The 57,370-nt window shown below is 57.5% G+C and carries 54 protein-coding genes (1 of these 54 only partly in view); 13 read left to right on the top strand and 41 right to left on the bottom strand.

Annotation, left to right across the window (positions count from 1 at the left end; genetic code table 11):
• From nuoM to lrhA, 13 genes are all read right to left on the bottom strand, one after another.
• Positions 1-184, bottom strand: partial view of an NADH-quinone oxidoreductase subunit M gene (gene nuoM, locus FJW00_RS02710; RefSeq protein WP_009089040.1) — the start only. It extends 1,337 nt beyond the left edge of the window; the window shows 184 of its 1,521 coding nt (coding positions 1-184); the start codon lies at positions 182-184; the stop codon falls past the left edge of the window.
• 210 nt (positions 185-394) lie between these two features.
• Entirely contained in the window at positions 395-2,230 is a 1,836-nt protein-coding gene (nuoL, locus tag FJW00_RS02715) for an NADH-quinone oxidoreductase subunit L (protein ID WP_140923010.1), read from the bottom strand.
• A complete protein-coding gene (gene nuoK / locus FJW00_RS02720) occupies positions 2,227-2,529 on the bottom strand; it encodes an NADH-quinone oxidoreductase subunit NuoK (RefSeq protein WP_003854236.1) in 303 nt (100 codons plus the stop codon). The genes nuoL and nuoK overlap by 4 nt, the downstream gene beginning before the upstream one ends.
• Positions 2,526-3,077, bottom strand: coding sequence for an NADH-quinone oxidoreductase subunit J (gene nuoJ / locus FJW00_RS02725; RefSeq protein ID WP_009089036.1), 552 nt, complete (start codon positions 3,075-3,077; stop codon positions 2,526-2,528). Before nuoJ ends, nuoK begins: the two co-directional genes overlap by 4 nt.
• Positions 3,078-3,087: 10 nt before the next feature.
• Positions 3,088-3,630 carry an NADH-quinone oxidoreductase subunit NuoI gene (nuoI, locus tag FJW00_RS02730; RefSeq protein ID WP_009089021.1) on the bottom strand — a complete coding sequence of 181 codons (543 nt, stop codon included), beginning with the start codon at positions 3,628-3,630 and terminating at the stop codon, positions 3,088-3,090.
• Positions 3,631-3,641: 11 nt separating this feature from the next.
• Positions 3,642-4,619, bottom strand: coding sequence for an NADH-quinone oxidoreductase subunit NuoH (gene nuoH / locus FJW00_RS02735; RefSeq protein WP_009089020.1), 978 nt, complete (start codon positions 4,617-4,619; stop codon positions 3,642-3,644).
• The gene (gene nuoG / locus FJW00_RS02740) at positions 4,616-7,339 is read right to left on the bottom strand and encodes an NADH-quinone oxidoreductase subunit NuoG (protein ID WP_140923011.1); all 2,724 of its coding nucleotides are present in this window, start codon (positions 7,337-7,339) and stop codon (positions 4,616-4,618) included. The genes nuoH and nuoG overlap by 4 nt, the downstream gene beginning before the upstream one ends.
• A 112-nt stretch (positions 7,340-7,451) precedes the next feature.
• Positions 7,452-8,792 (bottom strand): NADH-quinone oxidoreductase subunit NuoF, encoded by a 1,341-nt coding sequence (gene nuoF / locus FJW00_RS02745; protein WP_181405340.1) that lies wholly within the window; start codon positions 8,790-8,792, stop codon positions 7,452-7,454.
• Between the two features lie 2 nt (positions 8,793-8,794).
• Entirely contained in the window at positions 8,795-9,310 is a 516-nt protein-coding gene (gene nuoE, locus FJW00_RS02750; RefSeq protein WP_009089015.1) for an NADH-quinone oxidoreductase subunit NuoE, read from the bottom strand.
• Between the two features lie 2 nt (positions 9,311-9,312).
• Entirely contained in the window at positions 9,313-11,112 is a 1,800-nt protein-coding gene (gene nuoC / locus FJW00_RS02755) for an NADH-quinone oxidoreductase subunit C/D (protein WP_009089013.1), read from the bottom strand.
• 113 nt (positions 11,113-11,225) lie between these two features.
• The gene (locus tag FJW00_RS02760; RefSeq protein ID WP_009089012.1) at positions 11,226-11,903 is read right to left on the bottom strand and encodes a NuoB/complex I 20 kDa subunit family protein; all 678 of its coding nucleotides are present in this window, start codon (positions 11,901-11,903) and stop codon (positions 11,226-11,228) included.
• 15 nt (positions 11,904-11,918) lie between these two features.
• Positions 11,919-12,362, bottom strand: coding sequence for an NADH-quinone oxidoreductase subunit A (locus FJW00_RS02765; RefSeq protein ID WP_071987796.1), 444 nt, complete (start codon positions 12,360-12,362; stop codon positions 11,919-11,921).
• A 640-nt stretch (positions 12,363-13,002) separates the two neighbouring features.
• Entirely contained in the window at positions 13,003-13,926 is a 924-nt protein-coding gene (lrhA, locus tag FJW00_RS02770; RefSeq protein ID WP_003854247.1) for a transcriptional regulator LrhA, read from the bottom strand.
• 961 nt (positions 13,927-14,887) lie between these two features.
• Here lrhA and FJW00_RS02775 point away from each other — a divergent pair.
• On the top strand, positions 14,888-16,105 hold the full coding sequence (locus FJW00_RS02775) for a pyridoxal phosphate-dependent aminotransferase (RefSeq protein ID WP_009089010.1): 1,218 nt from the start codon (positions 14,888-14,890) through the stop codon (positions 16,103-16,105).
• A gap of 69 nt (positions 16,106-16,174) precedes the next feature.
• Positions 16,175-16,774 (top strand): 5'-deoxynucleotidase, encoded by a 600-nt coding sequence (gene yfbR, locus FJW00_RS02780; RefSeq protein ID WP_058956884.1) that lies wholly within the window; start codon positions 16,175-16,177, stop codon positions 16,772-16,774.
• Positions 16,775-16,803: 29 nt separating this feature from the next.
• Here yfbR and FJW00_RS02785 read toward each other — a convergent pair whose 3' ends face one another.
• The 3 genes from FJW00_RS02785 to yfbV all read right to left on the bottom strand — a co-directional run bounded on the left by FJW00_RS02785 (position 16,804) and on the right by yfbV (position 18,569).
• Positions 16,804-17,463 carry a sugar phosphatase gene (locus FJW00_RS02785; RefSeq protein ID WP_140923012.1) on the bottom strand — a complete coding sequence of 220 codons (660 nt, stop codon included), beginning with the start codon at positions 17,461-17,463 and terminating at the stop codon, positions 16,804-16,806.
• Between the two features lie 13 nt (positions 17,464-17,476).
• The gene (locus FJW00_RS02790) at positions 17,477-17,971 is read right to left on the bottom strand and encodes a YfbU family protein (protein WP_009089004.1); all 495 of its coding nucleotides are present in this window, start codon (positions 17,969-17,971) and stop codon (positions 17,477-17,479) included.
• Between the two features lie 145 nt (positions 17,972-18,116).
• Positions 18,117-18,569 carry a terminus macrodomain insulation protein YfbV gene (yfbV, locus tag FJW00_RS02795; RefSeq protein ID WP_009089002.1) on the bottom strand — a complete coding sequence of 151 codons (453 nt, stop codon included), beginning with the start codon at positions 18,567-18,569 and terminating at the stop codon, positions 18,117-18,119.
• A gap of 335 nt (positions 18,570-18,904) precedes the next feature.
• Between yfbV and ackA the strand changes: the two genes are divergently transcribed.
• Both ackA and pta read left to right on the top strand, forming a co-directional pair.
• On the top strand, positions 18,905-20,107 hold the full coding sequence (gene ackA / locus FJW00_RS02800) for an acetate kinase (RefSeq protein WP_046102274.1): 1,203 nt from the start codon (positions 18,905-18,907) through the stop codon (positions 20,105-20,107).
• 70 nt (positions 20,108-20,177) lie between these two features.
• Positions 20,178-22,322 (top strand): phosphate acetyltransferase, encoded by a 2,145-nt coding sequence (gene pta / locus FJW00_RS02805; RefSeq protein WP_009088998.1) that lies wholly within the window; start codon positions 20,178-20,180, stop codon positions 22,320-22,322.
• A gap of 104 nt (positions 22,323-22,426) precedes the next feature.
• On the opposite strand, the gene yfcD is transcribed toward pta, so the two are convergent.
• Together yfcD and yfcF are read right to left on the bottom strand one after the other, a co-directional pair.
• Positions 22,427-22,951 (bottom strand): NUDIX hydrolase YfcD, encoded by a 525-nt coding sequence (yfcD, locus tag FJW00_RS02810; RefSeq protein WP_009088996.1) that lies wholly within the window; start codon positions 22,949-22,951, stop codon positions 22,427-22,429.
• 107 nt (positions 22,952-23,058) lie between these two features.
• Positions 23,059-23,700, bottom strand: coding sequence for a glutathione transferase (gene yfcF / locus FJW00_RS02815; protein ID WP_111207513.1), 642 nt, complete (start codon positions 23,698-23,700; stop codon positions 23,059-23,061).
• A gap of 182 nt (positions 23,701-23,882) precedes the next feature.
• On the opposite strand from yfcF, the gene FJW00_RS02820 reads away from it, so the two are divergent.
• The gene (locus FJW00_RS02820; RefSeq protein WP_140029078.1) at positions 23,883-24,779 is read left to right on the top strand and encodes a TIGR01777 family oxidoreductase; all 897 of its coding nucleotides are present in this window, start codon (positions 23,883-23,885) and stop codon (positions 24,777-24,779) included.
• A gap of 33 nt (positions 24,780-24,812) precedes the next feature.
• Here the strand turns inward: FJW00_RS02820 and FJW00_RS02825 are convergent, their stop codons facing one another.
• The 3 genes from FJW00_RS02825 to dalD are packed head-to-tail and all read right to left on the bottom strand — an operon-like array spanning position 24,813 to position 28,981.
• Positions 24,813-26,093, bottom strand: coding sequence for an MFS transporter (locus tag FJW00_RS02825; RefSeq protein ID WP_140923013.1), 1,281 nt, complete (start codon positions 26,091-26,093; stop codon positions 24,813-24,815).
• Between the two features lie 27 nt (positions 26,094-26,120).
• Positions 26,121-27,590, bottom strand: a complete 1,470-nt coding sequence (xylB, locus tag FJW00_RS02830) for a xylulokinase (protein ID WP_140923014.1) — start codon at positions 27,588-27,590, stop codon at positions 26,121-26,123.
• A 2-nt stretch (positions 27,591-27,592) separates the two neighbouring features.
• Positions 27,593-28,981 (bottom strand): D-arabinitol 4-dehydrogenase, encoded by a 1,389-nt coding sequence (dalD, locus tag FJW00_RS02835; RefSeq protein ID WP_140923015.1) that lies wholly within the window; start codon positions 28,979-28,981, stop codon positions 27,593-27,595.
• Positions 28,982-29,175: 194 nt separating this feature from the next.
• On the opposite strand from dalD, the gene FJW00_RS02840 reads away from it, so the two are divergent.
• Entirely contained in the window at positions 29,176-30,123 is a 948-nt protein-coding gene (locus tag FJW00_RS02840; protein ID WP_140923016.1) for a sugar-binding transcriptional regulator, read from the top strand.
• A gap of 80 nt (positions 30,124-30,203) precedes the next feature.
• Here the strand turns inward: FJW00_RS02840 and hisP are convergent, their stop codons facing one another.
• From hisP to FJW00_RS02915, 15 genes are all read right to left on the bottom strand, one after another.
• Positions 30,204-30,977, bottom strand: a complete 774-nt coding sequence (gene hisP / locus FJW00_RS02845) for a histidine ABC transporter ATP-binding protein HisP (RefSeq protein WP_009088986.1) — start codon at positions 30,975-30,977, stop codon at positions 30,204-30,206.
• 8 nt (positions 30,978-30,985) lie between these two features.
• Positions 30,986-31,702, bottom strand: a complete 717-nt coding sequence (locus tag FJW00_RS02850) for an ABC transporter permease (RefSeq protein WP_009088985.1) — start codon at positions 31,700-31,702, stop codon at positions 30,986-30,988.
• Positions 31,695-32,384 (bottom strand): histidine ABC transporter permease HisQ, encoded by a 690-nt coding sequence (locus FJW00_RS02855; RefSeq protein ID WP_009088984.1) that lies wholly within the window; start codon positions 32,382-32,384, stop codon positions 31,695-31,697. The genes FJW00_RS02850 and FJW00_RS02855 overlap by 8 nt, the downstream gene beginning before the upstream one ends.
• 165 nt (positions 32,385-32,549) lie before the next feature.
• On the bottom strand, positions 32,550-33,332 hold the full coding sequence (gene argT / locus FJW00_RS02860; RefSeq protein ID WP_009088983.1) for a lysine/arginine/ornithine ABC transporter substrate-binding protein ArgT: 783 nt from the start codon (positions 33,330-33,332) through the stop codon (positions 32,550-32,552).
• A gap of 260 nt (positions 33,333-33,592) precedes the next feature.
• Positions 33,593-34,162 (bottom strand): UbiX family flavin prenyltransferase, encoded by a 570-nt coding sequence (locus FJW00_RS02865; protein ID WP_009088982.1) that lies wholly within the window; start codon positions 34,160-34,162, stop codon positions 33,593-33,595.
• A 113-nt stretch (positions 34,163-34,275) separates the two neighbouring features.
• On the bottom strand, positions 34,276-35,793 hold the full coding sequence (purF, locus tag FJW00_RS02870) for an amidophosphoribosyltransferase (protein WP_009088981.1): 1,518 nt from the start codon (positions 35,791-35,793) through the stop codon (positions 34,276-34,278).
• Between the two features lie 37 nt (positions 35,794-35,830).
• Positions 35,831-36,316, bottom strand: a complete 486-nt coding sequence (gene cvpA / locus FJW00_RS02875; protein ID WP_009088980.1) for a colicin V production protein — start codon at positions 36,314-36,316, stop codon at positions 35,831-35,833.
• Between the two features lie 263 nt (positions 36,317-36,579).
• Complete coding sequence (gene dedD / locus FJW00_RS02880) at positions 36,580-37,362, bottom strand: cell division protein DedD (protein ID WP_140029083.1); 783 nt, start codon at positions 37,360-37,362, stop codon at positions 36,580-36,582.
• The gene (folC, locus tag FJW00_RS02885; RefSeq protein WP_140923017.1) at positions 37,352-38,620 is read right to left on the bottom strand and encodes a bifunctional tetrahydrofolate synthase/dihydrofolate synthase; all 1,269 of its coding nucleotides are present in this window, start codon (positions 38,618-38,620) and stop codon (positions 37,352-37,354) included. The genes dedD and folC overlap by 11 nt, the downstream gene beginning before the upstream one ends.
• Positions 38,621-38,714: 94 nt before the next feature.
• On the bottom strand, positions 38,715-39,629 hold the full coding sequence (gene accD / locus FJW00_RS02890; RefSeq protein ID WP_009088976.1) for an acetyl-CoA carboxylase, carboxyltransferase subunit beta: 915 nt from the start codon (positions 39,627-39,629) through the stop codon (positions 38,715-38,717).
• Positions 39,630-39,773: 144 nt separating this feature from the next.
• On the bottom strand, positions 39,774-40,436 hold the full coding sequence (locus FJW00_RS02895; RefSeq protein ID WP_140923018.1) for a DedA family protein: 663 nt from the start codon (positions 40,434-40,436) through the stop codon (positions 39,774-39,776).
• Positions 40,437-40,465: 29 nt separating this feature from the next.
• Entirely contained in the window at positions 40,466-41,269 is an 804-nt protein-coding gene (gene truA / locus FJW00_RS02900; protein ID WP_046102282.1) for a tRNA pseudouridine(38-40) synthase TruA, read from the bottom strand.
• A gap of 2 nt (positions 41,270-41,271) precedes the next feature.
• Positions 41,272-42,279, bottom strand: a complete 1,008-nt coding sequence (locus FJW00_RS02905) for an aspartate-semialdehyde dehydrogenase (protein ID WP_140923019.1) — start codon at positions 42,277-42,279, stop codon at positions 41,272-41,274.
• Between the two features lie 132 nt (positions 42,280-42,411).
• Complete coding sequence (gene pdxB / locus FJW00_RS02910; RefSeq protein ID WP_058956874.1) at positions 42,412-43,545, bottom strand: 4-phosphoerythronate dehydrogenase PdxB; 1,134 nt, start codon at positions 43,543-43,545, stop codon at positions 42,412-42,414.
• Between the two features lie 55 nt (positions 43,546-43,600).
• Positions 43,601-44,380, bottom strand: a complete 780-nt coding sequence (locus tag FJW00_RS02915) for an AraC family transcriptional regulator (RefSeq protein WP_046102284.1) — start codon at positions 44,378-44,380, stop codon at positions 43,601-43,603.
• A gap of 96 nt (positions 44,381-44,476) precedes the next feature.
• Between FJW00_RS02915 and FJW00_RS02920 the strand changes: the two genes are divergently transcribed.
• Positions 44,477-45,376, top strand: a complete 900-nt coding sequence (locus FJW00_RS02920; protein ID WP_140029087.1) for a DMT family transporter — start codon at positions 44,477-44,479, stop codon at positions 45,374-45,376.
• Here FJW00_RS02920 and FJW00_RS02925 read toward each other — a convergent pair.
• Positions 45,357-46,745 (bottom strand): sensor histidine kinase, encoded by a 1,389-nt coding sequence (locus FJW00_RS02925; protein ID WP_140923020.1) that lies wholly within the window; start codon positions 46,743-46,745, stop codon positions 45,357-45,359. The genes FJW00_RS02920 and FJW00_RS02925 overlap by 20 nt on opposite strands.
• Positions 46,736-47,407 carry a transcriptional regulator TctD gene (gene tctD / locus FJW00_RS02930; RefSeq protein ID WP_140923021.1) on the bottom strand — a complete coding sequence of 224 codons (672 nt, stop codon included), beginning with the start codon at positions 47,405-47,407 and terminating at the stop codon, positions 46,736-46,738. The genes FJW00_RS02925 and tctD overlap by 10 nt, the downstream gene beginning before the upstream one ends.
• A 120-nt stretch (positions 47,408-47,527) precedes the next feature.
• On the opposite strand from tctD, the gene FJW00_RS02935 reads away from it, so the two are divergent.
• The 4 genes from FJW00_RS02935 to flk all read left to right on the top strand — a co-directional run bounded on the left by FJW00_RS02935 (position 47,528) and on the right by flk (position 51,630).
• On the top strand, positions 47,528-48,508 hold the full coding sequence (locus tag FJW00_RS02935) for a Bug family tripartite tricarboxylate transporter substrate binding protein (protein WP_140923022.1): 981 nt from the start codon (positions 47,528-47,530) through the stop codon (positions 48,506-48,508).
• A gap of 12 nt (positions 48,509-48,520) precedes the next feature.
• A complete protein-coding gene (locus FJW00_RS02940; protein ID WP_046102288.1) occupies positions 48,521-48,952 on the top strand; it encodes a tripartite tricarboxylate transporter TctB family protein in 432 nt (143 codons plus the stop codon).
• A gap of 10 nt (positions 48,953-48,962) precedes the next feature.
• Positions 48,963-50,468 carry a tripartite tricarboxylate transporter permease gene (locus FJW00_RS02945; protein WP_140923023.1) on the top strand — a complete coding sequence of 502 codons (1,506 nt, stop codon included), beginning with the start codon at positions 48,963-48,965 and terminating at the stop codon, positions 50,466-50,468.
• Between the two features lie 112 nt (positions 50,469-50,580).
• Positions 50,581-51,630, top strand: coding sequence for a flagella biosynthesis regulator Flk (gene flk / locus FJW00_RS02950; protein ID WP_058956869.1), 1,050 nt, complete (start codon positions 50,581-50,583; stop codon positions 51,628-51,630).
• A 1-nt stretch (position 51,631) separates the two neighbouring features.
• Here the strand turns inward: flk and FJW00_RS02955 are convergent, their stop codons facing one another.
• Positions 51,632-52,075: a rhodanese-like domain-containing protein gene (locus FJW00_RS02955; RefSeq protein WP_046102291.1), complete on the bottom strand. Its 444-nt coding sequence runs from the start codon at positions 52,073-52,075 to the stop codon at positions 51,632-51,634.
• A gap of 87 nt (positions 52,076-52,162) precedes the next feature.
• Between FJW00_RS02955 and pdxR the strand changes: the two genes are divergently transcribed.
• The gene (gene pdxR, locus FJW00_RS02960; RefSeq protein ID WP_140923024.1) at positions 52,163-53,584 is read left to right on the top strand and encodes a MocR-like pyridoxine biosynthesis transcription factor PdxR; all 1,422 of its coding nucleotides are present in this window, start codon (positions 52,163-52,165) and stop codon (positions 53,582-53,584) included.
• An 81-nt stretch (positions 53,585-53,665) separates the two neighbouring features.
• Here the strand turns inward: pdxR and fabB are convergent, their stop codons facing one another.
• Complete coding sequence (gene fabB, locus FJW00_RS02965; RefSeq protein ID WP_009088958.1) at positions 53,666-54,886, bottom strand: beta-ketoacyl-ACP synthase I; 1,221 nt, start codon at positions 54,884-54,886, stop codon at positions 53,666-53,668.
• A gap of 154 nt (positions 54,887-55,040) precedes the next feature.
• Between fabB and mnmC the strand changes: the two genes are divergently transcribed.
• Positions 55,041-57,047: a bifunctional tRNA (5-methylaminomethyl-2-thiouridine)(34)-methyltransferase MnmC2/FAD-dependent 5-carboxymethylaminomethyl-2-thiouridine(34) oxidoreductase MnmC1 gene (gene mnmC, locus FJW00_RS02970; protein ID WP_140923025.1), complete on the top strand. Its 2,007-nt coding sequence runs from the start codon at positions 55,041-55,043 to the stop codon at positions 57,045-57,047.
• 37 nt (positions 57,048-57,084) lie between these two features.
• On the opposite strand, the gene FJW00_RS02975 is transcribed toward mnmC, so the two are convergent.
• Entirely contained in the window at positions 57,085-57,369 is a 285-nt protein-coding gene (locus tag FJW00_RS02975) for a YfcL family protein (RefSeq protein WP_009088954.1), read from the bottom strand.
• Position 57,370: the final 1 nt, after the last annotated feature.

The raw sequence follows: 57,370 nt of genomic DNA on the forward strand, positions 1-57,370 counted from the left end.
GCGGAATGCCCGCTGCCTGCGTCAGTGAATAGCCTCCCTGCAACCAGAGTTGCAGTGAAAGCGCCAACGTCAGCCCCATGGTGATCAGCGCGATCCAGCGTGGCACCTTCGCGCCGAGGCGCTCGGTCAGCCAGCAGATCAGACCGCCGACGAAGGGTATGATAATTAGCCAAGGTAATAACACGGCACACTTCCCTTTTCTTTGTCTTAGTTCGGGCTATCTTACTGGCCATTTTGCTTCCCGGCAGTGCTCGCAATCCTCACATACTTCAGTATGCTGCGGTTGCTGCGCGCTGGCGGAAACCAAACTGGCTGCGACGATAACGCCCTTGCTCAGGACAATTTTTGACATTCTCAATGGGCAGATTAACTAACCTGCCCCGCTCATCAATCTTTACATCACCAGCAGCAGAGCCAGCACCAGCACGGCACCCACGCTCATTGACGCAACGTACCAGCGCAGGTAGCCATTCTCACTGACGACCAGGCCTTTGTTGGCAATACGTGACAGCAGTGCAGGCAGGTTCATCAGGCCATTCAGTGGGTCGCGCTTCAGCAGCCACGCAATACCCAGGTAAGGCTTGACGAACACTTTATCGTAGAGCCAGTCGAAGCCCCAGGCGGCAAACCACCAGGTGCCGAAGAAACGGCCAGGTGCACTGTTTGCAATCCGGGTGACCAGTTCACGTTTGCCCAGCCACAGCGCGGCAGCGATCAGAATGCCGACAATCGCGACAACGCCTGAGGTGATTTCCAGTCCCACTTTGCCCGCTTCGCCGAACTCACTGGCTGGCAGGACACCCGCCAGCGGTGGCGTGATCAGCGCACCAATAAAGGTGGAGAGCAGCAGCAGCACAATCAGCGGCAGATGATGGGTAATCCCCTTACCGGCATGCGCATGAATTTTCTCTTCGCCGTGGAACACGATAAAGATCATGCGGAAGGTATAGATTGAGGTCAGGAATGCCCCGACCAGTCCGGCCACCATCAGATTGATGTGACCGTTAGCCAGTGCGCCAAACAGGATCTCATCTTTACTGTAGAAGCCCGCGGTGACCAGCGGCAGGGCCGCCAGGGCCGCGCCACCCACCAGGAAGCAGGTGTAGACCAGCGGAATACTTTTACGCAGGCCGCCCATTTTGAAGATGTTCTGCTCATGATGGCAGGCCAGAATGACCGAACCAGAAGAGAGGAACAGTAACGCTTTAAAGAAGGCGTGCGTCATCAGATGGAAAATCGCCGCATCCCACGCCTGAACACCGAGTGCCAGGAACATGTAGCCAATCTGGCTCATGGTGGAGTAAGCGAGCACGCGTTTGATATCGGTCTGTACCAGCGCAGCAAAGCCCGCCAGTACCAGGGTAATCGCCCCGACAATCCCTACCAGATGCAGCACTTCCGGCGTCAGCAGGAACAGACCGTGGCTACGGGCAATCAGGTAGACGCCCGCGGTGACCATGGTCGCGGCGTGGATCAGTGCTGAAACCGGTGTCGGACCGGCCATGGCGTCTGCCAGCCAGGTCTGCAACGGCAGCTGAGCCGATTTACCGACCGCGCCACCCAGCAGCATCAGGGTTGCCCACTGCAGCATATGGTTGTCTGCGGCAAAGTGCGCCGGTGCCAGCTCCATCATCTCACGGAAGTTCAGCGTGCCCAGCTCGTTGTAGAGGATGAACAGGCCGAATGCCAGGAAGACGTCGCCCACGCGGGTGATGATGAACGCTTTCATCGCCGCTTTGCCATTTTCCGGATTGCTGTAGTAGAAACCGATCAGCAGATAGGAGCAGAGCCCTACCCCTTCCCAGCCCAGATACATCAGCATCAGGTTATCGGCCAGCACCAGAACCACCATGCTGGCGATAAACAGGTTGGTGTAGGCGAAGAAGCGGGAGTAGCCCTCTTCACCCCGCATGTACCAGGAGGCGAACATGTGAATGAAGAAACCCACACCGGTTACCACAGACAGCATCGTCAGCGACAGGCCATCCAGCGCCAGGTTCACCTTCATGTCGAAGTTGCCGACATGCATCCAGGTCCAGAGCGACTGGGTATAAGCCTGCTGACCGTTTGCGAAGAAGTCGAAACCGATCATCGCTGTGGTCAGGGCCGCCAGGCCTACCGATCCCATACCAATCGTGGCCGACAGGTTCTCTGACCAGCGACCGCGGGAAAACGCTAACAGCAGAAAGCCGATTAGCGGAAACAAGACAGTTAAATAGAGAAGATTCATCCGCGCATCTCGCTCACAGTATCAATGTTCAGCGTCTGACGACGACGATAGAGCTGAAGCAGCAGCGCCAGACCAATACTGGCTTCCGCTGCTGCCAGGCTGATGGCCAGGATATACATAACCTGTCCGTCGGCCTGACCCCAATAGCTCCCGGCAACCACCAGGGCTAACGCGGCGGCGTTGATCATGATTTCCAGGCCAATCAGCATAAACAGCAGATTGCGGCGGATAACCAGCGACGTGAGTCCAAGGACAAACAGCACGGCAGCCAGAATCAATCCATGTTGTAACGGGATCATGCGCTCTCCTTTTTCGCCTGTGCGGCGTCAGCAGGACGGTTGCTCAGGACTTCACCCTGGCGCTCTTCACGACCGATATGGAAGGCCACGACCAGACCGGCCAGCAGCAGCATCGACGCCAGCTCTACCGCGAGGACGTATGGACCAAACAGGCTGATGCCGACCGCTTTAGCGTCGATAATCGTGCCGTCAATACCCTGGTCATTAGCGGTCAGGATGGCGTAGACCATCACCACCAGCAGCAGCAGCGACACCAGGCCCGGACCGATCCAGAGTGAGGGGCTGAGCCACTCACGCTCCTGTTTCTGCGTCTGTTTGCCCAGGTTCAGCATCATCACAACGAAGACGAAGAGCACCATAATTGCGCCGGCATAGACGATGATCTCCAGCGCACCCGCAAAATAGGCTCCCATTGAGAAGAAGACGCCGGCGATCGATAACAGCGAAACGATCAGGTACAGCAACGCATGTACCGGATTAGTGTGGGTAATGACGCGCAACGTCGTCAGCACCGCCACCAGTCCGCAAAGATAAAACGCAAATTCCATGCCTTGCTCCTTAAGGTAATAAGCCTTTGACGTCGATTGGCTTCGCTTCGTTTTCCGCTTCGCCTTTATCTTTACCGTCAATCGCCATACCTGCCATGCGGTAGAAGTTGTACTCCGGATATTTACCCGGTCCCGAAATCAGCAGATCGTCCTTTTCATACACCAGATCCTGACGCTTAAACTCGCCCAGTTCAAAATCGGGCGTCAGCTGAATCGCGGTAGTCGGACAGGCTTCTTCACACATGCCGCAGAAGATGCAGCGTGAGAAGTTGATGCGGAAGAACTCCGGATACCAGCGGCCATCTTTGGTTTCCGCTTTCTGCAGCGAAATACAGCCCACCGGACAGGCAACCGCACACAGGTTACAGGCCACGCAACGCTCTGCCCCATCCGGATCGCGCGTCAACACGATACGGCCACGATAGCGAGGTGGCAGATAAACCGGCTCTTCCGGGTACATCTGCGTTTCACGTTTGGCAAAGGCGTGCAGCCCTATCAGCCAGATACTGCGAACTGTCGTGCCAAAACCGACGACAATATCTTTCAAAGTCATTTGTTAACCCCTTACGACGCTGTGTAGAGAATCACTGCGGCAGTCGCCAGCAGGTTCAGCAGCGTCAACGGCAGACACACTTTCCAGCCGAATGACAGCACCTGGTCGTAGCGTGGACGCGGAAGCGCGGCGCGGATCAGGATGAACATCATCATAAAGAACGCCGTTTTCAGGGCGAACCAGATGAACGGCGGCAGGAAGGGTCCATGCCAGCCACCAAAGAACAGCGTAACGATCAGGGCGGAGACCGTGGTAATCGCCACATACTCGCCGACGAAGAACAGGCCGAACTTCATCCCGGCGTATTCAATGTGATAACCGTCAGCCAGTTCCTGTTCCGCTTCTGGCTGGTCAAAGGGATGACGGTGACACACCGCCACACCTGCAATACAGAAGGTCACAAAACCGAAGAACTGCGGGATGATGTTCCAGAGATGCGTCTGGCTGTTAACGATGTCGTTCATATTGAACGAGCCCGCCTGCGCCACCACGCCCATCAGCGACAGCCCCAGAAACACTTCATAGCTCAGGGTCTGCGCCGAGGCGCGCATCGCACCCAGCAGCGAGTATTTGTTGTTACTCGACCAGCCGGCAAACAGCACCGCATAGACCGCCAGACCTGCCATCATCAGGAAGAAGAGCAGACCGATGTTCAGGTCGGTCACCATCCAGGTCGGTGAAACCGGCACGATAGCAAAGGCCAGCAGCAGCGAAACAAAGGCGATAACCGGTGCCAGAGTAAAGATAAAGCGGTCGGTAAACGGCGGGACCCAGTCCTCTTTAAAGAACATTTTGATCATGTCCGCCACCAGCTGCAGTGACCCACCCCAGCCTACGCGGTTCGGTCCGTAACGGTTCTGGAACAGGCCGAGCAGACGACGCTCGGCGAAGCTCATGAACGCGCCGCAGGCCACGACCACCAGCAGAATGACGATGGCTTTAACAATGGCCAGCAGAATGTCGATAACGTCCGGTGTTAACCAGCTCATTGCGCCGCCTCCTGCAGAGTGTCGATTTTACCGTTCGCCAGGAACGGCGGAACGCCTGGCATGCCCAGCGGCAGACCAATCTGTCCCGCCTGCAGTGACGCCGAGAAACGCACCGGCAGACGCACGGTCTCACCGGCACAGCTGAACTCGACGGCTGCGCCATCGTTGACGCCCAGCTTCGCCGCATCGTCCGGGTTGATCACCAGAGCAGGCTGCGCCATACGCTGCTGGAAAACCGGGGAACGCTGCGACATCTCCTCACTACCAAACAGCTGGTAGCACGGCGCCACACGCCACTGCCCTTCACTGACAAAGGCGTGAGGGACACGGGTAAACCAGGGTAACTGACCGGCGCTGGCTTCAAACAGGCGCACGCCCGGATCGCCATGACGCAGTTTGCCGCCCACTTCGGCCTGGAATTTGTTCCACGCCTGAGGGGAGTTCCAGCCCGGTGCCCAGGCAAACGGGATCTGAGAACGCGGGGCCGACGGCTGGTTGTTCCCTTCCATCGAGAAGGCAAACATTGTGTCCTGATCCTGCGGCTGACGCGGTTCGTGGACGCTGATGTTGGCGCGTGCGGCGGTACGACCACTCGCACGGATCGGCGAACGTGACAGTTTCTGGCCCCGGATACGGAAGCTGGCGTCAGGCGCCGCCTCTTTGATGCCGGCCAGCTGCGGCAGACGGGTAACCACGGCATCGATAACGTGATCGAGCTGGGTCCAGTCCACGTGACGGCTTTCCAGGGTGCTGTGCAGCGAGTGCAGCCAGCGCCAGCTCTCCAGCATCACGACGCTGTTGTCGTAATAAGCGGGATCGTAAACCTGGAAGAAACGCTGCGCGCGGCCTTCATGGTTAACAGAGGTACCATCGCTTTCGGCGAAGCTCGCAGTCGATAAGACCAGACCCGCCTTCTCCACGGTCGCGGTGCGCTGATGATCCACCACGATCACGTTCGTGGTCTGAGCCAGCGCCGCATCCACCAGCGCTTTTGGCGCATGGCGATAGAGATCGTTTTCCAGCACCACCAGCGCGTCGGCTTCACCGCCTGACAGCTGCTCCAGCGCGTGCTCCAGTGGATTGCCGCCGATCAGGCCAAGTCCGACACTGTTGGCGTGGCCGGCCAGCAAGGTAATGCCGACATCGGCACCGCGTGCCTTCAGGGCTTTGGCGACGTTTGCGGCGGCTTCAATCATGGCGCTGCTGCCGGAATGGGTACCGGAGATGATTAAAGGCTTTTTCGCACCCGCCAGTGCCTGAACCACCACATCCATTCTGGCGCTGAGTGCGCTGTCGAAATCGGTCACCGCAGGCGCAGATTCATCCAGCGCACTGGCGATGGCGAAACCGAGACGCGCCTGATCCTCAACCGGCGCACGATAGCTCCATGCGGCGATATCATCCAGACGGGTTTCATCAACGTGGGTGACAAACAGCGGATGTTTCGCATGCTGACCGATGTTCAGGATCGCGGCGATCTGCCAGTCTGCCACCTTCTGTGCCGCGGCCATATCACGCGCTTTGCCTTTCACCGCCTGACGGACGGAGAGCGCCACACGTGCGCCGACCTGGGTCAGATCTTCACCCAGCACCAGCACCGCATCGTAGCTTTCAATCTCACGCAGCGAAGGGGTGTAAATCCCCCCCTCACGCAGCACTTTCAGCATCAGTTCAAGCCGGGCCTGCTCAGCTGCCGGTATACCGGTTGAGAAGTTCTCCGCCCCGACCAGTTCACGCAGGGCAAAGTTACTTTCAACGCTGGCGCGCGGTGAGCCGATACCGATCACTTTCTTCGCCTGGCGCAGCAAATCAGCCCCGGCGTTAACCGCCTGTTCGGCGTTCAGCGTCACCCAGTCGTTGCCACGCAGCAGCATCGGCTGACGCGGACGATCTTTACGGTTCACATAGCCATAGCCAAAGCGGCCGCGGTCACAGAGGAAGTAGTGGTTAACGGTGCCGTTGTAACGGTTTTCGATACGGCGCAACTCACCATAACGTTCACCCGGGCTGGTGTTACAGCCCACGCTGCACTGCTGGCAGATGCTCGGCGCGAACTGCATATCCCATTTACGGTTATAGCGTTCGGAGTGTGTTTTGTCGGTGAACACGCCGGTCGGGCAGATTTCGACCAGGTTACCGGAGAATTCGCTTTCCAGCGTGCCATCTTCCGGGCGACCGAAGTAGACGTTGTCATGTGCGCCGTAGACGCCCAGATCTTTGCCATCGGCATAATCTTTGTAGTAACGCACGCAGCGATAGCAGGCGATACAGCGGTTCATCTCGTGGGAGATGAAGGGGCCGAGATCCTGATTACGGTGGGTGCGCTTGGTGAAGCGATAGCGGCGGAAGCTGTGGCCGGTCATCACTGTCATATCCTGCAGGTGACAGTTACCGCCCTCTTCACACACCGGACAGTCGTGTGGGTGGTTGGTCATCAGCCACTCCACCACGCTTTCGCGGAACTCTTTCGCTTCGCCATCGTCGATGGAGATAAATGTGCCGTCAGAGGCCGGCGTCATGCAGGACATGACGAGACGACCGCGGGTATCTTCGGCATTCTGGAATTGCTTTACCGCACACTGGCGGCAGGCCCCGACGCTTCCCAGCGCCGGATGCCAGCAAAAGTAAGGAATATCAAGGCCCAGAGAGAGACACGCCTGTAGCAGGTTGTCCGCTCCGTTCACATCATACTCTTTACCGTCTACATGAATTGTAGCCATAGTGACATGCTTCCGTAAGGCTCGTCAGAGACGAGCGTTAATCATATTCTTGCCCCGACGCACGACATTGTCGGGGCGGCGGCACCAGGCCTGTTCCGTGTGCGGCGGCGAATTACCAGCGCGCTTTCAGCAGGTTTGGCTGGATCCCGCCAATGGAGCGGGTATTGCCAAAGACCTGCGGCGCCATGCCGGCTTCAAACTCTTCACGGAAATATTTAATCGCACTCTGCAGCGGCTCGACCGCACCCGGGGCATGCGCACAGAAGGTTTTACCCGGACCGAGCTGACGGCAGAGTTGCAGCAGGGTTTCGATATCCCCTGGCTGCCCCTGCTTCTGCTCGAGCGCGCGCAGAATTTTTACGCTCCACGGCAGACCGTCACGGCACGGCGTACACCAGCCGCACGACTCACGGGCAAAGAACTCTTCCAGGTTGCGAACCAGCGAGACCATATTGATTTCATGGTCGACGGCCATCGCCAGGGCGGTGCCCAGTCGGCTGCCTGCTTTACCGATGCTGGCAAATTCCATCGGCAGATCCAGATGCTGCTCTGTCAGGAAGTCGGTGCCTGCGCCACCGGGCTGCCAGGCTTTGAACTTCAGTCCATCGCGCATGCCGCCCGCGTAATCTTCGAGGATTTCACGCGCGGTAATGCCAAATGGCAGTTCCCAGACGCCAGGGTTTTTAACCCGCCCGGAGAAGCCCATCATTTTGGTACCGGCATCTTCACTTTTTGAGATGCTCTTGTACCACTCCACGCCGTTGGCCAGGATCGCCGGGACGTTAGAGAGGGTTTCCACGTTGTTCACGCAGGTCGGCTTGCCCCACGCACCGGCACTCGCCGGGAAGGGCGGTTTGGACCGCGGGTTAGCACGGCGGCCTTCCAGAGAGTTAATCAGCGCCGTCTCTTCGCCACAGATATAACGTCCTGCGCCGGTGTGGACGATCAGCTCAAAGTCGAAGCCGGTGCCAAGAATATTTTTGCCGAGAAAGCCCGCTTCGGTCGCTTCGGCAATCGCGCGGCGCAGATGCACCGCCGCTTCAATATATTCACCACGCAGGAAGATGTAGCCACGGTAAGCCTTGAGAGCGAAGGCGCTGATCAGCATCCCCTCGACCAGCTGGTGCGGCATCTGCTCCATCAGCAGGCGGTCTTTATAGGTGCCCGGCTCCATCTCATCGGCGTTACACAGCAGGTAACGGATGTTCATCGACTCATCTTTCGGCATCAGGCTCCACTTCAGCCCGGTCGAGAAGCCTGCACCGCCGCGCCCTTTCAGGCCGGAATCTTTGACTGCCGCGACGATCTCATCCTGCGACATGGTTTTCAGCGCTTTTTCCGCACCGGCATAGCCGTTTTTACTGCGGTATTCGTCCAGCCAGACCGGCTGCTTGTCGTCGCGCATCCGCCAGGTCAGCGGGTGAGTTTCAGCAGTACGAATGATCTGTTTGATTGTCATTGATACTGCTCCAGCAAAGAGGGAATGCCTTCCGGCGTCAGATGAACATGGGTATCTTCGTCCACCATCATGGTCGGCCCTTTATCGCAGTTCCCCAGGCAGCAGGTCGGCAGCAGCGTAAAGCGGCCATCAGCCGTGGTCTGGCCCGGTTTGATATTCAGCTGCTGCTCCAGTGCGGCCTGGATGCCCTGATAGCCAGTGATGTGACAGACCACGCTGTCGCAGTAACGGATCACATGACGCCCTACCGGCTGACGGAAGATCTGGCTGTAGAATGTCGCCACACCCTCAACATCACTCGCCGGAATCCCGAGGACGTCGGCGATCGCGTTGATGGCACCATCCGGTACCCAGCCACGCTGTTTCTGCACGATCTTCAGCGCTTCAATGGAGGCTGCACGCGCATCTTCATAGTGGTGTTTTTCGTGCTCAATGGCGTGATGCTCTTCCGCGCTCAGCACGAAGACCTCATCAGGGTCGATCGTTTTAATGGCAATGTGTTGATCGTGCATAATTAGCGGTCCACGTCTGACATAACAAAATCGATACTGCCCAGGTAAACAATCAGGTCGGATACCAGGCTGCCACGGATTACCGAAGGAATCTGCTGCAGATGCGGGAAGCTCGGCGTACGCACACGGGTGCGGTAGCTCATGGTGCTGCCGTCGCTGGTCAGGTAGTAGCTGTTGATCCCTTTCGTCGCTTCAATCATCTGGAAAGATTCATTGGCTGGCATCACCGGCCCCCACGACACCTGCAGGAAGTGTGTGATCAGCGTTTCGATGTGCTGCAGCGTGCGCTCTTTCGGTGGCGGCGTGGTCAGCGGGTGATCTGCTTTGAACGGTCCCTCTGGCATGTTGTTGAGGCACTGCTCAAGGATGCGCAGCGACTGCCACATCTCTTCCATCTTCAGCTGGACACGGCTGTAAGCATCGCTGACGCCGGAGCCGACCGGGATCTCAAAATCGAAGTTTTCGTAGCCAGAGTAAGGACGCCATTTGCGCACATCAAAGTCGAGACCGGTGGCACGCAGACCGGCACCGGTGGTGCCCCACGCCAGCGCCTCTTCCATGTTGTAAGCGGCCACGCCTTTGGAACGGCCAACCAGCACGCTGTTGCGCAGTGCGGCTTTGTCATACTCCTTCAGGCGTTTCGGCATCCAGTCCAGGAAGTCACGCAGCAGACGTTCCCAGCCGCGCGGCAGATCGTGGGCAACCCCGCCGATGCGGAACCAGGCCGGGTGCATACGGAAGCCGGTAATGGCTTCAACCACGTCATAAATTTTCTGGCGATCGGTAAAGGCGAAGAACACCGGTGTCATCGCACCGACGTCCTGAATAAAGGTCGAGATATAGAGAAGATGACTGTTAATGCGGAACAGCTCAGAGAGCATCACGCGGATCACGTTTACGCGATCGGGCACCACGATCCCGGCCAGTTTCTCAACGGCCAGCACATACGGCATTTCATTGACGCAGCCGCCCAGGTATTCGATACGGTCAGTGTAGGGAATGTAGCTGTGCCAGGACTGACGCTCGCCCATCTTTTCGGCACCACGATGGTGATAGCCGATGTCAGGTACGCAGTCGACAATCTCCTCGCCATCCAGCTGCAGGATGATGCGGAACGCACCGTGCGCTGACGGGTGGTTAGGCCCAAGGTTGAGGAACATAAAATCTTCGTTGGTGGTGCTGCGCTTCATGCCCCAGTCTTCAGGCTTAAAGGTCAGCGCCTCCATCTCTAAATCTTCTTTCTGCTTCGTCAGCGTGAAAGGATCGAACTCCGTGGCGCGCGCCGGATAATCTTTGCGCAGCGGATGGCCTTCCCACGTGGGGGGCATCATGATGCGCGTCAGATGCGGGTGCCCATCAAAGGTGACGCCAAACATCTCCCAGGTTTCACGCTCATACCAGTTGGCATTCGGGAAAAGCCGGGTAAGCGTCGGCAGATGCATATCGTTTTCAGATAAGGCCACCTTGAGCATGATGTCACGATTGCGTTCAATCGACAGCAGGTGGTAGAAAACGGAGAAATCCGCAGCAGGCAGGCCTGCACGGTGGGTACGTAAACGCTCATCCACACCATGCAGGTCATACAGCATGACGTAAGGCTTCGGCAATTTACGCAGGAACTCGGTAATTTCCAGTATCTGTTCACGCTTTACCCAGACAACCGGAATACCGGTACGGGTAGGCTGAACAGTGAAGGCGTCCGGCCCAAAACGGTTACGCAACTCGCCGATCACCGGATCGTCCAGGTGATCACGGGTTTGCCATAGCGGCTGAGCGAGATCTTGCGTGGTCAAATCTGTCATACGTTACTCACCATTCCGGCCTGATCTCAGGCACTCAAATGAAGGCGTCAGGATGGGGCCATGCATTAAATTGTGATGTTCTGCTGCAGGCGCGATTTTCCATCCGTACGGTTTTAGACTTCGTCCGGGCTGCGCAGGTTAGTGACGGCGATGCGCTCGCCGCGCTTTCTTTCCCGCTCGGATTGCATGTTGGCGCGATAAACGCCCTGATCGCCGACAACCCATGAGAGAGGACGGCGCTCTTTACCGATCGACTCCTGCAGCAGCAGCAGTGCCTGCATATAGGCTTCAGGACGAGGCGGGCAGCCAGGAATGTACACATCAACCGGCAGGAACTTATCTACGCCCTGCACAACAGAATAGATGTCATACATGCCGCCGGAGTTGGCGCAGGCACCCATGGAAATGACCCATTTTGGCTCCAGCATCTGATCGTACAAACGCTGAATGACCGGGGCCATTTTGGTGAAGGGGGTTCCGGCAATGACCATGAAGTCAGCCTGACGTGGCGAGGCACGCATAACCTCCGCGCCGAAACGGGCCACGTCGTGCACGGCCGTGAACGACGTTGTCATCTCTACATAACAGCAGGAGAGACCAAAGTTGTAGGGCCAGAGGGAGTTTTTACGTCCCCAGTTCACCATGTCATGCAGGGCATTTTCGAGTTTGCCCATGTAGACGCTGCGATGAACGTGCTGCTCCAGCGGATCGCTGACGATTTCCTGCTTTTGCAGAGGATAACGGTCGTTCTCACCACCGTTCGGGTCTATGCGGGTGAGCGTATAGTCCATCTTATTGCCTCTCTTTTACTGCTTGTGAGGTTTGGTGTGGCTGACCGTAGTGGTTTTCACCACTACGCGACGGCGGGCAGGCGCCCAGTCCAGCGCGCCGATGCGCACCAGATAGACCAGCCCCGCCAGGAGCACCAAAATGAAAATTGCGGCTTCCGCAAAGCCGATCCATCCGCTTTCACGGATTGAGGTCGCCCATGCGTATAAAAAGAGGGCTTCGACGTCGAAAATGACGAAAAACATCGCAACCAGATAAAATTTCGCCGAGAGGCGGATATGGGTATCACCAACGGATTCGATGCCCGATTCGAATGGCGTGTCTTTGTAGCGGGCGCGTGCTTTGCCGCCGAGCAGCCATCCTCCGGTCAGCATGAAAGCACACAGGCCAAAGGCAATAACGATAAATACGATAAACGCCCAGTGCTGAGCGATGATTTCGGTGGTAGTTGACATACTCATTGCTTACTCATCAAAAGTGGCGCTGGCATCCTGCACGCGTTTCCCGCAGCAAACTGACCACATCGATTCAAGGGAAGGGTAAAAACCTTTTAAACGTCGCTGTTATTTGTCAATAAGCAGCAATTTTATGGGGTTTTTTACTCCTTTCTATAACCTTTTGTCAACTTTGACAAAAGTATCCAAACATTATTTCACACCTGCATCATATTATTAACAAATGATGCCCCGCTTTCCAGCTAAATCGCTTCAGTCTGTAGGGTTAATTTTAGTGTAGCGGGTATTCACACGCATGGATCGTGCATTTAACAATCATATTTTGACAGGTCTCACGCTGTTTTCCTTCCCCTTACCAGGGGTATTTTCTTGATCAGGAACACAGTTTTGCCCTTTTTGCCGCAATTTTATCCACCTCAAATGAGACATCATGGAACAAAATAGCGGGTTTATGACTGGCAGGTTTCAGTAGAGAGCAGTGTGAGACCGAACAGGATGTAAATCAGCGGGACAGGACGTGTGCGGATGGGCGTCTGAAGTGCATCAGACAAAAAAAAGCCTCTCGTCCGGTTCGGAAATCGAGAGGCGATTTATAAGCGTTTATTAAGACAGTCACGCTGGCATGGAGTGCAATACGTAAGCGAAACTACTCTTCGTCATCCAGCAACAATGCACCATCGGGATTATTGCTCAGATTGTAAGGATCGTTGGTGGACTGCATGGCATTGAAGATCGCCAGTGCCAGTTCGTTATCGCTATCCGGATTGCGGCACAGCAGGTATTGCGTATCCGGCAGCACCGGCAGCCCTTCCGCCGCACCCATCACACGCAGTTCCGGACTCATCATCTCCACCGGACGGGCTGTTACACCCAGACCCGCTTTTACCGCGGCGCGTACGGCAGCCAGGGTTGAAGCGACATAGGAGATCCGCCACGGAATACCGGCTTCGTTAAGATGGTCGATGGCCATATCGCGATAAGGACTTGGCTCATCCAGCAGCACCAGTGGAATGGCTTCACCACGCTGGAAGATATAATCCGCAGCGCAGTACCATAAAGTCGGTGATGTCCGCAGCACCTGATAGGTGAAATTACCTGGGCTGGAGGTCGTCACAACCAGGTCCACTTCACCCTGGTTGAGCATTTCCATCATGAAAGGATTACGTTTAACCCGCACATCGATAGCCAGCTTCGGATACACCGAGGTCACACGGTTCAGCAGGAATGGCAGGATCGTGTCTGAGGTGTCATCAGAGGCACCGATAGTCAGTACGCCCTGAATGTTGCTGTACATCAGTGAGGTGCAGGCTTCGTCATTAAAACGCAGAATTTTTCTGGCATAGCCCAGAAGCTGAATTCCATGCTCTGTTAACAGTTTGTTACGTCCATGTCTGGCAAACAGCTCTTTACCTACCAATTGTTCCAGACGTTGCATCTGCTGACTGACTGCTGACTGGGTTCTGCAGACCGCTGCAGCGGCGGCTGCAAAGGTATTCAAATCCGCAACGGCAACGAAAGTTCTCAGCAGATCGAGGTCGAGATTCAGTATCGGACGATTTGCATTAGTCATGTTTTTTTCTTCACTTATAAGATTTTACGAACTACTACCCTGGTGTTATTACAAGCTTATCAAAGTGATAAGCAGTAATGGTGCTTAATGACAGTCCTGTGTGAAGACTGGCACAAAAAATCTCTTGTGCGGATTCCGCACGGCTCACTCACCTGATGGGTCATACGCTGTCGTGAAAAAGACCACGTCTGAACCGAAAGCGCGGGGCGCGCGAATGCAGGAAGCTGCGTCATAATCGTGATCCTGCCGAAAAGAACCGGACAGGACGAAATTCACACTTTACGGGCTGGCGGGACAAAGCGGTAAAGTGCATTAAATAATAAATTATACTTAATCATTTTTGACTTCAAAATGGAAATGATTTTGTGAAAAGCGCTGTAAATTTTGCGGCAAAGGCATTTCCAGACCCTTATGCCACATTATTGATCACTTTTTAAGCCTTCATCGCTCTGAAATTTAGTGAGAAACTGTTAACTGCTGCCCACAATAGTTCAATCTGATGCCTCTTTTACCCTCTGCTTTTGGACCTTTTCCGGCGATCACAACACCTTAAACCGGATACTCTTAAGCAGCGTTAAGGCGTAAGTATTAACGAGGCCGCAAAATCGTCCACAAAATGAGCATTCATAAAATATCCTTTAACTATTTCTCCTGGGGTATATTTCCGCGGCGGAAAAATGACCGCTTCAGATTATTTACGGTCCGCTTTGAGAAAACGCGCACCGCAGCCCCGCCCCTGCCACGCTATTTATCAGATTAAAAACCTGACCTTAACCTTATTTATGGTTTTATTGACCAGACAAAGTCGTGGTAAATAATTTTTACGCTACACGCCGGGCAAAAAGGTGTTGAACCCGCCAAAACCGGACGGCACCCTTCTTTTGTTATCCTGAGGAGAGTACATTGTGCTGGTTTGATTTCTGTGGCAGCCAAAAGGATTCTGCCCATTAAGGCGGTAACAATGACTTTTCAAATTGATAAATCCGGGAAACTCGACAATGTCTGCTACGACATCCGTGGTCCGGTACTGAAAGAGGCAAAACGCCTCGAAGAAGAAGGCAACAAAGTTCTTAAGCTGAACATCGGCAACCCGGCGCCTTTCGGCTTTGAAGCGCCGGACGAGATTCTGGTCGATGTGATTCGTAATCTTCCCAGCGCCCAGGGCTATTGCGACTCCAAGGGCCTCTACTCTGCCCGCAAAGCGATCATGCAGCACTACCAGGCGCGCGACATGCGCGACGTCACGGTAGAAGATATCTACATTGGCAACGGTGTGTCAGAACTGATCGTGCAGGCGATGCAGGCGTTACTGAACAGCGGTGACGAAATGCTGGTTCCGGCTCCCGACTATCCGTTATGGACGGCGGCCGTCTCCCTCTCCAGCGGTAAAGCGGTGCACTATCTTTGTGATGAGTCCGCAGGCTGGTTCCCCGACCTGGATGACATCCGCAGCAAGATTACGCCCCGCACCCGCGGCATCGTCATTATCAACCCGAATAACCCGACCGGCGCGGTCTACAGCAAAGAGCTGCTGCTGGAAGTGGTTGAGATTGCCCGTCAGCATAACCTGATCATTTTTGCCGACGAGATCTACGACAAAATCCTCTATGATGAGGCACAACATCACAGCATCGCCGCGCTGGCACCGGATCTGCTGACCGTGACCTTTAACGGCCTCTCTAAAACCTATCGCGTGGCCGGTTTCCGTCAGGGCTGGATGGTGCTGAACGGGCCGAAGAAACATGCTAAAGGCTACATCGAAGGGCTGGAGATGCTCGCGTCTATGCGTCTCTGTGCCAACGTGCCGGCGCAGCATGCGATTCAGACGGCACTGGGCGGTTACCAGAGCATCAGCGAATTTATCATGCCTGGCGGACGTCTCTACGAGCAGCGTCAGCGCGCCTGGGAACTGATTAACGATATTCCGGGCGTCAGCTGTGTGAAGCCACAGGGCGCGCTCTATATGTTTCCAAAAATCGATGCTAAAAAATTCAACATCTTCGACGATCAGAAGATGGTGCTGGATTTCCTGCTGCAGGAGAAAGTCCTGCTGGTTCAGGGCAGCGCATTTAACTGGCCCTCGCCCGACCACCTGCGCATCGTCACGCTGCCGCGCGTGGACGATCTGGAAATGGCCATCAATAAATTTGGCCGTTTCCTGCAAGGCTATCGTCAGTAATCCCGCCCGCGTATACTGAAGCTATTTGGGGAGAGCCTGTCTCTCCCCTGCCGGCTAACAGGAACGCGCATGACTCAAAGTCACTTCTTCGCCCATCTCTCCCGTCTCAAGCTGATCAATCGCTGGCCGCTGATGCGCAACGTGCGCACCGAAAACGTGTCTGAACACAGCCTGCAGGTTGCCATGGTGGCGCACGCCCTGGCCGTGATCAAAAACCTTAAGTTCAGCGGATCGCTGAATGCCGATCGCATCGCCATGCTGGCGCTCTATCACGATGCCAGCGAAGTGCTGACCGGCGACCTGCCCACACCGGTCAAGTATTACAACGCGCAGATCGCGCACGAATATAAAAAAATCGAGAAAATTGCGCAGCAGAAGCTGATTGAGATGCTGCCGGAAGAATTTCAGGCGATCTATCGCCCGTTAATCGATGAGCATCTGCACAGTGAAGAGGAGCAGGCCGTCGTCAAGCAGGCCGATGCGCTCTGCGCTTATGTTAAGTGTCTTGAGGAACTCTCTGCCGGGAACAATGAGTTTTTACTGGCGAAAGCGCGACTGGAGACAACGCTGGCGCAACGGCGTTCGCCTGAGATGGATTATTTCGTTGAGGTCTTTATTCCGAGCTTCAGCCTGTCGCTGGATGAAATCTCGCAGGATACGCCACTCTGAGCCCGGCGGCGTGACCGCCGGCCCCATCCTTACGCCTGCTGGCTGAAGGTAAAACTGCCGTCAGATTCCCGGGTCACGACCAGTGATGCCAGTGAGCTGAGGCGAAGCGCCACCTCATCCAGCCGGGGGGTGTCCGCCGGAGCATTGATGGCGATCACCGCGCAGCCTGCGTTCAGTCCGGATACGATGCCGGCGGGGGCATCCTCTGCCACCACACAGGCTGCGGCGTCTAAGCCCAGTTTCTCCGCCCCGAGCAGATAGGGATCGGGTTCTGGTTTACCTTTTGCCACCTGCTCCGCAGTAATAAACACCGCAGGTTTCGGCAAGCCTGCGGCTTTATGTCGGCCATGCGCAACCGGCACCGAACCGGAGGTGACAATGGCCCAGGGGATCTGCAGCGCGTTCAGCCTTTCCAGCAGCGCTCTGGCACCCGGCAGCGCCTGCACGCCATCGGTGTCCGCCGCTTCCGCCTGCTCCAGCGCCACAAACTCTGCCTGAATCGCCTCTTCCGGCTGGCCTGCCATAAAATGACGCAGAGAAGTAATGGCCTGTTTGCCATGAATAAAATCGAGGATCTCATCGGCAGCAATACCATGACGCGCACCCCACTGGCTCCAGGCGCGTTCTACGGCGGGCAGCGAATCGACCAGCGTGCCGTCCAAATCAAAAAGAAAACCTCTGTAGGTCACGCGCTTCTCCTCATCATGCATTAATAACCTGTGCAATCTCGTTGGCACTCAAATGGTACTGGCGCGGACAAGTCTGCCATAAAGCCAGCATGCGTTGATACTTTTCCCACATCGGGGTCTGCGCGTTAAAGCCGTGGGTGCCGGAATCGAAGTGGGTGTAGCGCCCTTCCGTGTTGACCATGAAGCGCACATATCCCAGCAGGCGGGCTTCTGTCGCGGCATCAAAACCGAGAAAAGCGAGACGGCGCTCATCCGTCTGACTTTTCTCTTTCAGGTTTGACCAGGAGACGTGCAGCGCGTGATGCATTTCCATAATGTCGATCACCGTCCGGCAGGTTGCTTCGCTGAGTTCGCCGAACTCTTTATCCAGCTCCCGCATCTGCAGTGCATAACCGCGTTCAATGATGGTCTGGTAACGGCGAAAACGTTCAGCATTTTCCGGCTCCAGCATCGCCATGATTTTGTACTGGTTGGTAAGAATTAAACGCTGTGCATGGGTCATTTCCATCATTCGCTCCCGGTCGGCGACCGCTCAGTTAATCGACAAGGAGGAAATGATTACATAGCGTTAGCGATACGGAAATCGCCGTATCACCTTTCTTTGATTTGGTTGCGGGTTAGCGGTAATTAAATCACCGCCCGCCTGAAGAGGGTCAGAGATCGTCGAGGAACGTGCGGTCAAGCTGTTTAAACGCGCGTTTCAGCAGGTCGGCCAGCGCCTGATAGGTCGGTTTGCCTTCTACCGGCGCGATAGCCTGTCCCGCCTCTTCCAGTCGGGCGCGGACTTCATGAAACCAGCTCAGCAGCGTCGGCGGCAGCGGCGTAACAGAACGCTTACCGAGCCACCATAACCCCTGCATCGGCAGGCTGCAGGCAAACAGCGCCGTCGCCACGGCCGGGCCAAGCTGGCCACCCATTGCGATCTGCCAGGTCAGGGTAAAAATCGCCAGGGGAGGCATAAAGCGAATGGCAAAACGCGTCACGGATGAAACACGGTTTTCCGGAAACACGGGGGCCAGGCGCTTATCAGCAGGCCAGGTCTTCATGTAGTGCTGACCGCGCTGAAACATCTGAAACCAATTGGTACTGCCAGATTCATTCGCCATGGCTCACCTCAACTAATCCTGCAAACATTAAAAAAAAGTTATAACCACACAACTTTACGTGACATCCTTCAATTTTTTTTGTCTTTAAAGATGACTCCAGCTATTCTGACGCCGTTTCAACACCTTTCCGGGCGCGGGATGCCGTTGGGAAGAGGCTTGAGCCATGTTTCGACAAGGCGATCTTCAAATTTTTGCGTAAGATTACCGAAATTTTTTGCGGAAATGCAGATTTCTGTCTACCGCATGATGTTTGTCATTAATCTACCAGCTTTCATGGGCTACGCTGTTAGTCTGATTGCGTTTTATTTAGCCACTCTCAAAAAATAGGTACTTCCATGTCGAGTAAGTTAGTTCTGGTTCTGAACTGTGGCAGCTCTTCCCTTAAGTTTGCCATCCTCAACCCTGCCAGCGGCGAAGAGTTCCTGTCGGGCCTGGCAGAATGTTTCCACCTTCCTGAAGCACGTATTAAATGGAAACTGGACGGCGAAAAACAGGAAGCGCCTCTCGGTGCCGGTGCAGCGCATAGCGAAGCGCTGAACTTCATCGTTAAATCCATTCTGGCACAAAAACCAGAGCTTTCGGCACAAATTGCTGCAATCGGTCATCGTATTGTTCATGGCGGCGAGAAGCTGACTCAGTCCGTTATCATCTCTGAAGAGGTGATTCAGGGCATCAAAGACGCCTCCTCCTTTGCCCCGCTGCATAACCCGGCTCATCTGATCGGGATTGATGAAGCGATGAAAAACTTCCCGCACCTGTCAGATAAGAATGTCGCCGTATTCGACACCGCTTTCCATCAGACAATGCCGGAAGAGTCTTACCTCTACGCACTGCCCTACAAATTGTATAAAGAGCACGGCGTGCGTCGCTACGGCGCGCATGGCACCAGCCACTTCTATGTGACACACGAAGCGGCCAGCATGCTCAATAAACCGCTTGAATCACTGAACATCATCACCTGCCATCTTGGTAACGGCGGTTCTGTCTCTGCCATCCGAAATGGCGAGTGCGTCGATACCTCCATGGGGCTGACCCCACTGGAAGGGCTGGTGATGGGCACCCGCAGTGGCGACATCGACCCGGCGATTGTTTTCTTCCTGCACGACACACTGGGCATGAGCGTTGACGCCATCAATAAACTGCTGACCAAAGAGTCTGGCCTGTTAGGTCTGACCGAAGTCACCAGCGACTGCCGCTACGTGGAAGATAACTACGCGACGAAAGAAGATGCGAAACGTGCGATGGATGTGTTCTGCCACCGCCTGGCGAAATATATCGGCAGCTACACGGCGCTGATGGACGGTCGTCTTGATGCCGTGGTCTTCACCGGCGGCATCGGTGAGAACGCGGCGATGGTGCGTGAACTTTCACTGAAAAAACTGGCGCTGCTGGGCTTTGAGGTTGATCATGATCGCAACCTTGCAGCGCGCTTCGGTAAATCTGGCTACATCAATAAAGAAGGCACCCGTCCGGCCCTGGTGATTCCGACCAACGAAGAGCTGGTCATCGCCCAGGACGCCGCGCGTCTGACTGCATAACCCCTTCTCTCCGTCAGCTCAGGCTGACGGAGTTGTTTTTGACACCCTGCCATTACTGAGAGGTTCAAACGTGTCACGTACAATTATGCTCATTCCGACCGGCACCAGCGTCGGCCTGACCAGCGTCAGCCTCGGCGTTATCCGCGCCATGGAGCGCAAAGGCGTCCGCCTCAGCGTCTTTAAGCCGATTGCGCAGCCGCGTGCCGGCGGCGATACCCCGGATCAAACCACCACTATCATTCGCAAGAACTCCTCGATTCCTGCGGCCGAACCGCTGCAGATGTCCCGTGTGGAATCACTGCTGGGATCGAACCAGCAGGATGTGCTGATGGAGGAGATCATCTCCCGCTATCACGCCAACACGCAGGATGCGGAAGTGGTGCTGGTTGAAGGTCTGGTGCCGACCCGTAAGCATCAGTTCGCCAACGCACTGAACTATGAAATTGCCAAAACGCTGAATGCCGAGATCGTCTTTGTGATGGCGCTGGGTAATGACTCACCGGCCCAGCTGAAAGAGCGCATTGAGCTGACCCAGAGCAGCTTCGGCGGTCAGAAGAATAAAAACATCACGGGCGTGATCATCAATAAACTGAACGCGCCGGTTGACGATCAGGGACGTACCCGCCCTGACCTGTCAGAGATCTTCGATGATTCGTCGAAAGCCAGCATCGCCAATATCGATCCTAAGCAGCTTTTCTCAGACAGCCCGCTGCCGGTTCTGGGCTGCGTGCCGTGGAGCTTTGATCTGATTGCGACCCGCGCGATCGACATGTGCCGCCACCTGGGTGCGCGCATCATCAACGAAGGTGAGATTCAGACCCGCCGGGTGAAATCGGTAACCTTCTGCGCCCGCAGTATCCCGCACATGCTGGAACATTTCCGTCCTGGCTCTCTGCTGGTCACCTCCGCAGACCGCCCGGATGTGCTGGTCGCCGCCTGTCTGGCCGCCATGAACGGCATCGAGATCGGCGCTATCCTGCTGACCGGAAACTACGAGATTGACGATCGCATCGCCCGTCTTTGCGATCGCGCCTTCCAGACCGGCCTGCCGGTATTTATGGTGAAAACCAACACCTGGCAGACCTCCCTGAGCCTGCAGAGCTTCAACCTTGAAGTCCCGGCTGACGACACCCAGCGCATTGAGAAAGTGCAGGAGTATGTTGCCAGCTACATCAACGCTGACTGGATTGAGTCGCTGACCGCCACGTCAGAACGCAGCCGTCGCCTGTCGCCACCGGCCTTCCGTTATCAGCTGACCGAGCTGGCGCGTAAAGCGGGCAAACGCGTCGTTCTGCCAGAGGGCGATGAGCCGCGCACCGTTAAAGCGGCCGCTATCTGTGCTGAACGCGGTATCGCCACCTGCGTGCTGTTAGGCAACCCGGATGAGATCCAGCGTGTTGCGGCGGCTCAGGGGGTTGAGCTGGGCAAAGGGGTTGAGATCGTTGACCCGGAACAGGTTCGTGAAAACTATGTGCCGCGCCTGGTTGAGCTGCGCAAGAACAAAGGTATGACCGAAGTTGTCGCGCAGGAGCAGCTGGAAGATAACGTGGTGCTGGGCACCATGATGCTGGAGAGCGGTGAAGTGGATGGTCTGGTATCCGGTGCGGTTCATACCACCGCCAACACCATTCGTCCGCCACTGCAGCTGATCAAAACCGCGCCGAACAGCTCACTGGTTTCATCGGTGTTCTTTATGCTGCTGCCTGAGCAGGTGCTGGTTTACGGTGACTGCGCGATTAACCCGGACCCTACCGCTGAGCAGCTGGCCGAAATCGCGATTCAGTCCGCCGATTCTGCCAAAGCCTTTGGTATCGACCCGCGTGTGGCGATGATCTCCTACTCCACCGGCACCTCCGGTGCAGGTAGCGACGTGGAAAAAGTGCGTGAAGCCACACGGATTGCGCAGGAAAAACGTCCTGACCTGGTGATCGATGGTCCGCTGCAGTATGACGCCGCCATCATGGAAGATGTGGCAAAATCAAAAGCGCCCAACTCACAGGTTGCGGGTCGCGCCACCGTGTTTATCTTCCCGGATCTCAACACCGGTAACACCACCTACAAAGCGGTTCAGCGTTCAGCCGATCTGATCTCGATCGGGCCGATGCTGCAGGGGATGCGTAAGCCGGTCAATGACCTGTCGCGCGGCGCGCTGGTCGACGACATCGTCTACACCATCGCACTGACCGCCATTCAGTCGCAGCAGGCTGAAGGCTAAGCGCCAGGTGAGAACAGAAAAGGCATGCCCCGGGGCATGCCTTTTTTTTAATCCGCAAACGTGCGATTCGGCGCTGCCCGTTGAGGCAAGGCGCCGGAACCGTCTCAGTCGCGGCTATCGCCGTTACGACTCATCCACAGCGACAGCGCTTTCAGCGAATCGTCAGTAAACTCATCGCAGCGGGCGGTGATCTCGTCGGGCGTCATCCAGAAAATCTCATCGACCTCGGACTCCTGCATCGCGAAAGGCCCGTGGGACACGCAACTGAACAGGCCACCCCAGACGCGGCAGTGCTGATCTTCAAAGTAGAATTTGCCATGCTCAGCAAAAGGCACGGCGGCAATGCCCAGTTCCTCTTCAGCTTCGCGACGCGCAGACTCCAGCATATCCTCACCGCTCTGCACCACGCCACCCGCCGTTGCGTCGAGTTTGCCCGGCATGAAATCTTTTGTTTCCGTGCGACGCTGAACCAGAATCTTGCCCATACCGTCATGAACCACGATATAGGTGGCGCGGTGACGCAGGCACTGAGCGCGCATCTGCGCACGTGTCGCCTGAGCAACGACTTCATTCTCTTCGCTTACAATATCGACCCACTCGATGCCGTCACCCGCAGTTTGATCCACCATCCGTAACCCTTTCCTGTTTGGCGTGCCCAGATGCACGCAGTTTGCCACTTGTTATTTTAATGTGGCGTAAGGTAATCACTTCCGTCAGCCTGAGCAAGCCCTGACAGTTATCGATTTTTACCACTTTCTGCTAACCACAGCTGGACTGAGGCTCGCTGCCATTGAAATTCAGCATAGTGCTGCAAACGTGTCGGTAAGGGATCGCCATGCAATACCAGCCGGTTGAGCATCACCGCCAGATCGGTATCCGCGATGGACCATTCGCCAAACAGGTTCTGCTGCCCTTCCGGCAGCAGGCGCTCAACGGCTGCAATCAGTTTAGTGACCGCCTGCTGTGCTGACGCCGTCAGTGGCGCAAAACGTTCACCGGCAAACAGCACTTCCGTCGGGCGCTCCTGGCGGATCCACATAAAGTCACTGCGCAGCCAGGCCTGAATCTCTCTGGCGCGGGCGCGCTTCTCGCGGTCATGGGGATAGAGCCGCTCAAATTCAGGCGCCGGAAAACGCTCTTCCAGATATTCGCTGATGGCGGAAGACTCGCTCAGCAGAAAGCTGTCAATCTGCAGCGTTGGCACACGGCAGGTCAGTGACAGCGCCCGATAGGCCTCCGCATATTGCTGATTCTGCGATAAATCGACGCGTTTCAGCTGAAAAGGCACCCCTTTTTCGGTAAGAGCAACATAGGCAGACATGGCATAAGGACTGAAAAATGATGAATCTGACCACAGGACAATGGGCGGATAATTCATCGGTTACCTCGATTGGCTGTCAGGGTTGCATCATGTTTACCGACTTTTTTTTGTGAAGGCAACGCTGAGCTGCTCCGACCTCTCACGCCGGAATAACAAAGCGCGACGCGACACACTTCAGAGTGGCTCCGCTCTTCTATGCTGAAAGGAGCAGATAACAAAAACACAAAGGGAGCCGCAACATGCACATTCTTATTACCGGTGGCACGGGACTGATTGGGCGTCATCTGATTCCACGGCTGCAACAGCTGGGGCATCAGATCAGTGTCGTGACGCGGGATATCGTCAGCGCACGCGAAAAACTGGGCGAGAGCGTGGCGCTCTGGTCAGGTCTGGCGCAGCAGACAAACCTCAATAACATTGATGCCGTGATTAACCTGGCGGGCGAACCCATTGCCGATAAACGCTGGACAGAACCGCATAAACAGCAGCTCTGCGAAAGCCGCTGGCAGATCACCGAGCAGATTGCCTCACTGATTAATGCCAGCGCAACACCACCCGCCGTCCTGATTTCCGGTTCGGCAACCGGCTTCTATGGCAATACCGGCGATCTGGTGCTGACTGAAGAGGATGAGGGCCATGATGAGTTTACCCATCAGCTCTGCGCCCGCTGGGAGCAGCTGGCGCTCAGCGCCGCGAGTGAACGTACCCGCGTCTGCCTGATACGCACCGGCGTGGTGCTGGCTCGTGAAGGCGGCGCACTCAGTAAAATGAAACTGCCGTTTAAGTTTGGCGCGGGCGGGCCGATCGGCAGTGGCAAACAGTATATGCCGTGGATCCATATCGATGACATGGTCAACGCGATTCTCTGGCTGCTGGATCATGAGGATCTGCACGGCCCGTTCAACATGGTGGCTCCTTACGCGGTGCGCAATGAGCAGTTTGCCGCCACGCTGGGGCGGGTGATGCATCGTCCGGCCTTTATGCGCACGCCTGCCAGCGCCATTAAGCTGATGATGGGGGAGTCGTCGGTGCTGGTGCTGGGCGGTCAGCATGTGCTGCCGAAGCGGCTGGAAGCCTCTGGATTCGGCTTCCGCTGGTACGATTTGCAGGAAGCCTTGCAGGATGTCGCAGGATAACCCTGCAGCGGCCCGGGGCCGCCGCAGGGGTAACTAGCTTCGCTGTCCGGCGACCCGCGACTGCATCGCCTTCTCTTCCCGCGTGTGCCCCGGTTGGGGCACGCGGATAATAAAGGTCAGCACGCCAGCGAACACATACAGCGCGGTGTAGGCCCATACCACTCCGACGATGTCGAAGAATGGCAGCATGACAGAGGCGATAGCCGGTGCCACAAAGTTACTGAGTCCCGCGGAGAGATTGTAAATTGAGACCGCTGCCCCTTTGTGATGCGGCTCCAGCGTCGGAAAGACGGCGGTCATCGGCACAAACGCGGCGACAAAGATCCCCAGCATGACCGCAGGAATTAATGCCACCCAGAAATTATGTCCTGCATACAGCGGCAGGTAATAGAAGGTCAGGCTGGAGATAGCCATTCCCAGGCAACCAAACCAGCGTACCTGACGGATCCAGCCCAGCTTCTCACCGGTGAGGCCCCAGAAGATATTCGTAAAGATGGTAACGAAGAAGAACACCGCCCAGATCTGCAGCCATTCAGAGATGGTAAAGCCGAGACGGTCGACAAACAGCAGTGGCATGATAATGGCGAAACCAAACAGCGACAGCGTGTTGATGATGCGAATCAGGCAGGCATAAAAGATATGCTGATTGGTGAACAGGATGGTCACGGCACGCGACATCTCTGTCATCTTGTCACGCATCGGCAGATTCACGCGGGAACGATCCACCGGCACGTTGCGCAGGCTGAACCAGGCAAGAATCCCGCCACAGGCTACCCAGATGATGGCCAGCCACAGCGTTCCGGTCTCCCCCAGCATCGGAATGGTCAGACTGGGCAGATAGCTGCCCACCACGCCAATGCCGATTGAATACATCGCCCAGAACCAGCCGGTCGCCGCCGCCAGTTTCTCGCGCGGTAAGACCTGCACCAGCATCATCATGAAAGAGTAGATAAACAGCGGATAAGCCAGCCCGCGAATGCCGTAAAACAGCACCATGAGGGGATAGTTATGCAGCCCAAGCCCAAGCGACATAAACAGGGCATGCATGACGATCCACAGCACAAAGCCAATCATCATCGCGCGCTGCGGCGTGATCAGCTCGGCGACCACACCCGAAGCCCAGGCTGCCAGCGCGGCTGCCAGACCATAGAAGGTGAACACGACGGCAGACTGCGCGGGCGAAAAGCCCATGTCGGTAATATGGCGCGACAGAAACGCCATTTCAAAGCCATCACCCGCCATAAAGATGGCGATAGCGAGAAAGCCCCAGAACATCTTTTTCGGTAAGCCAAACCAGTATTCGTTCGATTGCATCACAATCACCTTCTGTTTGGTTAGTCGTCAGGCAGGCAGCAGGTTACGCACCTGTTGCTGCTGGATGTAGAGTTCCCGGAACAGACGCAGCCGCTGTTGCAGCACGGCTGCACGAGCGTCGTCCGGTTGATAGCGCGCCTGGACTGGCGGCTTCAGACACACCTCATGCTCAGCACCGCCATCAGCCAGCCACGCCAGACGTGCCGCCCCCAGCGCGCCAGAGGCGCTGGCCGGGTGAGTAACAACCGGCAGTTGCAGCACATCAGCAATCAATTGCGCCCACAGCGTGCTGCGCGCGCCTCCACCGGTGAGGCTGTATTGCTGAATGGGGTGCCGGGCCTCGCCGAGCGCCTCTGCCCCATCAGCCAGTCCGAATGCCACGCCTTCAATCAGCGCATAGCCCAGCAGGGCGCGCGGCGTTTCATGGCGCAGATTGAAGAAAGAACCGGAGGCGTCAGGATCGTTGTGAGGGGTGCGCTCCCCGGAGAGATAGGGCAGAAAAATCGGGGCACTGCGCAGCTGTTCATCACTGAGCTGAGCCATCTCCTCCATCAGCTGGCTTTCACTCACTGACAGCAGATTGCACAGCCAGCGCAGACAACTGGCGGCGCTGAGCATCACACTCATCTGATGCCAGCGGCCCGGCAGCGCATGGCAAAAGGCGTGCACCCCGGATTGCGGGTCCGCCTGCAAGCGGTCATTGACGACAAAAATCACCCCGGACGTCCCCAGTGAGATAAAAGCATCCCCGGCGTTCACCGCGCCGACCCCGACGGCCGACGCGGCATTGTCCCCGCCGCCGCCTGCCACCGTGACTGAGGTGGATAAGCCCCACTCGCTCGCCAGTGTCGCCTGCAGATGTCCGCTTACTGCACTGCCTTCCACCAGTTCAGGCATGGCGGCACGCGTCAGTCCGGTGATGGCCAGCAGTTCGTCCGACCAGTCACGCCGGGATACATCGAGCCACAGCGTTCCGGCAGCATCCGAAGGCTCAGTGACAAAGCGTCCGGTCAGACACCAGCGCAGGTAATCTTTCGGCAGCAACACCTTATCGATACGGCTGAAGATCTCTGGCTCATGTTCCGCAACCCAGCAGAGCTTTGGTGCAGTGAAGCCAGGCATAATCATATTGCCGCTGATCGCTATCATCCGGGGATGCTGCTTCGCCAGCCTTTCACACTGTGGTGCGCTGCGCGTGTCGTTCCACAGAATACATGGACGCAGCACCCTGCCTCCGGCATCCAGCAGCACGGCCCCGTGCATCTGACCGGACAATCCTATCGCGCGAATCTCAGCCCAGGCCTGCGGAGACTGATGACGCAATCCCGCCAGAACCTCACAGCAGGCTTGCCACCAGCGTTCAGGCTCCTGTTCTGCCCAGTGAGGATGCGGACGCTGCACGCTGAGCGTGGCGTGCTGAGACGCCACAATCTCACCCTGCGTGTTCACGATCAGCGCTTTAAGCTCGGAGGTACCGATATCAATACCGAGATACATGATTACACCGCCGCCAGTTCAGGCTGCTTCAGCCACTGCTGCAGATTCGCCACCTGGCGCGTCACCAACTCATGAAACGCCCTGTCGGACGCCAGTTCCGCAAACAGCGCGCGATCGCTCAGGAACGCACGGAGCGGATCGGCGCTGGCGAACTGTTTACGCAGCGTTTCGGCCTGAAGCGCGCCATCCTGATAGGGATAGGGTAAGTCGTCACTGGCCCAGCGCTGCATAAACAGGAAGAAGAGTGCCGGGATCACCGCCGTTGCAGTCGGCTGCACGCCGCGCTGGTAACACGCCTGCAGGGTTGGCGTCACCATGCCGGGAATTTTGGACAAGCCATCGGCACCGACGCGCTGATTGGTGTCCTGAATATAGGGATTACTGAAGCGGGCCAGCACCACATCGCGATAATCCGCCAGATCGAGCGGGCTGGGTGAAAGTGAGGGAATGACATCCTGGGTCACGTAGTCGTGCGCCAGTTGATAGATGGCCGGATGACGGGTGCTCTCATCAATATAGTTCAGCCCAATCAGCGTGCCCGCCCAGGCAATCGCGGCATGGGTCGCATTAAGGATGCGAATTTTCGCCTCTTCCCACGGCAGCACCGATTCCACCAGCTCAACGCCCACCTTTTCCAGTGCCGGGCGTCCGGCAATAAAATCATCCTCAATGACCCACTGAATAAAAGATTCGGCCATCACTGCGGCACCCTCCTCTCTGCCGGTCGCCGCCTGCACGCGTTCGGCCACCTGCGGGGTGGGTCGCGGGGTGATGCGATCGACCATGGTATTCGGTGAGCGGGTCTGTGTACGCACCCAGTCGGCCAGCGCGGTATCGCCTTTGGCCGTCAGAAACGCCAGGAAGGCGTCACGAAAGCGCTCGCCATTGTGGCGCAGATTGTCGCAGTTCAGCAGCGTGACCGGTGCCCCGCCCACGGCAACCCGCTGTGTCAGAATGCGGCTGAGTGCGCCGTAGAGGGTGCGGATATCGCCACCCAGATCGGCCTTCACGTCCGCCTGACTGAGATCCAGCGTAAACGCTGGCGTCAGGTAGTAACCTGCTTCTGTCACGGTGAAGCTAATCACACGTGTTTCCGCACGGGCGCCCTGCTCAATCAGCGCGCTGATGTCGCTATCCCAGGGCAAAATTTTGCGCAGCGACGTGATGGTCTCATAGTCGCGCTCACCTTCGGGCGTTACGGTTTCCAGCACATATTCGCCCTGCTGCCGCGCGAGCTGATCAAGCAGCGGCGCGGCATCCTGGCGGATATTGCCCAGCGCGATGCCCCAGCTTTCGTCGCCCTGCTTACGCAGCTGATGCAGATACCACGCCTGATGTGCCCGATGAAAAGATCCTGCGCCGATATGCATCCAAACGGATTGATTGCTCATAATCGCCTCAATTAAACATTTGCCACAGTGAGGGGCATTTGCCCGATAGCCGTTAGCATAGTGTTCATTACGCGGATCCTTCTGCGAGCTCTGTCACAAATAATATTTTTGCTCTCTTGTTGGGCTTTTGCCCGGTTAGCGCTTTTTGCCCGGCTCGCGTTAAGATGTCTCTCTGAATTCGACGGAACAGCGTGATGAGCAGAGAAGAGAAAAAGCAGGAGCTGGCCGCGCGTGCCGCATGGATGTATTACGTTGCGGGCGTGACACAGCAGGAGATTGCGCAGGCACTGGGATTGTCGCGCCAGGTGGCGCAGCGTCTGGTATCCAGTGCTCGTGAAATGGGCATGGTGAGCGTAAAAATCGATCATCCCGTCACGCACTGTCTGCAGCTGGCGCGTGAGGTCCAGGAGAAGTTTGGCCTGGAACTCTGTCGCGTCGTGCCCTCGGCCAGTCTGAACGAGGATGCCATTCAGCAAATGCTGGCCGTTGAAGGGGCGACGGTAATGGCACAGTTCATCAGTGAGGAAGCGCCACAGGTCTTTGGCATTGGTTCCGGTAAAACCTTACGCTCGATTATCGACGCGTTGCCCTGGGTGGATCGCCCGCAGCATCATTGCGTTTCGATGATTGGCGCCATCGCGCGGGATGATTCCGGGACACGCTATGATGTCCCGCTGAAGATGGCCGAAAAGATGCAGGGTAAGTATTTCTTTATTCCGGCCCCCCTCTACGCCGACACGCCTGAAGATAAAGCGATGTGGGTGCAGCATAAGGTCTACCAGCGCGTCACCGAACGCGCCTTACGGGCAGACGTAGCCTTTGTCGGGATTGGCGAGGTAATGCCAGGCTGTCCGCTGAACGCCGAGGGATTTATTACCGATGCGCAGGTTGAGGCGCTGAATGCGCGTGGCGTCGCAGGCGAGATGCTCGGTCACTTTTTCAATCAGGAGGGTGAACGCGTGTGGGGGGAAACGGATGAACTCCTGACCAGCGTGCATCTGGAAAGCCAGACACAGCGCAAAATCATTGGCTTTGCCGGTAGCGAACGCAAGTATCCGGCGATCCGGGCCGCCTTACAGGGCGGCTGGGTATCGGGTCTGGTGACCGACGAGGACACGGCGCTGAAGTTACTGCAGACGTGACGCAGCGGGCAGGCAGCGTACCGGCGCAGGGCACGTCACGCCGATGCCCTGCTTCCCGCACCTGTCCGCCCCGCTATCCGTTACTTCAGCGATCCCTTGAGGAACTGCTGCAGTCGCGGGCTTTTCGGGTTACCGAACAGCTCCGCAGGCGCTCCCTGCTCTTCGATTTTGCCCTGATGCAGGAATATGACGTGGCTGGAAACGTGGCGGGCGAACTCCATCTCATGGGTAACAACGACCATGGTTTTGCCCTCCTCAGCCAGCTTCTGCATGATGCGCAGCACTTCGCCTACCAGCTCCGGATCGAGCGCCGAGGTCGGCTCATCAAACAGTAATACTTCCGGCTCCATGGCCAGCGCACGCGCAATCGAGACACGCTGCTGCTGACCACCCGAGAGATGAACCGGATACTTCGCCTGTGCCCGTGCGTCAATGCCCACTTTATCGAGATAGCGGATCGCCCGTTCACGCGCTTCCGCCTTGCTCAGTCCCAGCACCTGAATCGGCGCTTCCATCACGTTTTCCAGCACCGTCATGTGGCTCCAGAGATTGAAGTGCTGGAACACCATGGTCAGGCTGGTGCGCAATGCGCGCAGCTGCTCTTTATCAGCCACTTTCAGCTGACCATCTTTGTCACGGACTAAGTTGATCTGCTGGTTGTTGACGACGATGCTGCCTTCACTCGGTTTTTCGAGAAAGTTGATGCAGCGTAAAAAGGTACTTTTCCCTGAACCGGACGATCCTATGATACTGATCACATCGCCCGCTTTAGCAGTTAACGAGACCCCTTTCAGCACTTCATGTTCACCGTAACGTTTATGCAATTCGGTGACGCTTAATTTATTGTCAGCCATAGTTCTACTCAATGCGATGAAGAGGGTTTCACGTGGGCCAGCCAGCGGCGTTCCGCCAGGCGGAACAGGCTGATCAACACGTAAGAGATAATCAGGTATAACACCGCCGCCAGGCCGAAAGCGGTGAACGGCTGATAGGTCGCGGAGTTAATATCCCGCGCGATTTTCAGCAGATCCGGCACCGTCGCGGTGAAGGCCAGCGCCGTTGAGTGCAGCATCAGAATCACTTCGTTACTGTAGGCTGGCAGCGCCGTACGCAGCGCCGACGGCAGAATGATGCAGCGATAGAGTTTAAAGGTCGAGAAGCCATATGCCCGCGCCGCCTCAATCTCCCCGTGCGGCACCGAACGAATGGCCCCGGCAAAGATCTCCGTGGTGTAGGCGCAGGTGTTAAGCGTAAAGGCGAGTAATGTACAGTTCAGGCCACTGCGGAAAAAGGCATTCAGCAGCTCCGTGCCTTTCACAATCTCCAGCGTGTACATCCCGGAGTAAAACACCAGCAGCTGCACATAGAGCGGCGTGCCACGAAAGACGTAGGTAAAGAGCCAGACCGGAAAACTGATAAAGCGATTAGGGGAAACCCGCGCAATCGCCAGCAGAATTGCCAGGCATCCGCCAATGGCGACCGAGAGGATCAGCAGCCAGAGCGTGATTGCCACGCCGGTAAAGCGATAACCGTCTGTCCAGAGCAGCGATTTCCAGTATTCCTGAATAATATCAATCATAAGTCGCCCTCTTCACGCCTACCGTATAGCGCCGGTTCAGCCACCACAGCACGCCATTCGACAGCGTGGTGAACAGCAGGTAAATCACGCCCGCCACGATGGCGAAATAGAACGGCTGCCAGGTGCTTTTTCCGGCCAGCTGCGTCGCCTTGACGACATCTTCCAGTCCGAGCAGCGAGACCAGCGCGGTGGCTTTCAGGATCACCTGCCAGTTGTTACCGATGCCGGGCAGCGCATAGCGCATCATGGCCGGGAACAGAATGCGGCGAAACACCTGCGCGCCGGTAAAACCAAACGCGGTGGCCGCTTCAATCTGCCCCTTCGGCACCGCCATAAAGGCACCCCGGAACGTTTCAGTAAAGTAGGCACCATAGATAAAGCCGAGCGTGATGATACCGGCGACCATCGGGTCGATATCAAACTGCGCCATGCCCAGCGCATCGGTGATCTGGTTGAGGACAATCTGCAGACCGTAGAAGATCAGCAGCATTAATACGAGGTCGGGCACGCCACGGATCAGCGTGGTGTAGCCTTCAAAAATCATCGCCAGAGGCCGGCTGCGCGACAGTTTCGCGCCTGCGCCGATCAGCCCCAGCAGCACTGCCAGCACCACGGAAGTGAGCGCCAGTTCCAGCGTCACCAGTGTGCCCCTGAGAATTACATCAGAATAGCCATACAGCATCGAAAGGGTCCTGTCGTGGAGTGAAAACAAAACGCTGCCCGCCAGACATCGACGGGCAGTTTAGCTTTATCACTCTGGCGTCTCTGCCATCCGCCCGGGGCGCAGCGGCGTTAAGCCGTCCGTTCCGGCGGGCTTCAGCAGCCAGAGGATAAAGCGACAGGATGGTTAGTCGCCGTACACATTGAAATCGAAGTATTTCTTCGCAATCTTGTCGTAGGTGCCATCTTTACGCATATCAGTAAAGGCTTTGTCGATAGCGGCCTTCAGCTCGCTGTCATCTTTACGCAGCCCCATGCCTGTTCCGACACCAAAGATCTTGTCATCTTTTACCGCCGGACCGGCAAACGCGTAGTTCTTGCCCACCGGCTGCTTCAGGAAGCCTTCGCTGGCCTGAACTTCATCCTGGAAAGCGGCATCAATACGCCCTGCATTCAGATCCTGATAGACCAGATCCTGGTTCGCATAAGGCGTAATCGTCACCCCTTTTGGCCGCCAGTTCTCATTGGCATAGGTTTCCTGCGTGGTGCCCTGCAGCAGACCGATGTTTTTGCCTTTCAGCGATTCAATCGTCGGCTCGATTTTTGATCCCTTCGGTGCCACTAAACGTGCGTTGGCGGCGTAGAGTTTTTCTGAGAAGGCGATCTCTTCCTGACGTTTTGCTGTGATGGAGAGTGAGGAGATGATGGCATCAATTTTCTTCGCTTTCAGTGAAGGGATCAGCGCATCGAAATCACTTTCGACATAGGTACATTGGGTATGGATACGTTTGCAGATTTCGTTAGCGAGGTCGATATCGAAGCCCACTAACTTGCCTTGCGCGTTTTTCGACTCAAACGGTGGGTAAGTTGGATCTGTACCGATGCGGATTGACCCCGGAACCGCCGCAAAGACGCTGGCAGCACTGGATAAGCCCAGCATCAGGGAAAGAGCCAGAACACGCTTTTTCATAGATTACCCTCAAGTGAAGTGCTTTTTGTTATGTGGTTCGTGATGTGAATGCGCTAATTAATCTGCATGTTTCATGCCAGATCTGCAAGTTATCCACACAGTTAGCGTGACGCCAGTGCGGTGAAAACCGCCTGTTTATAGGGGGGAATATAGCAGTGAAGTAAAAGAGAAAAAGCGATGATGTTAACTTTTGGTGCGTCAGATGCACGAAGAGTGATCCGGGGCGCGCTTATGCACTAATTAAGTGCGCCCGCGGAACTTTATGCACCCTGCCAGCGCATAAACAGATCTTCCGGCAGGTCGATATCAAACTGATCGATAACGCGATTAACGGTCTGGTCGATGATCTGCCCGATGGTATCAGGACGGTGATAGAACGCCGGAACAGGCGGCATAATGATGGCCCCCAGTTCGGCCGCCGTGGTCATCATGCGCAGATGACCGACATGCAGCGGGGTCTCGCGCACGCACAACACCAGTTTACGCTGCTCTTTTAACACCACGTCCGCTGCCCGGGTCAGCAGGGAGTCACTGTAGCTGTGAACGATGCCTGACAGGGTTTTCATCGAGCAGGGTAAAATCGCCATGCCCAGCGTTTTAAACGACCCGGAGGAGATATTCGCGGCAATATCGCGCACGTCGTGCACCACATCGGCCAGCGCCTGTACGTCGCGAACCGAGTAGTCGCTCTCCAGTCCCAGCGTCTGTCGCGCCGCCTGACTCATGACCAGATGCGTTTCCACCTCTTCCACCTGCTGCAACACCTGCAGCATGCGCACGCCGTAGATCACCCCGCTTGCGCCAGAGATGCCAATGATGAGTCGTTTCATAGTCCAACCTTGTCTCCGCTAATGCATCATCATAACGCGGCCGGACGATTTCTGAAAACAAACAGGGCGGGATTGCTCCCGCCCTGTTCTGTGCTGTCCGCCTTCAGGGGATATCAGCCTTCGTTGTGCAGCTCGAGATTCTCGACCTCGTTCTGGCGCTGAAGCGCTTTCGCGTCATCATTACGCAGCGACTCAAGATACTCCAGATACTGCTGATCGACATCTTTGGTCACGTAGACGCCGTTGAAAACCGAACATTCAAACTGGGTAATATCCGGATTCTCTTCACGCACCGCTTCGATCAGATCGTTGAGATCCTGGAAAATCAGCGCATCCGCTTTGATCAGCTGACGGATCTCTTCCACTTCGCGGCCATGGGCAATCAGCTCCGTGGCGCTCGGCATATCGATGCCGTAGACGTTCGGGAAGCGAATTTCCGGGGCCGCTGACGCCAGGTAAACCCGTTTTGCGCCCGCTTCACGCGCCATCTCAATGATCTGCTCGGAAGTGGTGCCACGCACGATGGAGTCATCCACCAGCAGCACGTTTTTATCACGGAATTCCGCGCGGTTCGCGTTGAGCTTACGACGCACTGCGCTGCGACGTAACTGCTGGCCCGGCATGATAAAGGTGCGGCCGACGTAGCGGTTCTTCACGAAGCCCTGGCGATAGGGTTTATCGAGAATACGCGCAATCTCCAGCGCGATATCGGTTGAGGTTTCCGGGATTGGAATCACCACGTCGATATCGAGATCTTCCCACTCGCGGGCAATTTTTTCGCCCAGCTTGGTGCCCATACGGACACGGGCGCTGTAGACCGAAATCTTGTCGAGGAACGAGTCGGGACGTGCAAAATAGACATACTCGAACAGGCACGGATTGCTTTTCGGGTTTTCAGCACACTGACGGGTCGACAGCTGGCCCTCTTCAGTGACATAAACCGCTTCACCCGGCGCCACGTCACGGATGAACTCAAAGCCCAGCGTATCAAGCGCCACGCTCTCTGAGGCAACCATATATTCGGTACGGCCATCAGCGATGACGCGCTTGCCGAGGACCAGCGGACGAATGCCGTTAGGATCGCGGAAGGCGACCATGCCGTGTCCGATAATCATCGCCACGACGGCGTAAGCACCGCGCACCTGCTGATGCAGGGCTGCAACCGCAGAAAAAATGTTGTCAGCTTCCAGCGGATCGTTCTGGAAGCGATCCAGTTCCTGCGCAAAGATATTCAGCAGGATTTCGGAATCTGACGTGGTGTTAACGTGACGGCGACCCTTTTCGAACAGGTGCTTACGCAGTTCATGGGCGTTAGTCAGATTACCGTTGTGCGCCAGAGTGATGCCATAGGGCGAGTTGACGTAGAAAGGCTGCGCTTCAGAGGCACTGGAGCTTCCCGCCGTAGGATAACGCGCGTGACCAATGCCCATGTTGCCCTGCAGACGCTGCATGTGACGTGCTTCGAAAACGTCGCTGACCAGGCCGTTTGCCTTTCGCAGGCGAAAACATTTCAGCGCATCGATAGTACAAATGCCTGCGGCATCCTGCCCGCGGTGCTGGAGCACCGTTAACGCGTCATAGATCGACTGGTTGACCGGCATGAAACCGGTGATACCGACAATACCGCACATGTTGTCATTTCCTCATTAAGCCGCACTCCCGGTCACATCACCGGGGTAAAAAACTCGACGTGCTTTTCAGGTAATCAAAAAACCACCTGATGATATAACTGAACTCGGGAATGAGTTGAGACTGTTGCCAGTCCGGACTTTTGGAAAAGCCAGTGAATGTATCAAGGAAGAACAGCAAAGCGGCCACAATCAGCACACCACGCAACGCCCCGAAACAGACTCCCAACACCCGGTCGGTTCCCGACAGGCCGGTTTTTTCCACCAGCGTGCCGATAACGTAGTTCACTATGGCCCCGACTATCAGGGTTGCCACAAACAGCACACCGATGGCGATACCGTTACGAACCAGTTCGTCGTCAAAACCTGTAAACCAGACTGCAAGGTAGGCGTAGTAATGACTGGCGACAAAAAACGCGCATCCCCAGGTAACAAGAGATAAGGCTTCCCGGACAAACCCACGAATCAGGCTGACCAGAGCCGAAAAACCAACTACCGCAATAATGACGTAATCAATCCAGATCATGAACTCTTCCAGCGCCAGTGCAATTGCACCCCTGCATCCAGTTCGGGGCGCATTCTAACAGAAAAAGAAAACGTTTGCGTAGCGGTTTTCCTTTTCTGCATCCATAAAAAAGGCGATAAAAAAATTCGCTATCGCCCGGGTGATTCTCAGCCGTTCATGCCGTTGAAAATGGTCACTTTTTCCGTCACGCTGCGCTATAAATGAACGCGTCAGCCGATAAAAGACGCTGCCTGTTACTGCTATCGGCAGCGCCAATCGCCTGATTAACGGGCACTGTAGGGTTTCACCACACCGCCCAGTCCGGAGATGTTTTTCAGCTCGCCCACTGCGCTCTGCATTTTGGCTTTAGAGGCGTCCGGCCCGACATAAATTCGGGTAATCTGCCCCTGCACTGGCGTTGACGGCACGGTAAAGGCGCGATAGCCCGAGAGCCGAAGCTGTGCCACGATCTCGTTCACTTTGCTGGCATTTTTCAGCGCGCCCAGCTGCACCACGTACGCCTGCCCTGCCGGCGCGGTAGTCTCTGCCGCTTTCGGCGCTGTCTCTTCCTTCGGCTGCTCAACCGCTTTTGGCTGTTCAGCCGGCTTCGGCTTCGGCTGCTCTGCCACTTTCGGCTTCGGCTGTTCCACAGGCTTCGGCTTAGGCTGCTCGGTTACTCTGGCTTTCTGCTGCTCGGTGACCTTCGGCTTCGTGACCGTCTGCGCAGGCGCAGACTGATGAACCGGCGGCGGCGAGACCACAGCCGGATCGCTCTCCTCTTCCGGCTGGGTGCGGCCCTGTTCCGCCGTCACGTTGGTTTTACCGCTGCCGTTACTGCTGCTCACCGCATTGCCCGCCCCTTCCGGCGGCTGCGACGGCAGCGACTGCGTGACCGGCGGCACCATTTCGCTGTCCTGCTGGTCGTCCGGTTTTGGCACCAGCGGAATCGCCGCGAACTCCTCTTTATAATGCTTTTTCTGACCATCCAGCAGCCCTGGCAGGACAATCACGCCAACGGCGACCAGAATAATCGTGCCGACTAAACGGTTCTGAAACTTACTTGCCACGTCCTTTCTCCGTTTCAATCGATTCCATGACCTGCGCCACGGTGTGGAATGACCCACAAACCAGCACAACGTCCTGCGGCGCGGCCTGCTGACGCGCCTGCTGCCAGGCGAGTTCAACCGAGCTAAACGCCTCGCCCTGCGGCAGGCTGCTCAGCAGCTGCTCCGCCGTGGCACCGCGCGGGCCATCGAGTGGCGCGCAGTACCAGGCATCCACCACCGGAGCCAGCGCTGCCAGCGTTCCGGCGATATCTTTATCATGCAGCATACCCACAACCGCGTGCACTTTGCCGCGTGCCGGCAGGGCGGCCAGTCGAGAAGCCAGATAGCCCGCCGCATGCGGGTTGTGCGCCACGTCCAGAATCACACGCGGGGATTCACTGATGGTCTGAAAACGTCCTGGCAGCATCGCCAGCGGCAGGCTGGCGCGAATCTGCGCCTCGCTGACCGCCAGCCCGGACATGCGCAGTGCCACCAGTGCCGTCGCCGCGTTGGGCAGCGGCACCTGCGGCAGGGGCAAATCGTTCAGCTCACCGGCCGCATCCCGCAGCGACCAGCTTTCCGCCTGCGCATGAAAGGACCATTCACGGTCGCGCTGCATGAGCTTAGCGCCCTTTTCCTGCGCCACCATGGCGATACTCTGCGGCATTTCCGGCTCACCGACCACCGCCGGTTTGCCTGCCCGGAACACACCCGCTTTTTCCCGCCCGATGCTTTCGCGATCCGGGCCAAGCCAGTCGGTATGATCCAGAGCAATGCTGGTGACGATGGCGACATCAGCATCAACGATATTGGTGGCGTCCAGTCGTCCGCCGAGGCCCACCTCGAGGATCACCACATCCAGCTTCGCCTGGCGAAACAGGTTGAGCGCGGAGAGCGTGCCGAATTCAAAATAGGTCAGTGAAATGTCTGCCCGTCCCGCTTCAATCTCCGCAAAGCTGGCGCAGTGCTGCGCTTCGCTCAGCTCCTCTCCCTGAACCCGGACGCGCTCTGTGTAGCGCACCAGATGGGGTGAGCTGTAGACGCCAACCCGATAGCCTGCGGCCATCAGCAGGGTTTCCAGCGTGCGGCAGGTGGTGCCTTTGCCGTTGGTACCGGCGACGGTAAAAACAAAGGGGGCGGGTTTCAGCAGGTCGAGACGTTGTGCCACCTGGCGAATGCGATCCAGACCCAGTTCGATCGCCTGGGTATGCAGGTGCTCAAGATAATAAAGCCACGTGGCCAAAGGCGACGTGGCTTGAGGAAGGTGAAGATTGTCCATATGTCCCGTTTTGCTTATTGATACCCGGCAGACTGCTGCTGCGGTATACGGTGCATTGGTAAGAGGCGCGGTGGACGCGCCTCTCTATCTCCTGTCAGGCCTCGTTGCTTTCTGATTCAGTCGGCGCAGGGGCGGACTGTTCACCGTCATGCAGCGGTGCCGGCAGGTTCATCATTTTTGCCAGCAGGCTTGCCAGTTTGTAGCGCATTTCCGGACGGCGGATGATCATGTCGATCGCGCCCTTTTCAATCAGAAACTCACTGCGCTGGAAGCCTGGCGGCAGTTTTTCACGCACGGTCTGTTCGATAACGCGTGGGCCGGCAAAGCCGATCAGCGCTTTCGGTTCCGCCACGTTGAGGTCACCCAGCATGGCAAAACTGGCGGAAACGCCGCCCATGGTCGGGTCAGTCAGCACGGAAATGTAAGGCAGACCGCGCTCCTGCATTTTCGCCAGCGCCGCACTGGTCTTCGCCATCTGCATCAGCGACATCAGCGCTTCCTGCATACGCGCACCGCCACTGGCGGAGAAGCAGATCAGCGGACAGTTATCTTCTAACGCCTGCTCAACCGCACGGACAAAACGCGCGCCGACCACAGAGCCCATTGAACCGCCCATGAAGGCAAATTCAAAGGCGGCCGTAACAACCGGCATGCCGTGCAGCTGACCTTTCATCACGATCAATGCATCTTTTTCGCCGGTGTCTTTCTGGGCGGCGACCAGACGATCTTTGTACTTCTTGGAGTCGCGGAACTTGAGCAGATCTTTCGGCTCGAGTTCACTGCCAAGCTCAACCAGGGTGCCCTGGTCGAGGAAACTGCCGAGACGCTCACGGGCGTGCATACGCATGTGATGGTCACACTTCGGGCAGACCTCAAGATTACGCTCCAGCTCGGCGCGGTAGAGAACCTGGCCACAGCTGTCGCACTTGGTCCAGACCCCTTCCGGGATACTGGCTTTGCGCGCAGGCGTCGTGGTGCTTTTATTAAGAATTCGTTCAATCCAGCTCATTGATGACCTTTCTGTTTAAAACTGACCTGGTCCAGTCGTCTTGATACTGCTGAAAACCGCTTCAGCAGACGGTAAATGTCGCTCATTAAACCACAACCTGTTCAGACTGTGGATAAAAATCTGGTCTTACCCCTGAGCAAAGTCTCAGGGCAGCTTCTGCTGTTTAGCCTGACGGCGATGACGCCAGACTTCGATGACGCCCGGCAGGACGGAGACCAGGATAATGCCCACAATCAACAGCTTCAGGTTTTCCTGCACCACCGGCAGATCGCCAAACAGGTAGCCCGCATAGGAGAAGAGCAGGACCCATAACAGCGCACCGGTGACGTTGAACAGCGCGAAGTGGCGATAGGACATATGGCCCATACCGGCGACAAACGGCGCAAACGTGCGGACGATTGGCACAAAGCGCGCCAGGATGATGGTTTTTCCGCCGTGACGGGCATAAAACGCATGGGTTTTATCCAGATAGCTGCGGCGGAAAATCTTCGAGTCCGGGTTACTGAACAACCGTTTGCCAAACAGCCGGCCAATGGTGTAGTTCACCGCATCGCCCAGAATCGCGGCGGTCACTAACAGCGCCACCATCAGATGCACATTCAGATCGTTCCCCGGCAGGGCTGCCAGCGCGCCTGCGACAAACAGCAGGGAGTCGCCCGGCAGGAAGGGCGTCACCACCAGTCCGGTTTCGCAGAACAAAATCAGGAACAAAATCGCGTAAATCCAGACGCCGTACTGAGCAACCAGCTCGGCAAGGTGCACATCAATGTGCAGAATAAAATCAACCAGAAAATGGAGGAACTCCATAGCGTGCCCTTTAATGTCCTGAAAGTGAATTAATCCGCGAGGAACAGGGGTCCCATCGGCGGCTGTGGTAACGCAAAGTGGGATGGATAATCCACCGCCACCAGATACAACCCTTCTGCCCGGGCTGTAGCGGCCGCTAACGTCCGATCTTTCGCCGCCAGCAGCGTTGCCATCCATGACTCCGGCTTGTTGCCGCAGCCTATCTCCATCAGGCTGCCCACGATATTGCGCACCATGTGATGCACAAAGGCGTTGGCTTTGATATCCACAATCACGTAAGGGCCCTGACGCGTCACGTTGAGGTGAATCACGTTGCGCCACGGCGTACGCGACTGGCACTGCACCGCGCGGAATGAGGTGAAATCATTCTCGCCCAGCAGGCATTGCCCGGCGCGCTGCATCTTTTCCGCATCCAGAGGATGGTAAAAGTGCGTCACGCCCTGCGCCAGCACCGCCGGACGCAGACGCTGATTGTAGATCAGGTAGCGATAGCGGCGGGCGGTGGCGCTGAAGCGGGCATGGAAATCTTCCGGCACCGCTTTCACCCAGCGAACGGCGATGTCCGGTGGCAGATTGGCGTTGACGCCCAGCGTCCAGGCGCCGTCAGGCCGCTGCGCCGTGGTGTCGAAATGGACCACCTGTCCGGTGCCGTGCACCCCGGCATCTGTCCGGCCGGCACAAAAGATGCTGACCGGATGATCGGCGACTTTCGACAGCGCACGCTCAACCTTCTCCTGCACGCTGCGGACTTCATTCTGGCGCTGCCAGCCGTAGTAACGGCTGCCGTCATACTCTATGCCGAGCGCCAGTTTTTGCGTCTGACCTTCGGACATGGTTACAGGTACTCCTGAACCAGTTTCTCTGCGGTTTTCACCGCCATCAGCGCGCCGCCGAAACGGATGTTATCCGCCACGGACCAGAACTGCAGCAGCTCCGGGATGCCGTAGTCGTTGCGCACAGCGCCGATGCTGAGCTCGCCGTTGCCTGAGGCATCCGTAACCGGCGTCGGCACCTCATCTTCTTCGCTGAGACGAATGTCAGACGCCAGCGCCAGTTCGGCACGCGCTTCCTCAGCCGAGAGCGGACGCAGGTTTTCAATGTGCACGATCTGCGCATTTCCGTAGAAGACCGGCGCCTGAACGCTGCTGACCGCAATCGGCAGGCCTTCGTCCTGCAGCACTTTACGCACCTGTTCAACCATCCGGCGCTCACTCTCAACGCTGCCTTCCGCATCCGCCTGTTGCGGCATCAGGTTAAACGCCAGCTGACGACCAAAATGGTGATCGTCGGCCGGGATGCCATTCAGCAGGCGGGCACTTTCACCGGCCAGCGCATCGACTGCCACTTTGCCGTAGCTGGAGACCGAGATCAGATTGGTCACCTGCAGGCGGCTCAGTCCGGCCGCATCGAGCAGCGGTTTAATCGCGGTCAGCAGCTGGCTGACCAGATTATCCGCCACGCTGATGATATTGCGATTACGGTAATCTGCCAGCACGTGCGGGTTCACATCCGGTACCACCAGCGGCACATCCGGCTCCAGCGCAAACAGCTCGCTGCTGTCGATGACCAGACACCCGGCGTTGGCCGCTTCCTCCGCAAAACGGGCTGAGGCGTCACGTCCCGCGACGAAAAAGGCCAGCTGCGCCTGCGACCAGTCGAACGTCTCTGCATTTTCGACCCGCAACGTGCGGCCCTCGAAACGTTTGTTTTCGCCCGCGCTATTTTCGCTGGCCAGCAAATACAATTCACCAACCGGGAACTGGCGTTCCGCCAGCAGTTCCAGTACAGCGTTCCCTACTGCGCCTGTCGCGCCCAGTAGCGCAATATTCCAGCCGTCAGACATGTTGGTTTACTCCAGACAATGACATAAAAACAGAAGGCGGTGATATTCACCGCCCAGGGATTCAGATTTATCCCCCTCCTTAACCCGGCACGCGGCAGCGCCGCCTGCGTTCACTGCGGCATCGCGCGCCGGTTACGCCGGAGAGTGGATTGCGTTAAAGCCCAGCTGATTCAGCATCTCAGCCGTGGTGGCGTCATTACACTTCACCCGCAGCGATGACCACTCACGGCGCTCCAGATATTGCTTACGCAGGCGATCAAATTCGCCGGGCTGCGCCGCCACTTTTCGCAGGGGGGCATCATCGCGGCGCACATCATACACCAGATGCGCCAGGCGTTTCAGCGTTGGCTGATCCAGCGGACCATTCAGGGTGATTTCACTGAATTCCGGCTCCGGCAGCAGGGTGCTGAGCGGCACCTGCTGCGGCTGACCGATAAAATCACACCAGGCTTCGAACACCTGGGTCGTACCGCGAGCCTTGCCTTCCAGCGTGTAGCCTGCAATATGTGGCGTGGCGATGTCGACCCTGTCCAGCAGCGCCAGAGAGAGATCCGGCTCCGGCTCCCAGACATCCAGCACCACGCTAAGGTCGTGCCGCATTTTCAGCACCTCCAGCAGCGCGACGTTGTCGACCACCGGGCCGCGACAGGCGTTAATCAGAATAGTGTTGGGCTTCAGCGCCATCAGCAGCGCGGCATCGGCCAGGTGCCAGCTCTTATAAGGCCCCTCTTTGAACAGCGGCGTGTGGAAAGTCAGGATATCGGCCTGCGCGGTCACCGCCTCCAGCGACAGGAAATCCCCTTCGTCACCGCGATCGGCGCGCGGCGGATCGCACAGCAGGGTTTTGATGCCCCAGGCTTCCAGGCGCTTCTGCAGCCGTCCACCGACGTTGCCGACACCCACGATGCCGACCGTACGATCGCGCAGCTGGAAACCATCACGTTCCGCCAGCAGCAGCAGCGCGGAGAAAACGTACTCCACTACCGCAATGGCGTTGCAGCCGGGCGCCGCAGAGAACGCAATGCCGGCCTGCTGAAGCCAGGCCTCGTCGATATGATCGGTGCCCGCCGTGGCGGTGCCGACAAATTTCACCGGCTTGCCCGCCAGCAGCGCCTCATTCACCTGCGTCACTGAGCGCACCATTAGCCCGCTGGCATCGGCCAGTTCATCCACCGGCAGCGGACGTCCCGGCACCGCGACCACGTCGCCGGTCCGGCTGAACAACTCACGGGCATAAGGCATATTTTCATCGACCAGAATTTTCACCACGGCTTTCCTGTCTGTTGCATGAGAGGCAATTATTCTGGCACAAAGCACCGCGTTAGCCTAACCGGGCGCGGTAGCGCTCCGGCGTGGTGCCCGCCTGCTGCTGAAACATCACAATCAGCGCCGAGGCGGAACTGTATCCCAGCTCATGGGCGATACTCTGCACGCTTTCGCCCTGCTCCAGCAGCACGATGGCGCGCAGAAAGCGCAGCCGCTGCCGCCATTCACCAAACGTCATGTGAAGCTGCTGCTGGCAGCGCCGCGCCAGCGTCCGTTCGGTGGTAAAGACCCGCGCCGCCCAGCCTGCCAGGGTGGTGTTATCCCCCGGGCAGGCTTCAAGCGCATGGAGCACCGGCGCCAGAAATTTATCCTGAGAGGTGGGCAGATAACTCTCCTGCACCTCCGCCAGCAGCAGGCGATCGCGCAGTACCTCACACAGCCGCCACTGCGCTTCGGTTTCAGGCTGTTCAAGCTGTTGATCGGCAAAGGTATCCAGAATGGCGTGTGCAATCGCGTCGATTCGCATCAGGCAGGCCTGCTGCGGCAGACCAGCGCAAAGCGGGGCCGCCAGATTAAAGGTGCGGAACTGCGCCTGACGATGGTTATAACTGCTGTGCTGCTGCCCCGGGGGGATCCAGACCGGCATGTCAGCCGGGGTCAGCAGGCGTTCACCCTCTACCTGCATCTCCAGCACGTAACTTTTTACCAGAATCAGCTGGCCCCAGGCATGGGCATGCGGCAGATATTCCGTGCGGGCATTGGCCTGTTCATAGCGCATAAAGTAGCGCAGCTGTGAGACGTCGGCGGGCGGCTGGTAGGTCACTTTCAGAGTCATTCTGTCCGCTCTGTTAAAATTTTTGTCCGATATTAACTATCTGGATAAAACCGGACAAGCGTACACTGCGTCGCATTCTGATTCAGGAGAGTGCGTATGTTTTTTCTCTATCCGCTCGGTGCGGTAATGATCTGGTCGATCAACGCGATCGTCAGCAAACTGTCGGCAAGCGCGATCGATCCGGCAGCCATCTCATTTTATCGCTGGCTGCTGGCGCTGCTGGTGCTGACGCCGTTTGTGCTGCCCGGTGTGTGGCGCGCCCGTCAGGCGATTAAGCCCCATCTCTGGCGGCTGGCGATACTCGGTCTGCTTGGCATGGTGCTCTACCAGAGCCTCGCCTATTACGCGGCGCACAGTGTCAGCGCCCTCTTCATGGGGATCATCGGCGCGCTGATCCCGCTGCTTACCGTCCTGCTGAGCGTGGTGATCCTGCGTATTGCGCCGACATCCGGCATCCTGTTCGGCAGCATCCTCTCCTTTGGCGGTCTGGTGTGGCTGGTCAGTGAGGGCAACGTGATGCAGTTGCTGCATCACGGACTGGGAAAAGGGGAGCTGATGATGCTGGCGGCTTCCACCGCCTATGCCCTTTATGGCGTGCTGACTAAGCGCTGGGCGCTGCCGCTGCCCATCTGGCACAGCCTCTATGTGCAGATTCTGGCTGGTGTCCTGATGCTGCTGCCCGGCTTTCTGCTGGCACCTGATGTCTCGCTTGACCGGCATAACCTGCCGCTGGTGATGTTTGCTGGCCTGTTCGCCTCCCTTATCGCGCCATTTTTGTGGATCCACGGGGTACAGCGCCTCGGCGCGAGCACCACCAGCATCTTTATGAATCTGACGCCGCTGTTTACGGCACTTATCGCCGTGCTGTTTCTTCATGAGCAGCTGCACAGCTACCACTGGATCGGCGGGGGGCTGACGCTGGGCGGGGTGATCCTGGCGCAGCGACTGCGCACGCCCTTAACCCGGTGTAAATCGGTTAACCTGCGTGAGTTTTAAATAAGATGGTCACCCGCAGTCCGCCCAGGAGCGGACTGCGATCCAGGTGCATGGTTGCCCCATGCCAGGCACAGATATCCTGCACCAGTGCGAGACCGATACCGGCTCCCGGCTGGATACCGACATTGTCCAGCCGCTGAAATGGCTGTAACGCCTTCTGCTGCTCCGCCCCCTCAATGCCCGGCCCGCTATCCTCAATTTCAAGGCCCCCCACAATCACCCGCGCGGTGACAATGCCGTGACAGGGGGTATATTTAATCGCATTGTCCAGCAGGTTGGCGCACAGTTCGCCAATCAGCACGCCATCGCCCCTGACCAGACAGCTCTCTTCCCCTTCGAAACCCAGATCGATCTGCCGGATACGGGCCGCCATATAGCGGCTGAAACAGGCATCACGCACGACAGCCGCTAAATCAACCCGCGCCATCGGTTTATCCTCGCCATGACGCGCTTTGATACGGGCTAACTGTAACAGCCGATCGCTCAGAATAATGGTCTCATCCAGTGTATGACGCATCCCGAGCAGACTCTCCTGCCAGGCTTCAGGACGCTCACTGCTGAGCGCGACGCTGACCTGCGTTTTGAGGATGGTCAGCGGTGTGCGCAGCTGATGTGCCGCGTCAGCACTGAAACGATCCTGGCGCGCCAGCAGTCCCCGTAGTCGGGCAAGATAGCGGTTAAAGGCGATGATAAGCGGTTGCAGTTCTGACCACGGCAAGGAGGGAAGAGGCGTTAATTCGCCACCGTCGCGCTGCAACACGATGCGCGACAGCCGCCGTAGCGGGCGCAAAACCCGACGCAGCATCAGGCTGGCCAGCAGCAGTGTCATCAGAACCAGTCCGCTCTGGCTGATCAGCGCAGTTTGCATTAACTGGCGGGCAAACTCCTGACGTGAGTTGATGGTTTCAGCCACCAGCACCAGCGCCATGCCATCCACTCCCGCTTCGCTCACCGGCTGCCATAATGCCGCAACGCGAATCCGATGCTGGTGATAGCGTCCATCATAAAAATGCACCAGTGCGGGATAAGCGTTCGACATTTTGCTGGTGATGGGTATGGGCGGCAGATCGTTATAGCCCGATAACGTTTTTCCCTGCGGTGAAATCACCTGATAAAAGAGCTGATCGTTCATGTTACGTTCGAAGCTGTCGAGCACAACCCACGGCACATCAACCTCCAGATGCTGTTCCCGCACCACCAGCCGTTCTGCCACCGTTCGCGCCGACGCCAGCAGCGAACGGTCATAAGCCTGATTAGCGGCCGCCAGCCCGCTCTGATAGTGGGTATAGACTGAGAGCGCCCAGAGCAGTAAAAGTGGCAGGCCAAACCATGCCAGCAGCTCACCCCGTAGCGAATGAATCAGCCGCATGAGAGCGTTTCCAGGCTGTAACCCAGCCCGCGCAGGGTCACGATCGCCACGTTGCTGCCTGCCAGCTTTTTACGCACCCGATGTACATAGAGCTCGATACTCTCCGGGCTGGCTTCATCTGACAGGGTAAAGGTCTGCTCGTACAGTGACTGACGCGAAACCGGCCTGCCCTGCCGCTGCATGAGTGTCGTCAGGATGCTTGCTTCCCGCGGCGTCAGCGCCAGGGGTCTGTCTGCCAGCAGAAAATAGCCTTCGCCATCCAGCACCAGCTGACCCAGTGACTGGTTTTGCGATGTGTGACTCTGACTGCGTCGCAGCAGCGCCCGTAACCGCGCTTCGAGTTCATCCATTTCAAAGGGTTTCGTCAGGTAGTCATCTGCCCCCAGGTTCAGACCCCGTACACGATCGTCCAGCGCACTGCGTGCAGTCAGTAGCAATACCGGCACACTTTGTCCGCGTCGCCGCAACCGTGCCAGCACCTCCAGTCCATCCATGCGTGGCAGTGAAATATCGAGCACGACCAGTGCATAGGCTTCACATTGCAAAGCATGGTCGGCCGCCATTCCATCCGCGACCCGGTCGACGGCGAACCCTTTTTGGGTGAGAGCTTTTTCCAGCCAGCGTGCCAGGTCTTCCGTATCTTCAACCAGTAAGAGACGCATATCACATCCTGCTATTAAATCCGCGCACTGAAAGGTAAATGAAAGGTAACTGTTTTAACAATTCGGTAACGCTGATGTTTCAGCGGCAATCACACTCTGGAAGAATGAATGGAGCATAAGATGAAAAAAATCATCCATACCGCCCTTGCCACTACCCTGCTGTCGCTGATGGCAACCCCCCTCGTTGCCGCCGGGGAGCCCGGTCGCACCGAATGTATCGCGCCAGCTAAACCGGGTGGCGGGTTCGATCTCACCTGCAAGCTATTGCAGGTCTCTCTTCAGGAAACCGGACAAATTAAGACGCCGATGCGTGTCACCTACATGCCCGGCGGTGTCGGCGCGGTGGCCTACAACGCGATTATTGCCCAGCGGCCGGCTGAAGCGGGCACCGTTGTCGCCTTCTCTGGCGGCTCACTGCTGAACCTTTCACAGGGTAAGTTTGGTCGTTATACCGTGGACGACGTTAAGTGGCTGGCGGCAGTGGGTACCGATTACGGCATGGTGGCCGTTCGTGAGGATGCACCGTGGAAAACGTTAGGTGAGCTGATGACGGCGATGAAAGCCGATCCGACCAAAGTGGTGGTCGGTGCCGGTGCGTCAATAGGCAGTCAGGACTGGATGAAAACGGCGTTGCTGGCGCGCGAAGCGGGAATCGATCCACGCAAAATGCGTTATGTCGCCTTTGAAGGCGGCGGTGAGCCGGTAACCGCCCTGCTCGGAAACCATATTCAGGTGGTCTCAGGTGATATGAGTGAGATGGTGCCGCATCTGCAGGGCGGCAAAATGCGGGTGCTGGCCGTAATGTCCGATCAGCGTCTGCCGGGTCAGCTGGCCGGGGTACCCACGGCAAAAGAGCAGGGTTTCAATATCGTCTGGCCGATTATTCGTGGCTATTACCTCGGTCCAAAAGTCAGTGATGCGGATTATCAGTGGTGGGAACAGGCCTTTAAAAAAATGGCTGAGACGCCGGAGTTCAAAAAGCAGCGTGATCTGCGCGGACTGTTCGAATTTAACCTGACAGGCCAGGCACTCGACAGCTACGTGAAGAAGCTGGTGGCGGATTACCGTGAGCAGGCCAAATCCTTTGGTCTGGCCAAATAACGGGAGCAGATGATGAGCGATCGCATTTTTGCCAGCCTGTGGCTGGCGCTCTGCCTTGGCGGCATGGTGATGGCCTGGCAGATTCAGAGTGAATACAGCTACGAACCCGTGGGGCCGCGTCCTTTCCCGATGGGGATCCTTGGCCTGATGGCCATCTGCGCCCTGCTGATGCTCTTTCGAAAACCGGACACCATTCAGTGGCCCGCAGCTGGCACGCTGAAACGACTGGTAGCGCTGGCGCTGATGATGATGCTCTATGGCTGGCTGTTTGAGACGCTGGGCTTTGCCATCTGCACGACGCTGCTGACCTTTGGCATCGGCCTGCTGTTTGGGGCGCGCTGGTGGGCCGCCGCGCTGGCCGGGCTGGTGATGGGCACCTCGCTGTTTTACGCATTTGACCGTCTGCTGGAAGTCACCCTTCCGGTCGGCAGCTGGCTGAGTTAAGGAGAGCATCATGGATACCTGGTCCTTTTTAATGCAGGGCTTTGCCGTCGCCATGACGCCAGAGAATCTGCTGATCGCCCTGATCGGCTGCTTTATCGGCACCATTGTTGGCCTGCTGCCTGGCCTGGGGCCAATCAATGGCGTAGCCATTCTGATGCCGCTGGCTTTTGCGCTGCACCTGCCGGCCGAGTCGGCGCTGATTCTGCTGGCCACGGTTTATATCGGCTGTGAGTATGGCGGGCGCATCTCCTCCATTCTGCTCAACGTTCCGGGCGATGCCGGCGCAATCATGACCGCGCTGGATGGGTATCCGATGGCGCAGCAGGGCAAAGCGGGCGTCGCGCTCTCCATTTCGGCGGTCAGCTCGTTTGTTGGCTCTACGATTGCCATCGTCGGCATTATTCTCTTCGCCCCGCTGCTGGCCAGCTGGTCACTGGCGTTTGGACCGGCAGAGTACTTTGCCCTGATGGTGTTTGCCATCGCCTGCCTGGGCAGCATGATGAGCCACAATCCGCTGAAATCTTTTCTTTCGGCGCTCATTGGCCTGGGCATGGCCACGGTCGGGGTGGATGCCAATACCGGCGTCTATCGCTTCACGTTTGACAGCGTTCATCTCTCTGACGGCATTCAGTTTGTGGTCGTTGTCATTGGTCTGTTCTCGGTCAGTGAAATTTTGCTGATGCTCGAGTCGACCAGTAGCGGCCAGAAAGCGGTGCGGGCAACCGGCCGCATGATGTTCAACATGAAAGAGGCGGCGATGGCCACAGGCGCGACGCTACGCTCCTCTTTTCTGGGGTTCTTTGTCGGCGTTCTGCCTGGTGCCGGAGCGACCATTGCCAGTGCTATCGCCTACATGACGGAGAAAAAAATCAGCGGCAGTGAGCAGTTCGGGAAAGGGGATATTCGCGGTGTGGCCGCACCGGAAGCGGCAAACAATGCCTCAGCCTGTGGCTCCTTTATCCCGATGCTGACGCTGGGTATCCCCGGCTCCGGCACCACAGCGGTGATGGTCGGCGCTTTAACGCTCTATAACATCACGCCAGGTCCGGCGATGTTTGTTGAGCAGCCAGATATCGTCTGGGGTCTGATCGCGGCACTGCTGATTGGCAACGTTATGCTGCTGGTGATGAACATTCCGATGATCAATGTTTTCGCCCGGATGCTGAGCATTCCGCTCTGGTTCCTGGTGCCGGCCATTGCCGCCATCTCCGCGGTGGGCGTTTATGCCGTGCACAGCACCACCTTCGATTTGCTCCTGATGGTCGGCCTGGGAATCTTTGGTTATATTCTGCGCAAGATGGACTTTCCGATGTCGCCGCTGATTCTGGGCTTTGTGCTGGGTGAGATGCTGGAGCAGAACCTGCGTCGTGCCCTCTCAATCAGTAACGGTAACCTGGTTATTCTGTGGGAAAGTCCTATCTGCAAAGTGCTGCTGGTGCTGGCGATTTCGGTGCTGATTCTGCCACCGATCTGGAAACGCTGGCGTCGCTATCGCCTCAGACTGGCTGAAGAGTAAATCTCACGCTGAACTGTGCGTCCCCCGTGGGATTTCGCGGGGGCTTTTGCTATCATGGCCTATTCTTTTTCCGGCGCACCCGACGCTGTTCTGTTTTCCCAAGGAATCCGCCATGCAACCTCTCAGCGGCCCCGGTGTGCCGGTCGGCGATCGTTCATCTCTTAATCCGCAAACCGGCGTAACACGTCACGGTTCTGTGGCGGGTGAACAGCCCCTCTCCCCGGCTCAGCGCACGACATTAGAACGCCTGATCGTGCGGATCTTATCGCTCAGCAATCTTAAGGCACCTGAACTCTGGGCGGGCGTCCGGCATGAGGTGGGCGTGAAGAGTGAGGCGGAGCTGCAGTCGCGTCACTTTCCGGCTGCGGAGCAGTATCTGAATGGTCGTCTGACTCAGGCGCAGAATGGCCATGCCACGCGTCAGTTGATGACTCAGCTCACAGAACTGCTGCCGAAGGGCAATAACCGTCAGGCGGTGAGTGACTTTATCCGCCAGCAGTTTGGTCAGACCGTTCTGAGCTCGCTGAGCCAGGACCAGCTGCGTCAGGTACTGACGATGCTGCAGAACGGGCAGATGGCGATCCCGCAGCCGCAGCAGAGCCGCGTCAGCGATCGGACCCTGCTCCCGGCGGAGCATCAGACGCTCAATCAGCAGGTGGTCCGTCTGGCCGCCGCCACCGGAGAACCGACTGGCAAACTCTGGACGGCGGCGCTGAAACTGGTCGGACTGACCAGCGGCGATCCCATCCCCTCGCGCCACTTCCCGCTGCTCACCCAGTATCTGCAGGTACGTCAGACGCTGAGTCAGCACAGCGCACCCACCTTACAGCTGCTGGAAGCCTCGCTGAAACAGCCGCTGGATCAGCACGAGCGGCATAGCCTGGAGGAGTACAGCCAGCAGCGTTTTCAGGCCACACCGCAGACGGTGCTAACCGTGACGCAGACGCAGGATCTGCTGAACTTCCTGTTCAGCCGTCGCGCCGATCGTGCCGAGAAAGTTCACGAACAGCCGCTGGCCGCCAGTGAGATCAAACCGCAGCCGATCTGGTCGCCCTTTGTCACCTCGCTGCCGTCACCGCTGCAGCCCCTGGCGCAGCGTCCCCTGCTGGGTCTGTTTGTTGCGCTGGTGGTGATCACCCTTCTGCTCTGGCTGGTGCTTTAGGTCAGCAGCCACAGGATGCATCGGGTGCGGTGACGGGCCATTCGCCCGGCGCCTCCCCCCAGGTCAGCGGATGACCTTCCCGTTTCCAGAAATCCAGCCCGCCAGTCAGCTCCTTCACCTGAAATCCCAGTTCCGCCAGCTTCAGAGCCGCTTTCGTCGAGCCGTTACAGCCGATGCCGTCGCAATAGGTAACATAAACGCGGTCGCGGTCGAGCGGCTCGCAGCTGGAAGCATTGATCTCACGGTGGGGAAAATTAATCGCGCCGCTGATATGGCCGGCGCGATAAGCCGCCGGTGCGCGCGCATCGATCACCTGAATGCCGGGCAGATTCCGGGCCAGATCCTCCGCCAGATCCCAGGCGTCTGTATAATAAGCGAGTTTTGCCTGCAGATAGTCGAGGCTTTGCTGCGGCGTGGCGGCGGGAAAATGTAATACAGATGACATCGCGATTCTCCTGTTGAAGTGAGTGTGCAGTTTACGGCAGAGTGGACTGCCTGCTGATACCCATTTTGCGCCAGGAATAAGACCCATATGAGTTCACCGCTGTTGCAGCTTTTCCAGCATCAGGCCAGCGGCGGCGTGCGTGAGCGCCTCTGCACCACCCTGCGTCTGGCCATTAACCGGCATCATCTGCACGCCGGTCAGCAGCTGCCCTCCAGTCGCCAGCTGGCGCAGGATCTCCGGATTTCACGCGTCACGGTGGAAGCCGCCTATGGTCAGCTTGAGAGCGAAGGCTATCTGCGACGCGAGATCGGTCGCGGAACGTTTGTGGCCATCACGATTCCCGCAGGCACCGCTTCAGCGGCACGCGTTCAGCCCGCGCGTTTCTCAGCGCGGGGGCAGCAGGTGCTGGCAAGCGGAGGCTGTCAGGATCCCCCGTTTCCTCACGCCTTTGCCGCCGGTTCCCCGGAGTTACGCGCTTTTCCCCATGACAGCTGGCGACGCCTGAGCAGCAGCGTGCAGCGTTCGCTGGGCAGCGCCGCCATGGGATATGGCGATCCCTGCGGCTACCTGCCGCTGCGCAGTGCGATTGCTGATTATCTGGCGCTCTCGCGGGGTATGCAGTGCCAGCCGGAGCAGGTGATTATCCTGACCAGTTCGCAACAGGCGCTGCAGCTGCTGGCGATGATGTTCGTCGATCCCGGAGATGATGTGTGGATAGAGGAGCCAGGCTATCCCGGCGCACGAAACGCGCTGCTCGCCGCAGGCGCAAAGGTGCACGGGATAACCGTCGATGCCGAAGGCGCAGTGCCGGGTCACGGCAGTGCAAAGCTGATGTATCTGACCCCTTCACACCACTATCCGACCGGGGTAACGCTGAGCCTGCCCCGCCGTCTCGCCTGGCTCGCCTGGGCGCAGCGCAACCAAAGCTGGCTGATTGAAGATGACTACGACAGTGAGTTTCATTATGACGAGCGCCCGATTCCTGCGCTGCAGGGACTGGACCGTCATCAGCGGGTCATTACGCTCGGCACCTTTTCGAAATCGCTGTTCCCTTCACTGCGTCTGGCGTGGATGGTGGTGCCTCCCGCGCTGACTGCCCCTCTGGGCCAGGCTCGCAGCGTGCTGGATGGACACAGCGCCCTGCTGCCCCAGGCGATTACCGCGGCTTTTCTGCACCAGGGACATTTTGCCACTCATCTGCGGCTGATGCGTCAGCTCTATCATAGCCGTCGCGATCGGTTGCTGGAGCAGATTGCGCAGCGGCTCTCACCGTGGATTACGCCCATCGCCAGTGGCGGCGGACTCCAGCTGACGGTGACAGTGGAACAGGACGAAGCGCACTTAACCGCGCTCGCGGCACAACAGGGGTTGCTGTTGCCTCGTCTCAGCCCGCTCTATGCCGGCTCCGCGTCTCAGCAGGGCTGGATACTCGGCTTCGCCGCGCTGACGCCTGATGAGATTGTGGCAGGGTGCGATAAACTGCTGAGGCTGCTGCAGCGGGAGGGATAAATCTGGCCGGCGCCGGTTTACCGTAAGCCAGAAAACAAAAGGGCCGGCAAAGCCGGCCCTTCAGCGTGCTGACGTAAAAGATTACGCCTGATATTTACGCATGGTCAGCGTGGCGTTGGTGCCACCGAAACCAAAGCTGTTAGACATCACGGTCGTCAGCTCTTTTTCCATCGGCTCAGTCACGATGTTCATGCCGGTGGCAGCTGCATCCAGTGAGTTGATGTTGATGCTTGGCGCGATAAAGCCATGCTCCAGCATCAGCAGCGAGTAAATCGCTTCCTGTACGCCAGCCGCACCCAGTGAGTGACCGGTCATCGCTTTGGTTGCTGAAATGTAAGGGGTTTTCTCGCCAAACACTTCACGAATCGCACCCAGCTCTTTCACGTCGCCCACTGGCGTAGAGGTACCGTGGCTGTTCAGATAGTCGATTGGCGTGTCGACGCCGTTCATTGCCATCTTCATGCAGCGCACCGCACCTTCACCTGAAGGCGCAACCATGTCTGCACCGTCAGAGGTCGCACCATAGCCGACGATTTCGGCATAGATGTGTGCACCGCGAGCCAGCGCATGCTCCAGCTCTTCAACCACCACCATGCCACCGCCACCGGCGATAACAAAACCGTCGCGCTCGTTGTCATAGGTGCGTGACGCTTTTTCTGGTGTGTCGTTGTAACGGGTGGAGAGCGCGCCCATGGCGTCGAACTCACAGGCCATTTCCCAGCAGAGCTCTTCGCCGCCGCCGGCAAAAACGATATCCTGTTTGCCCAGCTGAATCTGCTCAACGGCGTTACCGATACAGTGCGCAGAGGTAGCACAGGCGGAGCTGATCGAGTAGTTTACGCCATGAATTTTGAATGGCGTGGCGAGACAGGCAGAGACGCCAGAAGCCATCGCCTTGGTGACCACGTAAGGGCCAACCGCTTTCAGGCCGCGTGGGCTGCGCATTGCATCAGCACCAAAGACCTGGAAGCGCGGGGAACCACCGCCTGAACCTGCAATCAGACCTACACGCGGGTTGCTCTGATACATTTCATCAGTCAGGCCGGAATCTTTAATCGCTTCTTCCATGGAGAGATAAGCATAGATGGACGCATCACTCATAAAGCGCACAACTTTGCGATCGATGAGGCCGGTGGTATCTAATTTGACGTTACCCCAGACGTGACTACGCATGCCGGAATCTTTCATCTCTTCAGAAAAGGTGATGCCAGAGCGTCCTTCACGCAGAGATGACAGCACTTCCTGCTGGTTATTACCAATACTGGAAACGATCCCTAAGCCAGTAATCACAGCACGTTTCATTCAATCTTCCTCATCCACTTCTTCGTAATTGGCATGCACTCTAGCGTACACTTGTACGCCGAACAAGTCCGATCAGCTATTTCCTTTTGTAAATTTGCGTCATGTGACCTGGGTCGTTAAAATCGCGCCACTGCCTGAAAAACGAGCCTTTCCCGTGAAATTAACCCCGGTTAAACATGCGCAGCTAAACTGGAATGAACAGGGTACACCTGTTTCCCGAGCGTTTGGCGACGTCTATTTCTCTAACGACAATGGTCTGGAAGAGACACGCTATGTGTTCCTTGGCGGCAACGGTTTCCCGCAGCGTTTTGCGGCGCATCCGCGCGATCTCCTGATCGTGGCGGAAAGCGGGTTTGGTACCGGCCTTAATTTTCTTACTCTGTGGCAGGCCTTTGACGCCTTTCAGCGTGAGCAGCCTGGTGCGACAGTAAAACGTCTGCATTTCATTAGCTTTGAGAAATTTCCGTTAACCCGCGCGGATCTGATCGCGGCGCATCAGCACTGGCCCGAACTTGCCCCCTGGGCAGAAGCGCTGCAGGCCCAGTGGCCGGCTGCCCTGCCCGGCTGCCAGCGACTGCTGTTTGACGGCGGGCGCATCACGCTGGATCTGTGGCTGGGCGATATCAACCTGCTGATGGAAAAGGTGGATGAGAGCCTGCATCGTCAGGTCGATGCCTGGTTCCTCGATGGCTTCGCGCCCGCAAAGAATCCCGATATGTGGACGCCCGCGCTGTTCAGCATGATGGCGAAGCTGGCGCGTCCACAGGGGACTTTCGCGACTTTTACTGCTGCAGGGTTTGTGCGGCGCGGTCTGCAGGAGGCGGGATTTGATGTCACCCGCCGCAAAGGATTTGGCCCGAAACGCGAAATGCTGTGCGGCAGCCTGCAGGATGCGCCTCTGCTCCCCGGCATGCAGCCCTGGTATCATCGCCATCCGGCGGCGCAGCAGGAAGTTGCCCTGATTGGTGGCGGCGTGGCCAGCGCGACCCTGGCGCTGGCGCTGCTGCGCCGTGGCTGGCGGGTGACGCTCTACTGCGCCGATGAGGCGCCCGCGCTGGGTGCCTCCGGTAACCGGCAGGGCGCACTCTATCCGCTGCTCAATCAGCACGACCCGGCCCTCGCCACCTTCTTCCCGGCGGCATTCAGCTTTGCCCGGCGACTCTACGACCAGACCGGGGCCACTTTTGAGCATGAGTGGAGTGGCGTGCTGCAACTGGGCTGGGATGAAAAGAGCCGCAAAAAGATCGAACAGATGCTGGCGATGGATCTGCCTGAAACCCTTGCCTGCGGCGTCGATGTCGCAGAGGCGGAAAACCGGGCGAAGGTAGCGCTGGGCTGCGGCGGCATTTTCTATCCGGAGGGCGGCTGGCTCTCACCGGCTGAGCTGACCACCGCGCTGCTCGCCCATGGCGAAACACAGGGCTTACGCATTCACTGGCTGCACCGGGTGAGCGGGCTTTCTCAAGAGGAAGATGGCTGGACGCTGACCTTCAGCGACCGCCCGGCGGTTCACCATTCTGCGGTGGTCCTGGCAAACGGTCACGCGATCGCCGACTTTGCGCAAAGCGCCCCGCTGCCAGCCTACCCGGTAGCGGGTCAGGTGAGCCATGTTCCCGCCACGCCGGCCCTCAGCGCGCTGCAGACCGTGCTCTGTTACGACGGCTATCTGACGCCGGTCAGCACCCAGTTTGGTACCCACTGTATCGGTGCCAGCTACCATCGTGGTGAAACCGCAACGCGTTATCGCGAGGCGGATCAGCAGGAGAATCGCAGTCGACTGCTGCACTGTCTGCCTGACAGCCGCTGGGCGGAAACGGTGGATGTCAGTGAGGGAGAAGCCAGAATGGGCGTGCGCTGCGCCACGCGCGATCACCTGCCGATGGTGGGCGGCGTGCCCGATTATGCCGCGACGCTGGCACAGTATGCCGATTTACCGGCCCGGCTTGCGGCAGGCAGTCAGATTGCTGACGCGCCCGATCTGCCGGGGCTTTATCTGTTTGGTGCGCTGGGTTCACGCGGCTTGTGCAGCGCACCGCTGGCAGCCGAGGTGCTGGCCGCCCAGCTGGCAGGTGAGCCACAGCCGCTGGATGCGACCACGCTGGCAGCACTCAATCCGAATCGCTACTGGGTCAGGAAACTGCTGAAGGGGAAAGCGGTGTAAAGCGGGTCTGCAGGGCGGCGCTTACCGCCCTGTCATATCATGCGGAGAGCTGGCGCGCCTGAACAAACAGGTTGTCCCACATGCCGACCACCAGCGCCTGATCGCGCGGTGAGAGTTCGCCTGCGGCAATGGCGTTCTGCAGGCTGCGGGTCACCTGAACCTGCAGCGCTTCTGGCGTATGCTCATCCAGCTGCTCCACTTCAGCGACCGCCAGGGTCAGGTGCCCGCGCAGATAACCGCTGGCGAACAGTTCATCGTCACTGGCATGCTCGACCATGTCGTCAATCAGGGCCAGGATACGCGCTTCAAATTCTGCGATCATC

The sequence above is a fragment of the Pantoea anthophila genome, assembly GCF_006494375.1.
GTDB classification, from domain to species: Bacteria; Pseudomonadota; Gammaproteobacteria; order Enterobacterales; family Enterobacteriaceae; genus Pantoea; species Pantoea anthophila.

What these genes read in the sequence shown, in the direction of transcription:
- nuoL (WP_140923010.1), bottom strand. Translation starts at nt 2,230, where the DNA reads ATGAATCTTCTCTATTTAACTGTCTTGTTTCCGCTAATCGGCTTTCTG.
- nuoK (WP_003854236.1), bottom strand. Translation starts at nt 2,529, where the DNA reads ATGATCCCGTTACAACATGGATTGATTCTGGCTGCCGTGCTGTTTGTC.
- nuoJ (WP_009089036.1), bottom strand. Translation starts at nt 3,077, where the DNA reads ATGGAATTTGCGTTTTATCTTTGCGGACTGGTGGCGGTGCTGACGACG.
- nuoI (WP_009089021.1), bottom strand. Translation starts at nt 3,630, where the DNA reads ATGACTTTGAAAGATATTGTCGTCGGTTTTGGCACGACAGTTCGCAGT.
- nuoH (WP_009089020.1), bottom strand. Translation starts at nt 4,619, where the DNA reads ATGAGCTGGTTAACACCGGACGTTATCGACATTCTGCTGGCCATTGTT.
- nuoG (WP_140923011.1), bottom strand. Translation starts at nt 7,339, where the DNA reads ATGGCTACAATTCATGTAGACGGTAAAGAGTATGATGTGAACGGAGCG.
- nuoE (WP_009089015.1), bottom strand. Translation starts at nt 9,310, where the DNA reads ATGCACGATCAACACATTGCCATTAAAACGATCGACCCTGATGAGGTC.
- nuoC (WP_009089013.1), bottom strand. Translation starts at nt 11,112, where the DNA reads ATGACAGATTTGACCACGCAAGATCTCGCTCAGCCGCTATGGCAAACC.
- FJW00_RS02760 (WP_009089012.1), bottom strand. Translation starts at nt 11,903, where the DNA reads ATGGACTATACGCTCACCCGCATAGACCCGAACGGTGGTGAGAACGAC.
- FJW00_RS02765 (WP_071987796.1), bottom strand. Translation starts at nt 12,362, where the DNA reads ATGAGTATGTCAACTACCACCGAAATCATCGCTCAGCACTGGGCGTTT.
- lrhA (WP_003854247.1), bottom strand. Translation starts at nt 13,926, where the DNA reads ATGACTAATGCAAATCGTCCGATACTGAATCTCGACCTCGATCTGCTG.
- FJW00_RS02775 (WP_009089010.1), top strand. Translation starts at nt 14,888, where the DNA reads ATGACTTTTCAAATTGATAAATCCGGGAAACTCGACAATGTCTGCTAC.
- yfbR (WP_058956884.1), top strand. Translation starts at nt 16,175, where the DNA reads ATGACTCAAAGTCACTTCTTCGCCCATCTCTCCCGTCTCAAGCTGATC.
- FJW00_RS02790 (WP_009089004.1), bottom strand. Translation starts at nt 17,971, where the DNA reads ATGGAAATGACCCATGCACAGCGTTTAATTCTTACCAACCAGTACAAA.
- yfbV (WP_009089002.1), bottom strand. Translation starts at nt 18,569, where the DNA reads ATGGCGAATGAATCTGGCAGTACCAATTGGTTTCAGATGTTTCAGCGC.
- ackA (WP_046102274.1), top strand. Translation starts at nt 18,905, where the DNA reads ATGTCGAGTAAGTTAGTTCTGGTTCTGAACTGTGGCAGCTCTTCCCTT.
- yfcD (WP_009088996.1), bottom strand. Translation starts at nt 22,951, where the DNA reads ATGGTGGATCAAACTGCGGGTGACGGCATCGAGTGGGTCGATATTGTA.
- yfcF (WP_111207513.1), bottom strand. Translation starts at nt 23,700, where the DNA reads ATGAATTATCCGCCCATTGTCCTGTGGTCAGATTCATCATTTTTCAGT.
- FJW00_RS02820 (WP_140029078.1), top strand. Translation starts at nt 23,883, where the DNA reads ATGCACATTCTTATTACCGGTGGCACGGGACTGATTGGGCGTCATCTG.
- FJW00_RS02825 (WP_140923013.1), bottom strand. Translation starts at nt 26,093, where the DNA reads ATGCAATCGAACGAATACTGGTTTGGCTTACCGAAAAAGATGTTCTGG.
- xylB (WP_140923014.1), bottom strand. Translation starts at nt 27,590, where the DNA reads ATGTATCTCGGTATTGATATCGGTACCTCCGAGCTTAAAGCGCTGATC.
- dalD (WP_140923015.1), bottom strand. Translation starts at nt 28,981, where the DNA reads ATGAGCAATCAATCCGTTTGGATGCATATCGGCGCAGGATCTTTTCAT.
- FJW00_RS02840 (WP_140923016.1), top strand. Translation starts at nt 29,176, where the DNA reads ATGAGCAGAGAAGAGAAAAAGCAGGAGCTGGCCGCGCGTGCCGCATGG.
- hisP (WP_009088986.1), bottom strand. Translation starts at nt 30,977, where the DNA reads ATGGCTGACAATAAATTAAGCGTCACCGAATTGCATAAACGTTACGGT.
- FJW00_RS02850 (WP_009088985.1), bottom strand. Translation starts at nt 31,702, where the DNA reads ATGATTGATATTATTCAGGAATACTGGAAATCGCTGCTCTGGACAGAC.
- FJW00_RS02855 (WP_009088984.1), bottom strand. Translation starts at nt 32,384, where the DNA reads ATGCTGTATGGCTATTCTGATGTAATTCTCAGGGGCACACTGGTGACG.
- argT (WP_009088983.1), bottom strand. Translation starts at nt 33,332, where the DNA reads ATGAAAAAGCGTGTTCTGGCTCTTTCCCTGATGCTGGGCTTATCCAGT.
- FJW00_RS02865 (WP_009088982.1), bottom strand. Translation starts at nt 34,162, where the DNA reads ATGAAACGACTCATCATTGGCATCTCTGGCGCAAGCGGGGTGATCTAC.
- purF (WP_009088981.1), bottom strand. Translation starts at nt 35,793, where the DNA reads ATGTGCGGTATTGTCGGTATCACCGGTTTCATGCCGGTCAACCAGTCG.
- cvpA (WP_009088980.1), bottom strand. Translation starts at nt 36,316, where the DNA reads ATGATCTGGATTGATTACGTCATTATTGCGGTAGTTGGTTTTTCGGCT.
- folC (WP_140923017.1), bottom strand. Translation starts at nt 38,620, where the DNA reads ATGGACAATCTTCACCTTCCTCAAGCCACGTCGCCTTTGGCCACGTGG.
- accD (WP_009088976.1), bottom strand. Translation starts at nt 39,629, where the DNA reads ATGAGCTGGATTGAACGAATTCTTAATAAAAGCACCACGACGCCTGCG.
- FJW00_RS02895 (WP_140923018.1), bottom strand. Translation starts at nt 40,436, where the DNA reads ATGGAGTTCCTCCATTTTCTGGTTGATTTTATTCTGCACATTGATGTG.
- truA (WP_046102282.1), bottom strand. Translation starts at nt 41,269, where the DNA reads ATGTCCGAAGGTCAGACGCAAAAACTGGCGCTCGGCATAGAGTATGAC.
- FJW00_RS02905 (WP_140923019.1), bottom strand. Translation starts at nt 42,279, where the DNA reads ATGTCTGACGGCTGGAATATTGCGCTACTGGGCGCGACAGGCGCAGTA.
- FJW00_RS02915 (WP_046102284.1), bottom strand. Translation starts at nt 44,380, where the DNA reads ATGACTCTGAAAGTGACCTACCAGCCGCCCGCCGACGTCTCACAGCTG.
- FJW00_RS02920 (WP_140029087.1), top strand. Translation starts at nt 44,477, where the DNA reads ATGTTTTTTCTCTATCCGCTCGGTGCGGTAATGATCTGGTCGATCAAC.
- FJW00_RS02925 (WP_140923020.1), bottom strand. Translation starts at nt 46,745, where the DNA reads ATGCGGCTGATTCATTCGCTACGGGGTGAGCTGCTGGCATGGTTTGGC.
- tctD (WP_140923021.1), bottom strand. Translation starts at nt 47,407, where the DNA reads ATGCGTCTCTTACTGGTTGAAGATACGGAAGACCTGGCACGCTGGCTG.
- FJW00_RS02935 (WP_140923022.1), top strand. Translation starts at nt 47,528, where the DNA reads ATGAAAAAAATCATCCATACCGCCCTTGCCACTACCCTGCTGTCGCTG.
- FJW00_RS02940 (WP_046102288.1), top strand. Translation starts at nt 48,521, where the DNA reads ATGAGCGATCGCATTTTTGCCAGCCTGTGGCTGGCGCTCTGCCTTGGC.
- FJW00_RS02945 (WP_140923023.1), top strand. Translation starts at nt 48,963, where the DNA reads ATGGATACCTGGTCCTTTTTAATGCAGGGCTTTGCCGTCGCCATGACG.
- flk (WP_058956869.1), top strand. Translation starts at nt 50,581, where the DNA reads ATGCAACCTCTCAGCGGCCCCGGTGTGCCGGTCGGCGATCGTTCATCT.
- FJW00_RS02955 (WP_046102291.1), bottom strand. Translation starts at nt 52,075, where the DNA reads ATGTCATCTGTATTACATTTTCCCGCCGCCACGCCGCAGCAAAGCCTC.
- pdxR (WP_140923024.1), top strand. Translation starts at nt 52,163, where the DNA reads ATGAGTTCACCGCTGTTGCAGCTTTTCCAGCATCAGGCCAGCGGCGGC.
- fabB (WP_009088958.1), bottom strand. Translation starts at nt 54,886, where the DNA reads ATGAAACGTGCTGTGATTACTGGCTTAGGGATCGTTTCCAGTATTGGT.
- FJW00_RS02975 (WP_009088954.1), bottom strand. Translation starts at nt 57,369, where the DNA reads ATGATCGCAGAATTTGAAGCGCGTATCCTGGCCCTGATTGACGACATG.